The following is a 56,545-nucleotide window of genomic DNA, read 5'->3' on the forward strand; positions in this document are numbered from 1 at the left end:
CGCCTCGCCACGGCCGAGTTCGCCACCCTCCGGCTGCGCCTCCTGAAGCTCGGAGCTCGCATCCGCGAGACCGCCAGCCGGGTTCGCCTCGCCTTCGCCGCCGCCTGCCCTGATGCTGACCTTCTGCGCCACCTCGCGACCGCGCTCGCCCCGGCGCCAGCCTGAACGACGGGGCAGCGACGCCCCGACGAACCCGTCCACATCCCTCCAGCGCTGACAAAACATTCCGGATCCACACGCGTCAGAACAGACGCGCGATCCCGCTCGCCATCAGCCTAAAAACCACCGCCGACAAAGCCCGATGAATAAGACGGGCTAGATCTTGGACGCGAGGATCGAGATGGCCCGAAAGTCTGGCGGGCCGACGAGGATTTCCTCGCCGATGCGGCTCAGCAAGCGGCCGACCTCCCCATCCAGATGGGACTTGCGCGCGTCCTCGTCGAAGAACGTGTCGAAGATGCCGAAGCGCGTCTCCGAGATGCGGTAGGCGTACCACGTCGCGGTGCCGCCCTCGCGGATGGCGGTCGTGAAGGCGGCGTGGAGCGTCTGCGCGACCTGCTCCTGCTGCCCGTTCTTCGCCTCCAGGGTTACGACGAGACCGTGGGTCGGCCCACGATGCGCTCCGGCAGCCGAGGCTCTGTCGGAGGGAGACGCGGGTTGACGGGTCATGGCGTGGCCCTCCGGCAAGGCTATCGTGCGTGTGCGATCACAATCGACTGGTCTCTGAGTGAGATCGTTTCGCAGTAAGTCCGATTTGATCGGCCTTCCGCTTCTTACATTAGGGAAAGTATTGCAATACGGGCCGCGTCATTAAGAGTTAAATTTTGCATGTCAGCGGGTGGGATAAAAGACTGCTCTTCAAACGGCCACGGGGGCAAAAGAACGTGCTACGCCGCTGTCGGGCGGGTGCGACCATGCGGATTCCTGCGCCGGTCCCGCAGGCGCCACCCGCGTCGGGCATCGCGACAGCCGGCTCGGGGTGGCGGGCTGGCCGTCGCGACGCCGGCATGGGTGGGGCGGTTGTCGAACCGAGGCCTGCCGGCCGACCAGCCGAGACGGGTGGCTGTCGTGTGGGCCTGCGTCCCGTCCGACGGGGCAGGCGGAGCGCCCCGAACCGAGCCAGGACCTCACGGACGGCTCGGGAAGGGATGTCGGGCCGGCTCAGAGCCGACTGATACCTTCGGATCGTGTTCGGCTAGATGCGGACGATGGAAATCCATCCGGCGCGGACTTCCTGCCTCCGGCACTTTCGACCGCATGATAAGGCCTCGATTACGCCAAATTTCGGTCCCGATCAGGAAGATGACACGCGATTATCGTGTCGTAGAATTTAGTATTGATATTTGATATTTTCATTCGCATTTTGATATTTTAAGGGAAAATTTAAGATCGATCGCTATTTTCATCGGTGTAGATGTCGGGGCTGCGCTCGGGCCATGAGAATTTGGTTCTCCAGACTTTCGATCAAGCACCGCCTTGTCGGCGTCCTGGGCCTGCTCATCGGCTGTCTGCTTCTCGTCGACGGCCTGGGTCTCCACGCGGTCGGCACCCTCGCCGATGACCAAGCCCACCTCGGCACCAACACGTTGCCGAGCGTCCGATATGCCGGCGAACTGCGCGGCGACGTCATCGATGTGCGCGTCAGCGTCGTCAACCACATCCTCTACACCGACGCTGCCCGCATGCAGGCCGAGGAGGCCGCCCTGTCAAAGAAGACAGAGGCCACGGCCGCGGCGATGCGCAACTTCGCGCCGCTGATCGGCGACGCGCGCGAGCGTGAACTCTTCGACGGGTTCCGCCGTGAATGGCAGAGCTATCTCGCGGCGATCCCCGCCGTGCTGGAATACTCGCGGATCGGGCATAAGGACTTGGCGCTGCGCGAGAGCCTCGTCGGCGTCCGCCCGCACATCAAGGCGGCCTCCCAGGCTCTCGAAGAGATCGTGGCCCTCAACAATGCCAAGGGCGAGAACGCCGTGGCGCAGGGGGTTGCGACCGCGTCCAAGGCCAAGCGGCTCATGCTCGCCATCGGCGCCTTGGCGCTCGTGGTCGCCACCATCCTCGGAACCCTGATCGTGCGGAGCATCGCCGCCCGTGTCCGGGCCGTGCTGGAACCGATGCGGCAGTTGGCGGCTGGGGATCTCGCCGTCGCGATCCCGCACCAGGGCGAGGCGAACGAGATCGGCCAGATCGCCGACGCCGTGCAGGTGTTCAAGGAGGCCGGGATCGAGGCTCGGCGGCTGGCCGCGCTGCAGGCCGAGGCCGATGCCGCCAAGATGCGCCGGGCCGAACTCCTCGACCGCATCACGCGTGATTTCGAGCGGGAGGCGGGTGCGCTCACGGGCGAGCTGACCGCGGCTGCAACCGAGATGGAGGCGACCGCCGCATCGATGACGGAGATCGCGGCGCAGACCAATACGCTCGCGGTCAGCGTCGCGGTTGCCGCCGAACAAACGTCCGGCAACGTGCAGCAGGTTGCGAGCGCGACCGACGAGATGGCGGCCTCCGTCCAGGAGATCAGCGGACAGGTGACGCATTCGGTCGCGATCGCCGGCACGGCCATCGCGCGCGCCCAGGAGACGGGCACCATCATTCAGGAGCTGTCCGACAGTGCCGACCGGATCGGCGTTGCGGCGGGCCTGATCTCGGGCGTGGCGAGCCAGACCAATCTGCTCGCCCTCAACGCCACCATCGAGGCGGCCCGCGCGGGGGAGGCCGGGCGCGGCTTCGCCGTGGTGGCCGCGGAGGTCAAGACACTGGCCGAGCAGACAGCCCGGGCGACGCAAGAGATCAGCGCCCGGATCGGTGCGATCCAGTCCGCCACGCGCGGCGCGGTCGAGGCGGTCCAGGGCGTGAGCCGCACGATCGACGACATGTCCGGCATCGCCACCCACATCGCCTCGGCGATCGAGGAACAGGGCGCGGCCACGCGCGAGATCGCGCGGAACGTCCAGGAGGCCGCACACGGGACCCGGCAGGTCACGGATCACATCGGATCGGTGCGCGAGGGCGCCGGCGAAACAGGATCGGCTGCGACGCAGGTTCTCGGTGCCGCGCGCACCCTCGCCGTCCGGTCCGATGGGCTGAGCCGAGCCGTCCGCAAATTCCTGGACGAGGTCCGCGCCGCTTAGTGGGGGAGGGGCCGCGGGGATCGACGCCCGTCTGCCACGCCGATGCCGGTCCACCTCGGACGCCCTGGCACGCCCCGCCGTCTCAACCGTCCCGCGGCAGGGGGAGGCCGGTAAGGCGGCTGTGATCGTTCGCCCAAACGGTATCCTGCGGTCAGGCGCGACCTCCAGGCGGCTCTCCTGGGGCATATGTCGGCCTTCGACGCCCTCGACCGGGTGGTGCGGACGTTCCGTCGCCACGGCATCGCGCTCCCTGTGGTCGGCATGAACGCGGCGACGGCAAGCCGGGTCGAGCGGATCGGCCCGCACGACAAGCCCGGGGCGGCCTGCGCGGTCGGCGGCCCTTGATCCGACCGAAGGCTATCCGCGCGCGGGCTGGCGGTTCGTGAGGATGCTCGCCCGGCGCGCTGCTTACGGTAATCGGATCGCTCCCGGCCCCGAGGGGGCATTCGGCGCACGATTCCTGTCCGGCTTACGGGAGATGGCCAGAGCGTCCAGAGCGCGGCGATCCGTCGGTCTGTCTGCGAGAGCGGCTTGGAAGGGGACGCGGGCACTTGCCTGCCCTAGGCCGACATGCTCCCAATCACCGGGCGCGGACGGCCACGATCAAGACGCCCTCGATCCGACTGGCTGTCGGGGGCGGCGGATTGGCCTTGTCGTTGTAGAGGAAGGCCGCATGGTAGATCTCATGCGAAATAAGGCAAACGTGATCGCGTTCTACGAGCTGATGTTCAATGAGTGCCGTCCGCGTGAAGCAATCGAGCGGTATGCCGGCGACGCTTACATCCAGCACAACCCGCATGTGGCCACGGGCAAAGACGGCTTCATCGCCTATTTCGAGCGCATGGCGCGTGAGTGGCCGGGGAAGCGGGTGTCGGTGAAGCGGGCAATTGCCGAGGGCGATATGGTCGTGCTGCATTGCCATCAGCACTGGCCGGGCGACCACGATTACGCGGCCGTGGACCTTTTCCGTCTCGATGAGAACGGCCGGATCGTAGAGCACTGGGACGTGCTGCAGATCCTGCCTGAGGCCTCAGCCAACCCCAACGGGATGTTTTGAACGGCGACACTCGCCTCCGCATCGGCGTGCCGCACGATTCGAGGCCGGCATGCGGGCGCGTCGCGCGGGCGCTGCGGCGGGTCGTGAGCGGATGGGTGGCCTCGTCCGCTTCCGCACAAGGCTGCGTGGGGGCGGACGGGCAGGCCCCCCCCCTGGCTGTCGATCCAGGGGGCTGGTTCGGGTATGAGCCTCGCGACCGGGGCGGTGACATCAGCCCCGGTCGCGATCGGCGGGTCCTGTGGCGCTGGGATGCGTGCCAGGGCCCGCCGCCCTTGAGGCTCGTTGGCTACGGCTTGTTGGCTGGGGCCGGGTTGGTCGTCGTCGCCGGAGGCGCCGGGTTTGCCGGTGCGGTGCTGGCAGGCGGCGGAGGAGGCGGGGGGGGCTCGGCCTTCTTCTCGTCTTTGCAGGCCGTGAGCGCGAGCAGGCCGACGAGCGGCAGCAGATAGCCAATACGCATGAGCGTTCCTCCTGTTTGGACCGGGTAGGCGGTAAGGAACGTCACCCGACCGCTGTTCGATCCGGCGCGCGGTGATCCCGGCCCCGCGCCTGATGCCGGTTCATCATGGGGATGGTCGCGGCTCGCCACGGCCACTGGTCTGATTTGGATGTCCCGCGAGACCATCCGGAACAATTCTCTCACCCCGTTCCATCATCGCAGACCGCCAAATCGGGACGGCACGGAGCGGGGATCGCGAGATTCTGCTTCGGGCCGGAAACAGGCGCGGCGACGACGTCCGCGGCCCTGAATTCTTGCCCGAAGGCGGACCGGGGGAAACCCACCCCGAGCGGTCGCTCCGTTCCCCACCCATGGGGCCTAGGGAAGGCTGTCATGCCTTCCCGGGAGCAGCGCGCCTCGCCCTGGTCCCGAGCAATCCGGTTCAGGTGGATGGGCGCTTCAACGGTCTTCGGCGCTCTTCATGCGCAGGCGCCGACGCGTTATACGGCAGCGCTTGAGGTCTGATGTGTTCAGGACGTGCCCAGGTGCCGGACTATGAGGAAGAAGCCCGCATCATTCGCGAGCTGACGCGGGCGGGCGCCGGACCAGACCCTTTCTCGTCGGCCGTTCGCGCCACGCGCATGCCGATGCTCATCACCGACCCGCGACAAGACGACAACCCGATCGTCTTCGCCAACGCGGCCTTCACGCGGCTGACGGGCTATGGACGCGACGCCATCATCGGGCGGAACTGCCGCTTCCTGCAGGGACCTGCGACCGACCGGGCGGACGTCGCGCGCTTGAGGAGCGCGATCGACAGCAGGACGCCGATCGAACTCGACCTCCTGAACTATAAGAACGACGGCTCGACATTCTGGAACCGCCTCCTCGTCTCTCCCGTGTTCGGGGAAGACGGTCAGCTCACCTACTTCTTTGCGTCCCAGTTCGATGTCACCCTGGAGCGTGAACGTCTGGTTCGCCTCCAGCGCGACCGCCTTGATCTGGAGGCGGAGGTCGCGCGGCGCAATGTCGAGTTGCAGGCGAGCGAGGAGCGCCTGCGCTTTGCCCTCGAGGCGGGGCAGCTTGGAAGCTGGAGCATCAACCTCGACACGGGGCATCTGACAGCGTCCGACAGCTGCAAGGCGATCTGCGGACGCCAGCCCGACGAGCCGCTGAGTCTCGAAGAACTGCGCGCCTCCATCCACCCGGACGATCGTGCGGTCCAGCAGGACGCGATCGAGCAGGCGATCGCGAACCGGTCGCTTCTCGACGCCGAGTATCGCCTGACGACGCCCGCCGGTCAGGAGCGATGGGTCCAGATTCGGGGTAAGGCGCATTACCGGGCCGACGGGACGCCGATCCTGATCACGGGAACATCGCAGGACATCACGGACCGTCGGGCGGTTCAGAGCCATCGCGCGCTGCTGACCCGCGAACTCCACCATCGCATGCAGAACACGCTGGCCTCGCTGCAAGCCGTCGTCTCGCAGACCATGCGGCGCGCCAACTCGCTGCAGGACGCCGCCGCGACGCTGACGGCGCGCATCCAGGCGATGTCGGCCGCCAATACCCTTCTGATCACGGAGGATTTCGGCAGCGTCTCGATGCAGGGCCTCATCATGCGTTCGCTCGCTCCCTTCGGGGTCGAAGACGGCGACCGCTTTCAGCTCTCGGGACCGGATCTGCGCCTGCCCCCACAGGTTGTCGTCGCCTACGCCCTGGCACTCCATGAGCTGGCGACCAACTCGACCAAGTACGGCGCGTTGTCTGTCGCCGCGGGTGTGGTCGACGTGGCGTGGAGCGTTCAGGGCGGGAAGGAGCCTCCGCTCCTCCATATTCGCTGGCAGGAGCGCGGAGGTCCCCCGGTCGTTGCCCCGCGGCAGACGAGCTTCGGAACCCAGCTGATCAAGCGCGTTTTGGCCACGGAGATCGGTGGGCGGGTCGATATCGACTACCGCGCCGAGGGCGTCGTCTTCACAGCCGTCGCCCCGTTGGCGAACGCCGACCGGGATGACCGCGCTCAGACCGAATAGCGCCGTCCGCCGGCCATCCGGTTGCTGCCCCGGGCGGACCGTCGTCGGCCCGAGCGACCCGGCTTTCGGTTGCGGGACCGCGGGAGCCACGCCCGACCTCGGGCGTTGCATGACGGGCCGTGGCATCGAACACGGTCGCCGGTTCGATCCCGAGGTGCCGCCATGGTCGCGATCCCCAATCCGTCGCCGGATGCGCAGGACGATCACCCCGAGGCGGAGCTGGACCGGGTGAACGACCTCCTCGCCGTCTGGGCGGCCCGCTCCGCCGCCGAGAGCGCCGCGCTCATCGAGCGGTTCGAGGCGATGGGTTACGAGGTCCGGGACAAGTCCGAGGACGAGATCGCCGAGATCCTCCATCGGGCACCGACCCGTGCCGCGCGAAAGACCGCGGCGCGATAGCTGAGAGTTGTAGGTAAAAAAACCTTGAAATTCTGATTTTTCCTGATATGGTGCGGCTTCGGCGCGTCCGCGGTGAACCATACGGAACAAAGCATGAACAAACCTTTCAAGGGTCGCCGCGTGGCTTCGGTGCAGGCGCGGCCGCGCGGCGCCGGACCTGGGGATCTGCCGGCGGATGCGTGCCGCCTTCTGGCGCGACTGGGCGAGGCGGGCGCCGATGCGCGGCCCGATCCCCTGGTTGAGGATGCGCTGGTGATCCGGCGCGGCGGCGGCGGTGTCTCGGTGGGGGGCGGGCGCTTCGCGGCCGCGGCCGGCCGGGCTCTGGCCGCGGCCGATCTGGCGACGTGGAACGCGGCCGGCACGCGGCTGACGATCACGGAGGCCGGGCGGGCGCGCCTGCGCCGGCAGGCCATGCCGGGCGATCTGGCCTTCGCGGCCCAGCACCACGACCTCGCCGTCGTGGAGGGGGGTGGTGCGGGGCCGACCCTCCGCAACGCTGCCGAGAACCCCCTGGCCTGGATGGTGCGCCGCCGCGACCGGGACGGCACGCCGCTCATCGACGCGGCGGCGTTCGAGGCCGGCGAGCGGCTGCGGCGGGACATGACCGCCGCCGCGTTGCTGCCGCGCATGGGCTCGGATTTCGGGGCCCCCCGGGTCGATGGCGGCGGTCCCCGCGACCCGGCCAGCGCGGCCGACCACGTGATCGCGGCCCGGCAACGGGTGCGCGGGGCCCTCGATGCGGTCGGGAGCGACCTGTCGGGCCTGCTGATCGACCTCTGCGGCTTCCTCAAGGGCCTGGAGCGGATCGAGGCCGAGCGGCGCTGGCCGGCCCGCTCGGCCAAGGTCGTGGCCCGCATCGCCCTGGGGCGGCTGGCCGAGCATTACGGGCTGGAGCGGGAGGCGACGGGGCCCGATCGGGGCCGCCTGCGCCTCTGGCGGGGGTGAGGCCCCTCAGGCCCCGGCGGCGAGCCGGACCGCGTCGCGGTGGATGCGTTCCGCCATCGCCCGCACGCCGTTGGAGCGCTTCGAGGTCACGTGGGCGCCGAAGCGGAGCTGCCGGAACAGGTCGAGGCCGTCGGTCTCGGCGGCCTCCCGGGGCGTCTTGCCGGTGTAGAGCGCCACCATCAGCGCCACGAAGCCGCGGACGATGAACGAATCGCTGAAGCCGTGGAGGACGAGGCGCGGCGTGCCGTCGGACGGCTCCGCCTTCGTGTCGATCCAGACCTGGCTCTCGCAGCCATGGACGCGGTTCGCCTCGGTCCGCTCCGACTCGGGCATCGGCGGCAGGGCGCGGCCCAGCTCGATCAGATACTCAAGCCGCATGTCGTCGTCTTCGACGATCTCGAAATTCTCGATGATGGTGTCGATCGGAGGAAGCATGCTCGGCCGGGTCCGGTAGGGTCCACGCCGCTATAGGCCGACCGCGCCGTCATGGCGACGGGGCCCGGCGACGCGGTCGCTCATTGCGCGGCGGGGCGGGTCGGCGGCAGGGTCAGCCACAGGGGATCGCCCGGGCTGGCATCGCCCGACACGCTGATCTCGGCCTGTGCCGCGTAGGCGGCGATGAGGCGGGGGCCGAGCTTCGGGACGTTCGACCGGCCGGAATCGGCCATCTCGCTCACCCCGGAGACGATCGACAGGCGCGCCGGGAGGCCGGACTCGATGTCGATGGCGATGGAGCAGGCGACGTGCTCGGCCGTGGCGTCCAGGCACTCGGCGACGATCTCGGCGACGATCATGCCGAGGGCGTTGGCGGTACGCGGCTCCACGAGGCCGTTCCCCGAGCCGCCGACATGGACGCTGATCCGCCCGGCCCGCCGGAGCTGCCCGAGCCCGGAGGCGAGGCGGTGGAGGTAGTCCTTGAGGTCGATCGACGCGATGTGCGGCGCCTCATGGAGATGTTGCTGCACCAGCGCGATCGCCCGGACCCGCTGGCCCAGGGCCTCGAAGCTGCCCCGGCAGGCATCCGGCGCCGCCCGGCCGTAGAGGCCGATCAGGCTGACCATCACTTGGAGGTTGTTGCGGACCCGGTGGTAGACCTCGGCCAGCAGCGCCTCCTTCTCGGCCAGCGCGTGCTCGATATGCTCCTCCGCGTGCTTGCGGTCGGTGATGTCGAAGCAGGAGCCGAGATAGCCCTGGAACCGGCCATCCTCCATGAGGGGGCGGGCCGTGTCGAGCAGCCAGCGGTACTCGCCGTCGTGCCGCCGCAGCCGGAACTCGACGGTGAACGGCGCCCGCGCCTCGAAGGCCTCGGCGACGATCCGGGCATGCCGGTCGAAATCCTCGGGATGCAGTCCGCTGCGCCAGCCGAGCCCGAGTTCCGCCTCGAGGGGGCGTCCGGTGAATTCCAGCCAGCACTCGTTGTGGTGGATCGCGTGACCGGCCTCGTCCGAGCGCCACATCATCAGGGGCACGACGTCGGCGAATCGCTTGAAGCTGTCGCTCAGGGCAGCGGCTTCCGCGGTCCCCTGTGCCGGACCCCGACCAGGATCCCCCGAGGGGCCGTTATCCGGCGGTTGTGCCGCGCCGGACCCTGGTGGCTCACCGACCATTCTGTACCCGATTCACTTTGACGAACTGCGTAAAAGGCGATGCCTGCGTGCGGATGGCGCCGGTCAACGTGTCGACCGGACGGCCGTTCCGGTCTTCCACCGCCTTCAACAGCGCACTTTCGGCGACGATAGCCGCGATACCTTTCGAGCCCGTTCCGCGCCCCGCCGCCCTGCGCGCCCGAACCGGGGCGCACGGCCGGACCGCACGCGCCGGCGAGCCGGTCGGGCAGACCGGCCATCATGCGGGAGCGACAACCTGTGAGTGACGATGAGATAACTTTAGATAGTTCGTGACGCGATGCTCTGGTTGTGTCTGATGGTGTTTGACACAACCTTGAGGGCGCCGTGCTGCCTGGCCCGATCGCGACCGTTCCCATTCTCCGCCGGAGGGGCGCCGGTGGCGACGCCAGCCGGTGGCGGATCACGCTGCGGCCCAGAGCCTTCCGCCGGGGCGCTGCCCGCTGGTGCGCCCTCGGTGGCTGCCTCCTCCTCGGCATGGCGGGCAGTGCGACCGCGCGGCCCTTCTCCGAACCGGACGACCGGAACCTCGACCGGCACGGCCATTACCGGAGCCGGGACGGATCCGAGGTCCATCAACCGGCCAAGAGCCTCGACGGCGCCAAACCGGCCGGCGCCACCGCCAAGTGCCGGGACGGGACGTGGAGCTTTAGCCATACCCATCGCGGTACCTGCTCCCGCCACGGCGGCGTCGCCCGGTGGGAAGGCTGAAGCCCAGGGCGAGCTCTGCCTTAAATCCTATTCTGGGCCAAGAATAGGAATTTGCGCTTGACACCGTCGCGCTGCCCGTGTATCACCACGGCACGGTCGAGACGTGTGCGGAGAGACGCCGATGTGGCCACCTCCTCCCAGCCGGGCGGATAGCCGCGCCGAGGCGCTGAAGCTTCTCCGAGAGACCGATCTGCCGTTCGACGCGATCAGCGCCCGCCTCGGTGTCCATCCGAGCACGGTCCGCACGTGGAATGTCCGGGCCGGCTGGCTGAGACCGCGGAAGCATCGGCCCAGGCTCCTGACGGCGCGCTGGCCGGCGGCGCGTCGGGCGGCGCTGATCCGCCTGCTCTGCACCCCGGGCGCCGATCCCGGCGACGTCACCGAGATCCTGGGACTCGGCCGGCTCGATGCCGCGATGCTGGCCTCGGCCTTCGGGGCGGATCTGCCGCCGACTTTGATCCGGCGCGGCGACCCGGCGACCGATCCGGCGACCCTGCGGACGCATCTGCGCGCCCACATCGTCCGGCAGATCGCCGCCTTCGACGCGACGCTGAGCGGGGTGGGGCCGGCCGCGCGCGACTCCGCCCGGATCCTGCGCGACCTCGGCGGGCTCAAGCGGCTCCTCGACACGGTGGATGCGGACAGGGCGCGGAGCGCGGGGGAGGAGGGGGGCGATGGGAGCGAACCCGACCTGCCCGCCCTGCGCGCGGAGATCGCGCGACGCTATGCTGGCTTTGTCGGCGGCCGGACGGCTGCCTGACTTCCTCGGGACCCTGCCTCAGGACCTGCTCCGGGCCCTGGCCGGCGACTGGCTGCATCAGGCCCGGCCCGATCAGCTGCCGCCGCCCGAGCCCTGGACCACCTGGGCGGTGATCGGCGGCCGCGGCAGCGGCAAGACCCGCACCGGGGCCGAGTGGGTCGACGCCCTCGCCCGGGGCGATCCGGCCTTCACCGAGGACCCGGTCGGACGGATCGCGCTCGTGGGCGAGACCCATCTCGACGTGCGCGACGTGATGGTCGACGGTCCCTCGGGACTCCTCGGCCTGCCGGCGCGGGGGCGCGCCCGCCCGGTCTGGTCGCCGAGCCGCCGCCGCGTCGAGTGGAGCAACGGTGCGGTCGCGCTGGCATTCTCGGCTGAGGAGCCGGACGCCCTGCGCGGTCCGCAATTCGGCGCCGCGTGGTGCGACGAGGCCGCCAAATGGCGCCGGCCGGATGTCAGGAGCGCATTTAACATGCCCCGAATGGGGTTTAACGTCCCCCGATCCGCGGAATAGGCTACCCCTTGGCCTTTGCAACCTGAGCCGACTTGGTCACATCGCCTGCCGCTCCGATCAAATAAGTTACCCCCGACGCGGTGATCGGGGCACTAACGCTAACTCATATCAACCCGCCCTTCCAGTCACCGATCCAGACCGATGCGCCGATCAACCGGACTCGCTCGCGAGGACCCTACGAAGCCGTCCGTGCCGAGAGGCGGCGGGTGATTCCTCTCATGTTCCACGACGGCACCGATCGAAAGTCGAGTCGGCGCGGATGCGTCGTCCGGCGACGAGACGTCGGTGGCCGCCGAGCATCCGGCTGGACGTGGACGGCGACGCGACGCGCCGAACTCCGGACATGGCATGCTGCCACGGCCGCCGTTCCAGTCATTCCACTAGTGGTGCGGCACAGGGATTATGCCTCTTTGACTGTTGGGTGGGGGTAGGCCTTCGCGAGCTTGGCTCGGGCCCGCTCGGTGGTGAACATCCAGATAATCTTCGCGTCATCGCGATTGCGTTGCTGCTCCCAGGCAGCAACTTCACGGTCCAAGGTGTCACGATCGGCGATGCGGCGGTTGATGCACTGGGTGCGCAAGACACCAATCTCGATCTCAACCATGTTGAGCCAGCTCGCGTGCTTGGGCGTGTGGTGGAATTCCAGACGCCGCAGGATGCGATGGGCCTCCGGCGCTGGGAAGGCGTCGTAGAGCGCGCCAGGCGAATGGCTGGACAGGTTATCCAGGACGACCCTGACCCGGTCGGCCTCGGGATAATGAACGTCGACGAGATCGCGCATGCAGTGGGCGAAGTCGATGGCCGTCCGCCGCTCAGTGACCTTTACCTTACGCCACGGGCGATGGGCGTCGATGAAGACGAACAGGTTGGCCGTTCCCTTGCGCCTGTACTCGTAGTCGTAACGCTCCGGACGGCCCGGCGCGGCCGGGATGGGCTGGCGCGCCTCACCGATGAGCTGCATCGGGCTCTCGTCGAAGCAGACGACGGGCCGCTTCGGATCGGGCTCCTCGGCATAGAGATCGAGGACATTCTCCATGCGAGCGACGTAGGTTCCATCGACCTGCGGGATGCACCACATGTCGCGGCGCCAGGGCTTGAGAGCGTTCTCGGCCAGACGCCGCCGGACCGTCTCGCGCGAGAGATCATCGTGCTCTGTCAGCCTCACCATGGCATCGGCTAACAGGGTCAGCGTCCACCGTTTGCGCCCGTCAGGCGGCGCCGAGCAGGCGGTCGCCACCAGAAGAACCTCGTCGCGGTCCGACAGCTTGCGGGCACCGCCCGGCCGGGGCTGTTCCGACAGGGCCGCCTCTAGGCCTTCCTCAACGAAGCGGCGCTTGGTCCGGTAGATCGTCGACCCGCTGAGCCCGAGGCTTTCCGCCATGCTGTCGTCGTCGATCCCCGCATCGGCCGCCAATAGGATCTGCACCCGCTTGAGCCGACGGGCCGCAATCTTGCCGCCGCTCGACAGGCTCCTCAGCTACTCGCGTTCACCCTGGTCCAAGTCAACCTGGTACTTTACGTTCATCTCTGCCCCCGGTCTGGATGGCAGCAGAGATGAACCGGACCAAAGCCGACGCCCACCCCACTTTTTCAGACAAGCAGGGGCAATGTCTCGCCTTCATCCATGCTTACACGGTCGTGCTAGGCCGGCCACCTGCCGAAGCCGACCTGCAACGTCACTTCCGCGTGACGCCGCCCTCCGTTCATCAGATGATACTTGTGCTTGAGCGGCTGGGCTTCATCGAGCGCACACCCGGAGCTCCGAGATCCATAAGGATCCTCGTCGACCCCGATACACTGCCGACCCTCCACGCCGCACAGGCTCAAACCGTTAAATCCCCTGTGCAGAGCCACTAGGGCCGGCCGGGCCGAAGCACGTCCTCTGTCCCTCGGCATCCCGGACCCGACGATCGAGATGCCAAGGCCCATGTCGGCAAGAGCCATCGCTTCCTGCAGGACGGCCCGTCGGGAGATGCCGGAGGCGTCGGGACGGCTCGACGCCTCCGGGGCCGGCCTGCTGCATCTCTGTCGGCGCCAGATAAAAGCAGTGGCCACCGAACCAGTCTAAAAGGCGAAGCACAGGGGCGGCCTGCCGTTCGGCGTCTTCACGTCCATCGGCAATGTTCTGACGTCGCGCAGCAGCCCCGGATTGTCTTGCGTCGGGTCATGACCGCTTCACGCGAGCCAGATGCCGCCATCGATCAACTGATTGCCGAGAGCAGCCGGGATCGCGCGATGTGAGCGTCCTGGATCGTCGCAGGTTGTGCCGGACGCTTGCTCCAAACGCTGGATGATCCGGTTAGGCCCCGGAGAGGCATGGCCGACGGACGATCTTGATGAAGGGAGGCCGCGAAGGGTGCGAGATTCGATTGGCACCTGCCGATCCAGTTTCCCTCGACACCGCGTCGATATCCCATCAGCCAGGACCGAAACCCATACGCATGGCCGGTCGAGGCGCCGGCGCGGCCGGGAGGTGCAATTTGAGAACCGTATTCGGCACGGGCGCATATCCTCCTGACATTTTGCCCAGGTGCTGCTCCAAACGCCCGATCCTTTCTCTGTCCCCGGTTGCGAGCGCATACGCGATTTCTCTCGCATCGGACGCGGAGCGTTGGGCCTTTATCCGTGATCCGGCCTCCCCGATGAGTTGTGAGGCAAATTCGATCTCCCCTATCGACTGCGCGACGTGTCCGAGAAGGACGGCCACCAGCGGCGCCGCATCTATCTTGTGAGCGCCGTAGATTTGAGCCGGGCAAACTTGCATTTTGTCATCAACTCGACCGATCCAGATGCCGCATGAGTCGAGCTGCTCTGACCAAGACGACTTTCGTCCCTCGACGACAAAACTCGGATTGACAAAATCGCGTCGGGGCATGTATTACATGTATCTAAATACATCTAGATCTAGACGGTGTTCGAAGGATCTCATTGCCTCATGTTGATGGCGTCGAAATGAACTGAATGCCGATCGCGCGCTGTATGTTGGATTTCCTTCGATTATCTCAGGTCTGAGCCTTTTGGCCTGAAGAAGGTAGATTTCGTTTCGGTAATTAATCTGATCTGGCCGGCCAAATTCAATATGTAGGCCAATGTCGACGTTCGATAGGGTGTATTCAAACCCTCTACTATGATCGTAAGTCTCGATTTTCAGGTCGAGATCTGGAGATTTTGAATGTATTTCGTCGATATATGTGTTGTTCAGTCTTTCGATTTCAGCTCGAAGCCATATCAGAAAGCTAGGATTCTCGCGGATGATAGACTCCTCGTCGAGATTAGCCAGCAACTCATCGGTCAACGTAATCTCGTATGAAGGTACTCGGCGCAGGAGTTTTTTCGATATAATGGTGTCGATGTTCACGAAATATTTTGCTAACAGCTTCAGGCATTCTTCGTTGTAAGCGTGCATGCGGCGCTCCGGACATCATCGAATCCCGAACGTCCGATATCGCTTCGCAAAACCTATCAATCGCTTTCCGAAACGGCTGTGCACCGGTCCTGCGGACGGTATCCCTATCGTCCGTCGACACGGGCGACGACCTCGCGTTTGGCGCGGATGACGCTTGAGAATTTGTATTTTGGCCAGAGTTCCTTAATGGCGGACAATTCTTCGGCGCTCGGCTTGTAGACGCAAAGGGCAATGATCGCCGCGCTGACGTCGTCGATTTGAGCCAGGGGACCCTCGAAGCGAACGGGCCGCTGTCTGGCCGTCCTCCAATCTCGATCGCCGGGATCGTCCCATGCCCTGAGCCAGGGAGGGGCTAACCTACGCCCTCGCGGACAATCCCCGCGCCGCACGCGCCACACCAGGTTGAACCGGGTGAGCACCGTCACCATCAGCATCCGGGCGATCGCGAGCGCATCGGAGTCACGGTGGGCGAACACGTCCTCTCTGTCACCCAGGACCGTGATCTCCATGCTGATGACGGGCGTTGCCCCGCTCTCGTGAAGGCTCCCGGCCCGGGTTCCCGGTGCGGTCGGTGGCGGAGGTGACACTTCGGGATCGCATACAGGGGCGACATCGTCAGCCAAGATCCGCGTGGGCATGCCGCCAATCCCTCTTCGCCGGGCAACCGGAGACAGGGTAGCGGATTCGTCGGCTTGCCACCTGGCCGACGGCGGGGTGGGCAAACCGGATGCGAGTTGGATCTCGGGCTGCCGCGCCATCCCCGCCCGCAAGAAGGGATGTCTAAGCTCGACTTTGGCCAATCGGACGGGTCGTCGCGGGTGTGAGGTGACGAGGCGGGCGTGACGGATAGGCTGGCGGCGTCGCCGCCAAGGGACCCCACCATGCCGCCGCCCACCAACTTCGCCGGGATCATCCTGGACTTCGGGCCGCTGGTCGTGCACCGCTCGTGGCGACACGCTCAAAGCCTGCTGGTCGGCGCGATCCTGACGCCAGGGCGGCGCACGGTGACAAGCGTCCTGCGCATCCTGTGGGTCAAGGGGGGGGCGCACCGCGCGTGCGAGCGTCGGCGATCATGCCGGTGGATAGCGCGTCCACGCTATCCACCGGCATTGCGAGGTGCTGTACGGTCGCCGGCCGCCGTGGGTGGGGCCTGCGAAAGGCTGCCCCGCCTTCCGCCCAACGGACTCCAGCCATCGCACGCATGCCGCTTCCGATCAGAGTCAGCCATGAAGGCGGCATCGCGACGTTCGACATCGGTTTCGGTCTGCTGGAGCGACGCGAGGTGCAGCTCTGCTTGGTCCAAGCCCATCCGGTGGAGATAGGCGTCATCGAGCGGGACGGCCCACGACCGTCTGTCGTGGCGGCGCTCACGCAATTGTTCGCGCGGCTTCCGGCTGGGCACGGCACCGCCCTGGACCATCTCTTGCCCGGCCGCTCACCGACACTTGTCGTCGCCCCCGAGTACGCGCTCGGCTCGCAGGACTGGGAGGCCGTCGACGCGGCGGTCCGGTCCTGCCCTCGCACCCTGATCCTCGTGGCCGGTTTCGGAGTCGCGAGCGGGGGAGGCATCGAGGCCTGGCTCGACGGAGGGGAGGGGCGCCATGCCGCCTGGGACCGCGAGGGCGTCGGACCCCTGGGCGACGACAACAGGTACGGGGCCGGATGGTGCTGGGTCCACCGTCCCGGCGAGGGGACGGCCTGCATCGTCTTCCTGAAAACCTTCCTGGAACAGGCCCACGAAAGGCAGATGGTGCGCATGCGGCGCGGTATGTCGCTGCTGCGGCTGCGCCTTGCCGACCTGGACCTTTTCCCGCTGATATGCGCGGAGGTCGTGCAGGCGGAGGCCCCGGGCGCCCCGACGACCAGGGAGCGCATCAGGGCCGCGCTCGAAGCCGACGTGCGTGACGCCCATCCCGTCCTGGTCACCGCCAGCCTGCTGCAGGACGCGCCGGCGAACAAGAACTGGCGCAGGGCGATAGACCGGTTCGTCAACGAGATCTCCGCGACGCGCCGCGTCACCTTCGTGACCTGTAACCAGGCATGCTGCCCGTGCCATTCCCAGGAGGAGATAGACCGCTGGCGGTCCCTCAGCGGCGCATTCGGCCCGTTCGCCACCTTCCCGCGCGGCTTGCGGGGCTCGGGGGGCGGGCGCCCCATCTCGGTGCCGGGGACCGCGGAGGGCGTCCTCATCCGAGGCAGCGGGCCCCGCGTCGCCGCCGGGCCGCTCAGCTTCCATGAGCCGGGCCCCGCCACCGCCTTGGACCTGTGGAGGATCGAGTACACGCTGCCGCTGACCGGGGTGGGGCTCGGGACGAGGCGGGACGTCGACGAGACCGCGGAGGCGCACGAGTTGGACCGCCTAACGCGCCGCCTGCCGGTTGAACCGAGCTGGAACGCCAAGGCTGGCCGAGGGGCTCGAAGCCGTGAGGCGCCACCTCGCCGGCACGGCGCATCCGCTCGCGGGAAACCTTCTCTCCTCGCTGCTGGCTGGCACCGCCGGGACGCGGATCGACCCGGATAACCTCGAACCGCACTTGGAGATCGTCGGCGAGGCCCTGCACGGCCTGGCCGCGTTGGCGGGCGTCGCGGGCATCGACTGGCACGGCGCCGAGGATCGTCACGGCCAGCTCCGGCTCGTTGGGTCGGGCGCGCACGTCCTCGTTTGGCGCGACCCCGTGCGCGGCGGACAGGAGATGCTGCGGCTCCTCGAGGCATGGGCCAGGACGCCGAACCCGCACTCGCATCTCATCGTGGTGGGCACGGGCCGGCGCCAGAGCCTGCCGGAGGGCCCGGTAACAGGCGACAGGCGCTCGGACCTGACCGAACCGCCGGCCGAGCCCGGCGACATCTCCTTGCCGCGAACGCAGCGGGCCGTGACCTGCATCGGGCTCCAGCGCGTCACGGACATCTACATGAACGGGTCTGTGGCCGCCGCGGATGCCGTCGCCGCGCTGCTCGATCTCTTGGCTGCGGCGGACCGGGAGGCCGCGTGATGCCCGTCTGGCCCTATGCGACCCTCGACGCGCTCTGCGACCAGGTCGGCCTTTCCCGGGTCGAACGGCTTCCCGCCGGTCGCACCGGGGCGGTCGATCCTCCCGAGGGGACCGCGTTCTGGGCCGGCACCTACGCCGGGCTCCTGTTCTGGCCGGTCGCCGAGTCCGGGCTCGCCGAGGCCGCGAGGACCGGCCAGGCCTGGCTCGACGACGTGCTGAAGGCGGACGAGGGTGGACAGGCCCCGATCGACGGCTACCTCGTGTTGGCGCAGGCCTCGGCCCCCGAGCGGGAGCTCGTCCGGGCCCTCGAACTGTCCACGCAGGTCTGCCGGAAGCACGTGATCTGGCCCGACGACTGCGAGATGGGCTGGCGTGGGTTGGCCGCGGTCGGCGTGCTCGGCCTGCCCCGGGAGGCCGCCCGCGTGCGCAGGCAGGCGCGACCCGCTCTCGACGCGGAGGCGGAAGCCCTGTGGCAGCGCATCGCCGAGCACGGGCACGGCGCAGTCGTCGCGGAAGACAGGAGCAAGGTCGAGCCGTGAGTGGGTTGCGGATCAATCGCCTCCGCGTCGACGCGTTCCGCGGCATCACCGGCTCGGTCGAGCTCGACCTGCGACCGGCCTTGACGGTGATCTACGCCGCCAATGGGACCGGCAAGACCACCTTGTGCGACGCGACGGAATGGCTCCTGACCGGGCAGGTCCACCGTCTCTGCACAGGGAACGCCTTCGATTCCGCCCTCCTGGTGTCGAAGTTCGCGCCGGGGGCCGAGCCCACCGTCGAGGCGGAGATGGAGCTGGATGGACGCCCCCTGTACCTGCGGAGGGACAGGAGCGGCGCGCGCCTCGGCGCGACGCGGGCCCAGGCGCGCCCGGTGCAACCCGGCGCCCTGCTCGCCACGCTCACCGCGCCGGCCCGGCAGGACGCCGGATGGGAGCCCCATCACGTGACGGCGATCCGGAGGCGGCAGCAGTTCCTCCGTGCGACCCACATCCTCACCGCCGAGGAACTCGCCACGCTGCTCGACACCGACCCCGAGACCCTCGGTCGCCGGAAAGAAATCTTCGCCGACTTGCTCGACATCCGGGAGGAGCACGACTCCGCCGGCCGGCTGAGGCGTTACGCGGACGCCTTGCTCCCGGACGAGAACGCGCTGTCCCAGGCCGTGGCGGAGGCGAGGAAGGAACTCGCCGGGGCTACGAGGGCGCTCCGGCGCTCTGGTCCGCGGCCCAGCGACGAGGAAGCCCACTTGGGCGAACGGCTCCTCGGCATGGATGCCGGATCGCCCGGCCCGCGGCGGGTGGAGGCGCTGGCCGCCGAGATCGGGCGGCGGCGGCAAGCCCATGCCGCATCGATGTCGGCCATGGCGGCGGTGGACGAGGGCTGGGCATCGCGACGGACAACCGGCCGGGAACTCGCGGACGGCCTGGCGGAGGAGGGCCGCGTGTCGGCGGCGCTCGGTATGGCCAGGATACGCGCGTCGGAACTCGCTGCCCGGGCGCGAGCCGCGAGCGAGGCATTTCATGGGGTGGACCGGCGCCGTGCGGAGTCGGTCGGCTTCCGCGGCGCCGTTGCCCCACGGCTGCCGGAGATGGCATCCGCCGGCGCGGCCGCGGGCCTTGCCCCCGATGCCACCCTCGCCACCCTCCGGCGCCTTCCCGAGGCCAGGATGTCCGCCGCCTTGCGGCAGGAGCGTGCCGCCGAGCTGGCCGCGCTCGCGCGGCTCGCCGTCGGGATGCCGGAACTCGATCGACGCGTCGCCGCCGCGGATGACAGGTTATCCCGGCTCCTCGCCTCGCTGCCGGACGAGGAAGAAGTACGGCGGCGGGACGGGGAACTCGCGGCGGCGTCCGGCGGCCTGGAGGCGGCCCGGCGCAGGCTGGCCGAGATCGGCCAGCCGCTGCAACGGCTGCGTGCGGAGGCTCTGGCGTTCCTCGGCCATCGTCACGCGGATGCCGATTGCCCGGTCTGCGGCCACGATTGGCGCACGCACGAACGGCTGCGGGCCTCGGTCGAGGCGATGCTCGGCGGTGGCCCATCGCTCGTGGCGGGCCTGGAGCGAGAGGTCGCCAACGGCGAGCGCCGCGTACGGCAAGCCGGGGCCGCGGTCGCCGAGGCGACACGGTTGAGGGGCGAGGTCGATGCGCTGCGCCGCTCGCTAGCGCAGGACGCGCAAGTCCAGGCCGAATTCGCCCGTCGGGTCCGGCACGTCGGCCCCGCCGCGACGGTCACGGACCTGTCGGGGGCCCTGTCCCGCCTCCGCCGGCGCGTCGATGCCGTGGAGGCTCTCCAGGCACTTGAGGACGAACTAGGCGCGCGCACGCCCCGCTTCCGCTCGGTGCTCCCGGACGATACCCCGCTCCGGGCGGCGGCGGCCCGCTTCTCGGCCGCCATGGAAGCGGAGCTCGCGTCCGTCTCGCAGGAGAGGCAGGGCGCGCAGGCGGCGGCTATGGCGGCCGCGGAGGCGTCCCGGGCGGCGCAGGCCCGGGCCGAGGCCGCGCGGGGCGAGCTCGAGGCGTTGCGCGGGCGGCTTACCCACCTTCGAGCGCTCCAGGACGGCCTCGCGCGAGCGTGGGCCGTCGTCGCGGGCGATGCGCGGTTGAGCGTGCGGGCCCGGGACGAGGCACGCGAGGTCATCAGGCATGTCGACGCGGTCCTGACGCGGGCCGAGGCCCATCTCGGCGCGGCGAAGGCCGCCCGCGCGACCGAAGCCGACCGCGAGCGCGTAGGTCAGCTCGGGGCCAGGTTGACGCGCGAGCGGAATCGCCTCGAACTGATCCGGGGCGGCCGGGCCGCCGCCGCGCGCGGCGCCGACGCGTTTGAGCGCCACGCCGCGGAGGCGGCGCGCCAGCGCGTCGTCCAGCTTTCGGCAGTCGTGAACCCGTTGTTCGCGCGCATGCACGCGAACCGGCTGATCGACTGCATCGAGTTCGGAGAGGGGGCCGATTTCCTGAGGTGGTGCGCCGGTGCGGGGGAAGCGACCCTCGACCCGACGCGCGATTTCAGCCAGGGCCAGCGTCAGGACCTGGCGTTGTCGCTCTTCATCGCCCGGGCCCGGAGCCTCGGAGGAACCTTCTTCCTCGACGAGCCCGTCACGCACATGGACGACCTGAACCGCGTCGGGCTGCTGGACGTCCTGCGCGCGGTCACCCTATCCGGCAACGGCCGCCTTCGGCTCGTCGTCACCACGTCGAGCCGCCTGCTCGCGCGTCACCTCACGGAGAAGTTCGCGCGCGTCGCGCGTGACCGGGATCCCCCGCCGATGCAGGTCGTCGAGATGCACGGTAACGGCCGGAACGGGGTGGCTGCCGCGGTGACGTTCCCGGGCCGTTCGGCCTCGGCGGGCGGCATCGCCCGCACAAGGGAAACCTGAGCTTGCGGGGTGGGAAGGAGGGAACGGGCGCGCGCGGCGGGGCAGGGGAGCTGGGGCGCAACCTGTCCTGGGCCGACCGAGCCGCGGGCGCGACGGTCGTCGCCTTGCTCGCCGTGATCGCGGGCTATGTCTGGGGGGCCACGCCCGCGAACGGCTCGATGGCCGCCGGCGCCAGCGTGCTGGGCGGGATTGCGCTGGCCGCGGCCCTGCTCGGGGGGCTGGCCGGTTTCCTGTTCGGGATCCCCCGCCTGCTCACCAGGGACGGGCAGCTCGCGTCCCTCGCCACGCGCCGGCCGGCCGATGGGGCGGGACCTGCGGCCACCCCTCCGAATAAGGTCCCCGTCGCCGGCTTCGCGCCCCTTCAGGGGAACTCGAACCTGGAGGAGATCTCCGACTGGGTCACCAAGATCCTCGTCGGGCTCGGCCTCGTGCACGCCGGGCAGGTCGCCGACACAGCCAAGGGGGCGGCCGCCTACGTCGCCGAAAAGGCCCTGTCGGGTTTTCCCGGCGCCGAGTTGGTGGTGCTCCCCGTGGGGCTGGCCGCCTTTCTCCTCGGCTTCCTGTTCCTCTACCTCCAGGCGAGGACGCGCATCACGCTCACGCTCTTCATGACCGAGGGCATCCAGCGCGCCGGGCTTCCCGCCGAGACTGTCGCCGCGGCCAACGACGCCGGCATCGCCGCGGACGCCCGGGCCGTCGGCGCCGCCGCCGGCGCGCGGATCGGGACGCCGCTCGGGCCAGCGGCGTCCGTGGCAGCCGACGCCGTGGTGCGAGGGTACGGCTTCGACGAGCTCGTCTCCGCGGACGAGTTCGCGGCCTGGGGGGCGGCGCAGGCCCGGGCGCGGAACCATGAGGCAGCCGAGACCGCGCTCCGGCGAGCGAACGCTCTGGCGCCCGACGACGTCCGCATCCTGCGGCGCCTCGCCGAGGTCCGCATGCTGCGGGGCGACCTCCGGGGAGCGTCCGAAACCCTGGCCGAGGCGAGGGCGAAGGCCCCGGACGACCCGCGCGTCCGGCGCCAGGAACTTCTCCTCTCCCTCTACCTGCCGCCTCCGGACGGCTTCGCGCGCGCCCGCGCCCTCGCCGACTCCCTGGCGACCGATGCCCGAACCGACCGGGACCCGATGGTCCATCTTTGGCGGGCATGCGCCTATGGACAGGCGCACCGTTGGTTCTCGGAGCGTGGTTCCGGTGCGGACGAGATGCGCGCGGCGCGGGACGCCGCCCTGTCGTCGGTTCGAAGCGTCGTCGAACTCGTCCCGGATCCGGCGAGCCCTGTCCGGGGCCTGCTGGGAACGTTGCTCGACCCGGGCATTCCCGGCGACCCCACGGCGGACAACGATCTCCGAGACTTCGTCCAGGACCCGGAGTTCCAGTCCGCGATCCGTGCGTCCGTTCCTGAAGGGTGGCGATCCGGTTGAGCCCGATCCCCGCAAGCAGTCCTGACCGGTTGCATGCCTCCCTCGACGCCGCCTCCCGCGACCTACGAATGGTACCCCCGATCCGACAATCGTGGCCCGCATCATCGGCCATCGGGGACGCGGGACCCGTCCGCCCACGGATCCGTCAAGCGGATGCCGCCCACTCGACCCGGTTGCGGCCGGTCGCCTTGGCCAGGTACAGCTTGGCGCCCGATCACGAGCGAGGTCCTTACGGCCCTTCCCGCAGGTCCGATTATCATCATCCGGCCGCAGCGATGCCTCATGCATTGGCGGCGGCGCGACGCCGAATGACGCTATTGACGCAAAGAGTACAATATCAATCCGAGGGGGGTAAATTGGAGCTGGTATTAGTCCTCGTTCTGATCGGGGTGGGCATACTCGCGATAAAAAGCCTCATGAACCAGGCTCGCCGCAAAAAGCTGATGGCGAAGTACGGCGACGTCGAGATAGTCGATCTTATTATGAAAAAGGTAGTATGGCAGGGCATGCATGTCGAGCACCTGCTCGACGCACTGGGTCGTCCAGCCGCCATTGACCGAAAGGTCTACAAGACCAAGACCAGTCAGACCTTCAAGTACGATCAGTCCGGCAAGAACAGATTCCGTCGCCGGGTGACGTTGGAGAACGACGTGGTGGTCGGGTGGGACTTCAAATGACCGTCCCTCACTCGACGGCCTGCTTGTCCGCCAGGGCCTGCAAGAACTCGCGCCGGACAGTGACCACCTGCGCCATCGTGTGCTGGCGGGCGGCGACGATCTGGGAGTGCGCCTGCCGTAGCTCGGCCAGGGCCCCGTTCATGCGCCCCTCGATCTGGGTCTTCCTGGCCAGGACGTCCCGCTCGACGCGGGCGACGTCGCGCTGATCGACATGGCGCGTCGGATCGAAGGCGAACCGCCGCTCCAGCGATGCGCGCCAGTCCAGCATGCGGACCTGCATCTTGGGTCCGAAACCGGGCACTTGGACCAGCGCGGCGTGCGTCACGTCCGCGGCCGTCTCAATGCCGTACGAGGCCAGGGTCAGCTTCCGCCCCTTGCCGACCCCCTCGATCTTGGCCTTCTCGATCTCGAACGCGTCCAGGAAGCGGAGGCGCTGCGCCCGCTCGCGGTCGCGCTCCAACCCGGCCAGCATCCCCAGTCGCATGCTCGGCACCTGGTTCCATTCGTTGCGCAGGTCGAGCAGAACGGACCTCCGCTGCTCGTAGATGGCCGGACCCGTCTTCTGCAGCCACTCCTTCTCGACGCGGTCCCACCGTGCCGATGCGGTTCGATGGGCGTCCTTGATGGGTCCGGTCTTCCCGGCCCCGTCGGTCGCCGCGAGGACGACGAGGTACGCCACGCCCGCCGCCAGGAGCGTCACGGGTCCCACCGCCAGGCCGAACAACGCCACCACGGCAGCCACGACGGCGGCCATGGCGTGCCTCTTCGTCTTCCAACCGGCGAGCCTCAGGGCCTCGGCACTTGGCCCCGGCATCGGGACATCGATAGCCGGGGCGCTTCCCGGATGCCGAATCGCCTCCACCTCTTGCCACAGCCGGGCCATGTCGAAGACGGTGCTCGATGCGCCCTGGACCACGGCCGGGAACAAGGCGACACCGGTGGCTCCCTCCATCGGGCACCAAGGGCATTGGGTGGCCCGGTGATGCCAGTGGGAGGGGTTGGAGGCGCACTGCCTCAGTTCCTTTTCAAGACCTTCGAGTCCGGCGATCCACGCCCGGGCGGCCGGTCGGCCGACCGTACGCGCATCCGCGGCGAAGGCCCGCTCGAACAGTCGCTCCACCTCCGGCCCCACGATGGAAAGCGGAGGGGTACCGGGCGGCTGGGTCATCTGCAGGGCCGACCGACGCTGGCCGTAGGCGAAGCGGTGCTCCTCAATGGCGCGTGGGATCGGCATGTCGCCGGCACCGGAGAACCGGCCGGCGAACGGGTGCCTTCCCATGAAGAGGAGGAGGAAGGTCATGACCGCCAAGCCGAAATCGTCGTGCGAGGCGTCGCGCACGACCCCGTGGAACGGTCGCCCCTGTAGCTCTGGAGGGGTGAACGTCTCGACGCCGACCTCGCACAGGAAGCGTCGTCCGCCATGCGTGACCTGGAAGCTGTCGCAGTCGATCAGGGTGACCGTCGCATCCTGGCCGACGAGGACGCCGCCATGGTTGACGTCGCCTATGACGCAACCGGCGGCATGAACGGCCGCGAAGGCCCGGGCCGTGTTCGCTGCGGCCCGCACGAGGAAGCGCCAATCCGCCCGGAGGAACTCCGAGCGGCGGCTCTTTGGGCTGTAGAGGTTGTGGATGTCCTTGCGGTTGGCGACGCGAGGCATGAGGAGGCCAACCGGCGCCCGCGCGCCTGCGTCCATTAGGAGGCCCGCGGGCCATGCCGTGAGGCGAGCCAGGGCTTCGTTGCCCAGCGACCCCATGGCCTTGATCTTGTCCGCCCGCTCGGGGGACAACGGGTTGTGGTAGACCTTCGCGACGAGGGCCGGTTGCGATACGACCTCGTAGACGGCGCCTTCGCCCCCCTGCCCGAGCACGGCACCGAGCCCGACCGGCCGACCGGCATCGTCGAAGACCCGCGGCGGTCCCTTGCCCATCCGGGGCCCGTCAGGGCGGCGACAGGCGCGAGGCGAGGACCAGCGACTTGTCGTCGTCGGTGCGCTCGCAGACGCGCGGAGAGGACAGGTAGGCGGTGAGGTCCGCCGACAGGGCGGCGTCCAGGCCCGGCCCCGCGAGCTTCCGCACGGGCGCGAGCATCTGCCGGAAGAACGGCTCGAACACGGTCCTGGTCGCCTGATGGAGGACGAGGTTCTCCAGCCCGTCGGAGAAGACGGACACTTCCTGGAGCCGCTCGGGCACGTAGGCGAATTCCAACCGTTCGGTCGCGTCGTGGGAGACGACGAAGTTCGTGGTGTTGGCGAACTCGCCGTGCTGCGGCCAGAACACGTAGGACCAGTCCTCGTCCTCGCCCCGCGATATGACGATGGCGCCGTCGCCGACCTGGAGGAAGGCCGCGCCCGACGCGCCGACGACGGCGACCAACAGCGTGCAGGCGTAATCCCTCAATGGGCGGCCTTCGGCGGCGGCGTGGCGGGTCAGCGCGTCCGCCACCCGGGCGACCCAGGCGCGGCCGCATGCCAGGTCGACGTCGGCCATCCGCCCGCCTTCCTCGAAATGGAGCTCGACCAACTCCATCGCCGTCTCCACCGCCAGCCAGGCGCCGACCTCGGCATGGGCGGCGCTACCGGCACCGTCGCAGACGACGGCGACCAGCACGTCCCCTTCGTCCGTGTCGACGACCCGGCAACCAGCATGGTCCTGGCAGGGTGCGTTCGAGCCCTCGTGCGACGTCCCCCTCGCGACGGCCAGGACCAGTCGCCACGGGCGGCCGTCGCTCAAACCTCGGCCCATCCCGTGGGGGCGGCGAGCGGCACCGTCTGACCGACCTGCGAGCGCGAGACCCCACTCAGCGACGAGGACAACCACGCGAAAAGCTCGCGGAATCGGAGCCCGCTCAACTTCAACGGCTGGCGGCTGGAGATGTTGGCCAGGACCTCCATGTTCGCGCCCTCCATGCCGACCGCGAAGAACGAGAACGCCTTCGTTTCCTCGCCTTCGCGAACGAGCTGCGCGGCGCGGGCGTAGCTGTCGGTCGGACCGCCATCGGTGAACAGGAATACCCAGGGGCGGTAATACGAGATGCCGTTGGCCCGGTATGCGTCCTTGCGCTCGCGGATCATGTCGACGCCCCGTTCGATGGCCGCACCCATCGGAGTGTCGCCGGTCGTGTCGAGCGTCGGGGGCATGAACAGGTCCGGCGTCTGGAAGTCGTTGAGGACCGAGACCGGGCCGAAGGTGACGACCGCGATCTCGACGCGCTTCATCGCCAAGGTGTCGGCGGCGAGCTCGTCCTTGAATGCGACCAACCCGCGGTTCAGCTCCACGATCGGACGCCCCTGCATGGAATGGGAGGTGTCCAACAAGAGTAGGCAGGGGCAGCGCGGCTCCGGGTTGTCCGCGAACTCTGCCGCTCCGAACGGGACCTGGTCGAACTCCGACATGCCGATCCTCCACCGCAAGCACCTGTGCGGCACGACCTAAGGTCGTACGCAATCCTGCCCATCGCGCAAGTCCCGCCACCCACGCTACCCACTCGAGACACCTATCCCGCGAGGTGACGTCGACCGTCGCCGGCGTCGCGGGCGCGGCGGCGGGGACGGGCGTCGCCGCCTCGCATATGCTCGCCCTGGTCCCCGAGGTGTCCGCCCGTTCCGAGCGCCTCGGGTCCGAGGCGACGGCGTTCCTGCAGACCGTCCGGGCTGCCTGAACGGCGCACGCGCCCGCGTCCAATATTTCCCCACTGCGCGCGGCCGGCCCATCGAGCCCGGGACCGGACAGGCGAGCCCACCGCTCCCGCGCTCGGCTACCCCGGCCGGTCCTTCGCTCGCGGGCCCGTTGCAACCCCCGTCGTGGCCACGTGGTGACCAGGCCCTCCGGTCGGACCACCCAGCGCTTCAGGTCCGGGCCAGCAGGCGTACCGGCACCGCTGCATCGGAGCTGCGCCCGCACAGGCGAGCGGTCACCAGACCGCCGTCGATCATCCCCAGGCACGGGGCAGCGAAGGTGGCCTGCTCGTAGGCGACCAGGCGCGTCCAACCATACTCGACCACCTGGCTGTAAAGGTGCCCCGCCAGGCGCCCCCCGATTCCCGCGCCCCACCGGTACGCATATCGAAGCGTGCGCACGGCATTCCCCAGAGGGTTCGGGTTAGGTTCGAGGTTGAGGTCGATAACTCTTTGCGCGACCCGGTCGAAGTAACGCTCGTCCGCGATGACGCGCTTGGTCCCGACGTCGTAGAGCACCGCGTCCCAATCGAAGAACGTCACCCTGAGGAGGTCCTCGACCTGGTCAACCGTCGCGTGGCCGTTCACCTTGGCCCACGTGCGTTGCAGCGGCCACACCTCGACCTTCCAATGGGCGAGTTCGATGGCATGGCCGCCGAAGCGGTTCGGCTTGCCGCCGAGCCCGGATACGAAGTGGTCGTACGTCGCGAGTGAGTCCGGGTGGACGACGAAGTCGACATCGGATCGAAATTCGCGCAGACGACCGACGCAGAGGTCGCGCAGCATGCCGCCGATCACGACGGTCCGACCGAGGTCGCTTAACGCCGACGCGAATTCCGCCACTTCGCCCCGCCCGCCGACCTTTGACGCGAAGAAGGCGTCGGCACGCCTGTGCAGACGGTCCCGCTCACGGTTGTGATGCCCCGACATGGAACGCTTGCAGCTCCCGGTACAGGTCGATGGCGAAGCGGTCGGTCATCCCCGCGACCATATCGGTCAGGAGTTGTAGCTCCCTGTACCGAATCGGCAACGGCGCCGCTTCGATCCCTGTGGATGGTAGCGCGTTCTCGAACACCCGGCGGTAGTTCACCGAGATCCGGCTGTAGGCGTAGCGTGCGAAGGGGGACGTGCGGTCGGAGCCGGGGAGGAGGTAATCCCGGCGCTCGGCGATGCCCCTCCAGAGCAGGTCCATGAGACCGTGGATGACGTTGAACCCGTCCAGCTCGATCTCAAGGACGCGGCGATGGCGATAGGCGTACTCGCCGTCGAAGGCCTTCATCGCCGAGGCGAACGTGCCGCCAACGCTCGCCGCTAACAACGGCTCCTCCAGCTCCCCGACCATGATGTCATCGTACCTTGCCTCGAACGCGCGGATGATGGCCGAGATTAACGCCGTAATCGCGTTAGTCCGGAAGATCTGCATCGACACGTCGTTCAGTTCGGACGGAGGAAGGCCCGATGCCCTTGCCTGACGGTCACCGTTGCCGGCCTGGGTCAGGATCCACGCCGAAAGCTTGTCCCCCTGCAGGTCCTTCCGGCTACGCAACCACTCCATGAGGTCCGGGAACGAGACGATCTGCTTCTTGACCGCGTCTTCGGCGTCCACGACCAAGTAGGCGATGTCGTCGCACGCCTCCATGAGGTGGGTCAGCGGGTGCCGCATCCACCCGTGTGACAGGCCGGTCATCTCCCTGATCCGGGCGACCAGGCCGGCCTCGGACTGGAAGAACCCGACCTTCCTGGCATGCGATGCCCCGCCCTCGACGATCGCGTCGGAGCCGACCGTGTACTTCATCAGCGCCGCCAGGGTGCCGAAGGTCAGGTTCATGCCCCGGTTGTCCTTGACGACCTGCAGCCGGGTCAGCGTCCGCAGCGTCTGGGCGTTGCCTTCGAACTTGCGGAAGTCCTCTTTCAGTGCGTTGCCGAGTTCCGCGGGGGTCCCGAACAACCGCTCCTCGTTGCGCCTGACCCAATCGCGGATGGCGTACTCGCCCTGATGCCCGAAGGGCGGGTTGCCCAGATCGTGCGCCAGGCCGGCGGCGGCGAGCATCGCCGGGATGGCCCTGCGGACCTCGGGGTCACGGCCTTCGAACGCTCCGCCTTCGCGCGTCGCCTCGCCGACGATCCGGTCACCCAGCGTGCTGTTGACCATGTGCGTGCCGATCGAGCGCGCCAGGTTCGCGACTTCGTGGCTGTGCGTCAGCCTGGTCCGGACGCTCTCGTTCCTCTCAAGGGGGAAGACCTGCGTCTTGTCACCCAGGCGTCGGGTCGGGGTGGCGAATAGGACGCGGTCGAAATCCCGCTCGGCCGCCGTCCGGCTGGCGACGAGCCAATCCGCGCCTTCATCCGAGGCTTCCTTCCCGTCCGTGCGCGGTACCCTTTCGGCACACAGGAGCTTCGACCAATCCAGCCGTTTCGTATCGTCCGGCATGCGCTTTCCCATGCGGCGCCCGCAGCCCGTGGCAGACCGCTGGATGCCGGTCGATCGAGGCGTCGCCGAGATCGGCTTGACGCGATAACACCGCAACCGCAAGCTGCGTCGGCGAGATGGGTGGCGGTAGGCGGCTGATCGGCGGAGGGGGGCTGATGTCCAGCAGTGGTAACGGCGGCGGCGATGACGCGCCGCTGCGACCGGCGGTAAAGCCGGTGCCGGTTGCCCCGAAGGCCGGGGCCGAAGGGACGGCGGGGACGGATGGTAGTCCCGAGGGAGGCCAGGGTGCGGGAGGCGGTGTCCAGAAGGGCTCGCCTTGCTACATCGTCGAGCGCACCAAGGTGAACTCGCCCGACCCGACGGTGAGGGCGACCATCCGTAACGGGGATGCCCTCTACCTCGACTACGTGCCCGGGCCGCCGAAGAGACTGCTCGTGGTGACCCCCGCGGGCGGCGTCCTGGGTTCGATCACGTCGCCCTCGATGCCCCAGCTCATCCAGTGCATCAACAACGGGGTCGATTACGCCGTCGTGGTGGTCGGGGTTCAGGGCGGCCTTATCGATGTGCAGGTGCAACCGGCATGACGAGGCTGACCGTCGTCGGCGGCGTCTATCGCGAACGCTGCTCGTGGCCGGAATGGGACCAGGTGTTCGGCTCCGGCGGGCGGGCGGCGGCAGCCCTGGGAGGGGTCGTGCCGGACCTCGAACTGGTCACCTACGCCGAGCCGGAACTGGCCCGGCACTTCGCCGGCTATGCCGAGATGTACGGGTTCAACCTACGCGTGGTCGAGGCCCCGCAGAGGGTCACGTTCGAATACGTCCACCCGATGTCCCTCCCGGTCATCCGACCATCCCCCGGGCTCATCACGAGGCTCCCGCCCATCGACGTGACGGGTGAGGCCGTCCTGCGCTTCGGGATGATGGAGTCCACGGGGCGCGTCAGGGCGGAGGTGTGCGTCTACGACCCGCAATCCGCCTTCTCCCCGGAGCTGTTCTCCGCGAACGGCAGCGCGACCGGACGGCTGGCCGTTGTCGCCAATCGCGGCGAGATCGCGGGCATGACCGGCGTTCGGGAACCGGTGGAGGGGGCCCGTGCCCTGCTCGTCTCCGAGCGTGCGGAGGTGGTGGTCGTCAAGGCGGGGACCGACGGTGCCATCGTCGTGACCGCTGAGGCCGTCATACCGGTCCATGCATACAGGTCGGAGCGTACCTTCACCATCGGGAGCGGCGACGTCTTCGCCGCGGCCTTCGCCGCGGCATGGGGCGTGCGGGGATTGGATCCGGTCGCCTCCGCTCGGATCGCGTCGGTCGCCGTGTCCGAGTACGTCGACAGCCGGGCGCTGCCGATCCGCGACATGCGGGAGTTGGCGGCGGCCGACCCGCGGCCCCTGGTCGCGCGGCCGGGCGAAGTCTATCTGGCGGGCCCGTTCTTCACGATGGCGCAGCGGTGGCAGATCGACGAGGCGCGCCGGTGCCTCGCCGAGGTCGGCATGCGCGTGTTCTCTCCTTTCCACGACATCGGGCCCGGCTTGGCCGGCGACGTCGCGCCGGCCGACATCGCCGCCATCGAGCGTTGCGATGCGTTATTCGCCGTACTGGACGGCCTCGACCCCGGTACGCTGTACGAGGTCGGGTATGCCCGCGCCCTCGGGAAGCCCGTCTACGGGTTCGCCCAGGTGGTCAAGGACGAGGACCTCAAGATGGTGGTCGGGTCGGGCTGCCTCGTCTACGACGACTTCGTCACCGCGGTGCATCAATTGGCGTGGCGGCCATGACCACGGCGCTCCTTTTGTCGGGCGGCATGGATTCAATCGCCATCGCGTACTGGAAGCGCCCCTCCCATGCCGTGACGGTCGATTACGGGCAGGTCGCCGCCGCCGCAGAGATCCGGGCGGCGGGCGCGGTCTGCGACATGCTGGGCATCGTCCACCGCATCGTACGCGCCGACCTGTCGGCACTCGGCAGCGGGGACATGGCCGGGCGCCCCGGCATCGGCATCGCCCCCGTTCCCGAATGGTGGCCCTACCGCAACCAGATGCTCGTGACGCTGGCGGCCATGGCCATGATCCCGCTCGGCGTCACGCGCCTCATGATCGGCACGCTCGCGACGGACGGCGAGCATGCCGATGGCAAGGCGGCGTTCGTCGCCGGCCTCGATGCGCTGCTCCGGATGCAGGAGGGGAGCATGGCGCTCGAAGCGCCGGCTGTCGGACTGAGCGCGGCCGAACTCGTTGCGGTCTCGGAAGTCCCCCTCGACGTGCTTGCCTGGTCTCATTCGTGTCACCGCGCCGAGCATGCCTGCGGTGAGTGCGGCGGTTGCCGGAAGCACTACCGGACGATGGAAGCCATCGGCGCTGGCCCGTACTGAACGGGGGCGACGCACCGCTTAGCCCGCGACGGCAGGTTCATGCCTCGCCCGGATCGCAGGGGAGGCGCAATTGCTCGGACGGGAAGGGGCGGTGGCCATCGATGTCACGCCGGGCGATGACCGGGAGCCAAGACCCCGGGGGGACGCGTTGCCCCATGCTGAGCGTCCTTGGCCCGTCGTCCGCTCCTGGACGCTCCGGGCGGTGGTGGCACCCGGCCCCGTCGACTTCGGCGAGGTGCTTGAGGCGAGATCCTCAATCCGGCACCTAACCCAGGCGCCGCTCCGCGAGGTCGCCAACTTGATGGCGTTCGCGACGGGCGCGCGCGCAGTCTGGGGGTGCGCGCCGCAGCGCTCGCTGCGGCCCGCCCATTCCGCGGGAGCCATCCATCCGGTCACGGCGCTCCTCGTCCGGGTGGGCCCGAGCCCGCGGATATTCAGGCTGGCCCCCTTCGAGGCGCGCCTCGAGTTGCTGGCCCTCGAAGAGAAGTGGCGCCTGGTCGATCTGATCGCCGAGGTGCGTCGCATCGTACCAGCGGCGAAGGCCGACCTCCTCGTGCTCGCGGCGGATCCAGCACGGGTGCGTGCCGTCTACGAAAGGGAAGCGGCGCTGGTCTGGCGCGACGCCGGGGCGGTCATGCAGACCATGCACTTGTGCGCCACCGCCCTGAGGCTCGGTTTCTGCCCGGTGGGCATCGGGGGGGACGATGCCCTCGCGGCCGTGTTCGGCGAAGGCCATGGCCTGCTCGGGGCGGGTGTCGCCGCGGTCGGGCGTGCGCAGGCTCGGGGAGGGGAGGGCGACCCTTGATCAGGCCTGCCGCAGCAACCGCATATGCTGCCAGACCAAGGCGTCCAGGAGGGAGGCGGGCGCCTCGACCGCGGCCGCGAACCGTATGAACCGATCCTCCAAACCCCGGTAGTGACGTTGCGGCGTCTCGTGGGGGCCGAACAGGCCAAGGATCTGACCCGCGCGCAGCACGTGTACGTCGAGCACTGCAACGTCGTTCGAGGTGCGGTAGTTTCGCACGATCCATGACGCCGTCTTGAGGCCGATGCCGGGCAAGCGCGTGAGTGCGTCGCGGAGTTCGAGGTCCGACGATGCGGCCTCATCGATGTCGCCCAGGCCGGCCAGGCAGCCGGTGAGATACACGGCCTTCTGCCTCGGGAATCGGTAGCGCGTCGCCCGACCGTCGACGAGGAACGGTTCCGACAGGTGGCGCTCGAACTCGGCGGCGGTGGTCGCCTCGACGAGCGTGGCCCGGTCGCGCAGCCGTCGGTAGGCCGCGAGGCCGAGTTCGGCCTTCATGCCGTAGCCGCCGAGCAAGCAGGCAGCTGTCTCCTCGGCCAGCGACCGGCCCAGCCTGAGCGCCCGGAAATGGCCGTGAAGTGCGGCCTGCCATGCCTGGCCGCACCAATACGCCGCGGTGAAGAGCGTGTCGAAGGCGCCCCACCGGATATCCGGCATCACCATGGCATCGGCTGGCGGCATGGTCAGCTCGTACGTGCTGTCGGCCACCATGGTGAACATTATCTGCACGGTACGCGCCTCCGGGGCCGTTGGCTCGTTGTCTGAGCCGCTGTCATATGCATTTTATGCGTGATGACGACCGACACAAGCACAGAGGCATTCGTCGCAATGCTTCGCGCACTGATGGATGCGAACGGCTGGACACAGGCGGTAACCGCCGCGCGCCTTGGCATCAGCCAGGGTCACCTGTCGAAGGTGCTCCGGGGCCGACATCGTGCCGGCCGTCGGCTTGCAGCAAGCCTAAGCCGTGCGACGGACGCCGAGCCGAAGCGTAGTCCATGGTTGGCCGAAGTTTCGAAGGCTGCGGACGCGTCCGCCGACTTCAGGGCCGCGGTCGAGGCGATGCTCCGGCTTATGCATTGATATGCACTTAGGTCTCGCGGTCGAAGTGGCGGGGCCTACGATATCGAAGACCGGCGCCGACAGGTCGAACCGCGGCGGGGGACCCTGGCGCACCAATGGCTCGCCGCTAGCTGCCGTAGGTGCAGGTTGCATGATCGAGACGTGCCCGATCACCCCCGGTTCACGCCTCACCTCGGGCACCGGGCCGCCTGCGACGTCGGTGGTTAGGATTTCGGCGTTCGCCGGTGGCCGCAACCGATCCGGACGCGTTCAGATTCTGACGGCCTTCGCGCCCTGCGTCGGTCGTGGGGCCGGGACGCCGATCATCGTCTCGTCGGGCCCGTGCTCTTCGTCCACCAATGGCACGCCGACCGGGCGCACCGCAATCACGGCACCCGGCCGGATGACCCGGGTGTTGGCCACGAGCACGTCGCGTGGGTCTCCGTCCTCGGGCAGGGTGTCGGGGATGAAGCCGTAGTCCCCAAGGCGGTGCATCGGCGTGTGGAGGAAGCGGTCGACCATGAGCGCGCCGGAAGGCTTGTCCGTCCCGTACTCGATCGGCGGGCCGCCGATGGGCACATCGATCAGGACTTTGACCTCCCGGAAGGTCGCATCGCCGGCGGGGATGGCAGCCGACTTCATGGCTGCACGCTCGCAGTGCAGCCATGCGGCGGGCCGCCCTGCCATGGGCAGGGCCGGACGGAACTCCGGCTTGAAACCAGCGGGAACAAGACACCCTCCTATCGCGCGTCGGCTGCGATAAGAGTCATCAGCCCTAAGGGCAGTTGTGCGGGAGACCTCATTCCCAGCTCGCAAGTTAGCGAACGAGCGGCTCGGATCAAGGTCGCGGCTCCGGATCGGTGCCGAAAGGCGCATCGCGGGGCGACGGATTTCCGCAAGCCGGGCCAACGTTCCCGGTGCGAGCGCACCCGATGCCGCGCTCGGGTCCGTTCGGCGGGTTCCGGACGGCCACGGCCGCCAAGCTCCGCCGGTCCGGGCCACCGGTCGAGGCGCAGCGGAGGTCCGGCGCCGCATGCCGGCGTCGCACGCCGAGGCCGCGGCCCGCATTCAGTGCCGAAGCGCTTTGCGCCGTTGTCAAGTGATGCTCTCCTCACCTCTCGATTCGCCCCGATCACAATCACGGGCGTGTCCCGCGAGGTCGCACATGCCGCTTGTTCATCATCCGACGGCCCGGGTCCTCGGCGCCTTCCTCTCGCTATCGTCGACTTCCGCGCACTGCCAACAGGCGGTGACCCTGTCCGATTGGAGGCTGACCGCCCCGATCGACGGGCCTCGCACCTCGCACGCGGCCTTCGTGAGCGGAAATCGCCTCTACGTGCTCGGCGGCCTGTTCGCCTCGGATAAGGGCCCGACGCTGCTCGACGATGTCCAGGTTGCCGAGTTGGGCAACGACGGGGCGGTTCTTGCGACGGGTTGGCGCGGAGCCGGCCGGATCCCGGGCGCACGCTCCGGGCACGGCGTGGTTGCCTTCGGCGGACGCGTCTACCTCGTGGGCGGATACTCCGCGGTTGGCACGCTGGATGATACGAACATCGCGCCGATCCAGGCGGACGGGCAGATCGGCCCGTGGGCCCCGAGCCCGGCCCGGCTCAACATCGCCAGATCGAACCTCGGCCTGCAGGCGTGGAGGTCCCCGTCCGGCCAGGCGTACCTGATCGCGGTCGGCGGCGTGAACCAGGTCGGGTTCGACACGGTCCATTTCGACGAGGTGGAGGCCGCACCACTCTCCGGCGACGGATCCGTCGGGCCATGGCGCGTGTGCCCGTTCCACCTGAAGGGCGGGCGATCCGCACCGGGCACCGCCGTGCTGAAGGACGAGCTCATCGTGCTGGGCGGCTGGGGCGACCTTCTCGACGACGTATTCGGGGACATCCAGACCAGCATCCTTCGGGAGGACGGCTGTCCGGGTCCGTGGACGACGTCGCCGCGCCCGTTGACGCTGCCCGTCTACGGCCACTCGATGATCCTCCTGGGGGTCCCGAACTCGCCCGCGGCCCTCGTGCTCGGCGGCAATGCAGGCCAGGGCAATTACCTGAACACGGTGCAAATCGTCCCGATCGCGGCCGACGGTCTTCCCGGACGGGTCGGTTTCGACAGCCATCTCTTCGCGACGGCCCGCTGGGGCCACGCGACGGTCCGCTACAACGACTACGTCTACGTTCTGGGCGGCGCTCGGCGCGAGGGGGACGGCTTCCTGTCCGACGTGCAGTTCGCCCGAGCGGTGGCCCCCTGAGATGCCGGTCCAGCGCCCGCCCGCCTCGCGTGCTGTGTCCGAGCCATTCGTCCGCTGCGGTTTTGGGTTGGCGCTCCTCGCCGCCCTCACCGGCGCAGCCGCGGCCCAAGCCGGTCCGTCCCCGCCCGCGGCCATGCCGCGGGCGCAGGGCCCCCTCGCGGCCTGGATCGCCTCTCGGCCCCATCTCGGCCCGAACACGCTTCAAACCTTCCTCACGCCTCCCCAGCGCGTCGCGGCGTTCGGCAGGTTCGTCGAAGCGTTGGCCTCGGGCGATTGGAGCTCAGCCCGCGTCATGACCCGGTCGCTGGGCTACACCGTCGCCGCGATCGAGGAGAATGGAACCTGGTACGTCGCCGCCTACGACGGATCGGACCGAGACGCGACGGTCGTCGTGAACCTCGCCCCGAGCCGGGACGTGGTGTTCGAGGCGCCCCACGTCCCGTTCGAGGCCGGCACGGCGGAAGAGGCGATGTTGCTCCTTCGATCCGTCGGGGGCCGGGCCGCCTTGGTCTCCGGTGCCCATCGTTGCGCCAGCATGACCTTCGCCGGATGCAGCGGGACGACGGGCGTCTGCGATCGGACCGAACCCTACAGGGATTCCGACGTCGGCCACTACATCGGCACCTTCTTCCAGGCCGCGCACCAAGCCCTCGCCACGCGATGGCCGCGCTCGGTGTCGGTCTCGCTGCACGGGATGAGGGACGACACGGACGGCGCGAGGACGTCGCTCATCGTCTCCAGCGGAGCACACGGGGCGGATCCGGCGATGACGTTGCCGGCTACCCGCTTGCGCGGTTGGCTCGGCCGGTTGCAGCTCGCGGCCGGCACGGTCGTGAGTTGCAACCTTCCATCAGACGCGCAGTACGGCTACCGCAGGCTCTGCGGGTTCACCAACGTGCAGGGCCGTCTCGCCAACGGCAGCGCGGACATCTGCTCGGCAAGCGCGGAGACCGCGACGGGGCGGTTCGTGCATCTCGAACAGGACTGGTCGGTCCTGCAGCCCTACGCGGAGGACTGGCGGAACATCGGCCGATATCCGCTCGCCGTCGCGCTGTCCCGGGGGTTCATCGCCGCGACACCCCCGGTGCCCTGACTCCGGGACAGCTCGGATGCCGGCGGCGGTCCCGAAGGCGGGGCCGCATTCCTCGCCGAGCGCTCGGCTTACCGGGCATCAACGGACGTCCCGGCCGAGTCGATCCCGCGAAGGTCGGAGCCTGCTCGACCGGGGCGCTCGGCCGCGCCCGGATCGCGCCGATCCGCGGACGCCTCTGACCTGAGGTTCCGGTCCGTGCATTCGAGGCGCTCGACGAGGCGGACCAAGCGACGGTGGCTGTGGGCGACACCGAGAACTGCGATCGGACCCAGGGCGGATTATGGCGTTTGATCAGTCCTACAATGCCCGCGCCGTCGCGTCGGAGATCCACGACGTTCAGGCAAACCTCCGCTTCAAGGCCATTGAGAGCGCCTCCTCGGCGATCGACCTTAGCTCCGGGTCTAGTATTCTCTCCAAATGATAATCAAAGAATCTACGCAGCTCCTGCACATCCGCGAATCGATCCGCATACACCGTCGCTTGCAATACGGCATCCAACTTATCGAAATCCCTCGCTAGGCGGCATGCTCTCGACTGGCCCTGCTCGTACTCAGTCCATTGCTGCCTTATGGACGAGAGGGCCGTCATCCTTTTATACATCGACAGACCGGCGATCATATTCACCGCGGCCTCCTCTTTGGACTTGGTCTCACCGTCGGTCGGAATGTAATCGCCGATGTATGACTCCGCGAGGTCGTGGTAGAGCAGGAGCCTGCCGACCTGCCGCCTCTCATCGTCGGTGACGAGGGGCCGCAATATCGGAAGCAGGATATCCGCGATGAGCATCGCACCGTACACATGCGACGCGACCGTCTCCACAGCCTCCAGTGCCCCGAAACCCCTCTTGGTCCAGCCCGCCCGCGGGAGGCCTTTGAGGACGTACAGCTGCAGCAGCACTTCTATGCCGGTAAAGGTCGGTCTTTCCAGCGACTTCGCGAGCCCGGACAGGAAGGCGCTGAGTTGGATCCCGAGGTTGAGACCGCTGCTGAGCACGGACGTCAACATCGCCCTGGCGGCATCGCGGTGGTCGCCGAGCGTGTTGAGTTCATGACGATAGCGTACCAGCGAGAAATAGGTTAGGATGCAGATACGGTCGTACTCATTCAAGATTCCGCCGACCAGGGCCGCCTCAATCCTCGCCCCGATGACTTGGCGGGTGTGCTTCCAAGCGCCGCCGGAATCATCGAGTTCGAGCTTCACGCTGATACCGGTCCCGAGATGGTCGCCATAGTACTCAAGATGGAAGCCTCGGTTCAGTCGGTCCTCGACCGGATCTTCCAGAACCTCACTGATGTACGCCTCGGTCGCCTTGCGATCGCCGTTGAGCGATCTGCTGATGTAGAGCGAGCGCCTTGCCAGACGCTCGAACTTGATCTCGTCGTCCACAGTGTCGAGACTTCCTACGTGCCGCGGAGCACCGTCGATCAGGAGCCGAGAGGCGTTATCAAAGAATTCCTGGGCCCGACGCTTGCCCTTCACGGATCGGGCTCTTCCGAACAGGTAGATGGCGTACGAGAGGCCTCGCGGCTCCAACGTCTCGTAGATGGATGCCGCCGCGTCGAGAACCAAGTTCTCGATCCGTTCGTCGGCGAGGAGATCCTTGATCGCGCTGTTAACGTCGTTGGCGAACACGATGGACAAGAAGATCCCCTGATCGACACCGCTTTTTTTGAAGACGTCGATGTGGGAGGAACTGTACCTCGACAAGATGTGCACGACGGCATGCGCAATCATGCTGGTCTGAACGATCCTGGGAAAGTGGGCGAAAGACTCCTTGTAGCGTCGATTGATCTCCCGGCGATGTTCTGGAACCTGCTCTTTGGCCAACTCAGACGACCACGACCGAAATGCCTCGACACAAAGATCATCGAAGCCGGTGGCCGGTCGTTTTCGACCGTACAAATCCGAGCACAGCGCCTCCATCGCGCGATTGATGAACACCGTCGCGGTACGTACCGAGCTGAAATTCAACTTGCGGAAGTTGTTTAGATACAAAGAGATGACGAAATGGTTGATATACAGGAAACCCAGCGCCCGGAGCCTCTGCATGACGTCCCGATCCGTGATTTCGACGTTCTCCGTTCCGCTGGTTCGAATAAGCCCGTCGATAACGTCGGCCGCGGTCCGATCATCGTTGATCGCAATCGACTTTAGACTGACCTCAAGATCGTATACGTAGCCGTAGACATAAGGTTCGCCGCGCGTCTCCGACGCAATCCGGCTGATCTCGAAATGGTCGACGCCGAAAGCAAAAACTAACGTCGGCTTTGTAATCTTTAATAGATCAACCAGTTCGTCGAGGAGCTGCTTCTCTTCATCTTCGCCGTATAATTCGTCGACGAATACCACGTGTTTCACCGGCTCGGGCCAGGACGAAGACTGCGCCTGCTTGGAGATCTCGGTGTGGACTGCCGTGCGATGGGGCATGCGTCTCGCAAGATCAAGCAGATTGCGCATGTTGAGGAAAAGCGCGCGCAGCGACGTGTCCCGTCCGATCTCCATCTTGGCCTTCATCAGGAAGGCGCTCTTTCCCGCCCCGCCTCGGCCACGTACCAGGAAACGTCCGTTCTCAGGGCGCCGTCGAACCGCTTCCACGAAGTCGCTGAAGACGATGGTGCTCAAACGATCGCAGCGGAGGTTTGAGAAACGCCGGTCGAAGTCTTCGAGCGTGGCGGCGTCGGAGATTCGTTGGCCAGGGTAATCGGAAAGATAGCCATCGTCGTTGTCCGATCGCGGCGGGCGGGCGAGCGAGCCCGCCTGCGAGCCGTACAGCGTCGGCTGCGCGACAAGCGCTCCGACCGTGGCGACGATGCTCGACATGGCCCATCGCCGGACGGCGCCATCCGAGACCGCGTCGAAGTCCTTTTTTGCCGCGGTGGCTGGGTCGCTTATCGCGCGTATCGAAAAGAACTGTGGCGGGGGATCCAAAGACTGGACCGCATCGGCTACAAATCCGCTTTCCATGTCGACTGCGAGGATGTTCCGATCTGTCTTGAGCAACACCTGCCGCTTGAACTCTTGCGACTTGTTCACGCTGCTTCCAACGGCGAACGGCCCCTCGATGATACGCGGGACCGACGACATCAATCCCTCGGCAACCCACCCCGCGATCTTTCCACTGTCGCTTGAGGACAGCTCCGTCTTCGACCCGGCACAGAACTGGTCGAGAGATTGCAGATGCAGCTTCTCGGCGAATTCGGGCGCATTGCATATAGAGCGCGCGTTGGCGCTGACGTTGGCAGGCTTACCGCCCGCATTGAAGAGGTAACCGCCCGCATTGTCATCCTGGGTGGCCGAACGGAAATCGTAGATATTGATGTGAGCCGGAACGACTATGTCGCCAACCCTCGCGTCGGTTCCGACCCTGCCGGAAATGCCGACGCTCAATACGATCTTCGGTCTGAAGTGGGTGGCAAACAAGACGGTTGCGTCGCGAACCTTGGAGCCGACTTCTCCAACTGTGAGAAACAGTCCGACCCGGTGGGTGTCACCAACGTCAAGAAAGGAGAACTTGCGGTAGCGGAAAGCCTCCAGCGTTTCTGTTTCGGCCAACGGAAAGAAGGAGTTCCCTTGGAAGGCGAGCGCCTCTTCCGGAAGCGCAACGATGAGCAGCACGTCAACTCCGCTTGCATGAGCCAAGGCTGACCTCCCTACGTTTTGAGCTTCAGTGGAGTAGAGAACTTCAGGGATACTCTTGTTCAGAGTCCGCGATCGCCGCAGCGGCCCTAAGGTCGGGCCAAATAGATGCGCGCAATAAAGCGTCGCCGAATACGCAGATGCGATCGATTCGCCGGCTTCCCGGCTCGGCGAGCCGACGACCCGGTGATCGAAGCAGAGCAATCATGCATGCTGCAAGATCGCGTGCTCACTCCCATGAGGCCGCATCTGCGCCTTCGCCCCGCGAACCGTTCCGGCCGAGCTCGTTCGTACCCGGCGAATTGGTTGCGGGCAAGCGGGCGTTCTAAAGATCCGAGAAGGGTCCTTCCGTCGAGAAACGCGAAGGCGGCCGAGATCGGCGACAGGTGAGATCGGCCGTGGCCGAGATGATGCACGATGCCTTCCAGCCGGGCCCTGCGCCGAGCGCAGGCGGCGACACGATCCGACCCGAGCCGCTCGGCGAGGATCTTGGCCCGATAGTCCGACCCGACGCAACGGAAGCGGCGGACGCGGATCGCGATGACGACGCGTCTCCCGGCAACTGGCAGATCCGACAGGGTGCGCGTGTCGTGGCTGTGGACCCGAGACGAGGGTTGATCGCAGTTCGGACAGCGGACTGAAGCGGCCACTGGCCGGGCGATGATGGTCAGGCCGGGACCAGTCTCGACGTGATCGACGATAAGGCCGCGCGGCATGATAAAACCAGAATGCCGGCTGGGAGGCATCGCAGGACCTCCGACGGCCGAAGCCGAGATCCATCAACCCGCCTGCACCGAAGGTGAGCCAGAGCCCCACTTCGAAGCCGATCCTCAGGCCGACGTCAGGCCCGTGGCTGGCCAAGCCTATAGAAGCCGCGCCGATCCCGGGCCCAGGCAAATTCATCGTCGATGGCCAGGACCTGCATCGTACACAGTGTCTGACCGTCCACGACGCCGGGCAGCTCGCGCGCGGCGTGGTACGGATCGCCCATGAGACGCCAGAGGCGCTCGCCTTCGCAGAAGGTTATGCCCCAGTCCTTCAGGATGGGCACATCCGCCAGATCCTCCTCATCGGGCCACCATCCGTCCTCGAGCCGCGCGAGATCGCGCCGCAAGTCCCGCATCTCGTCTCCCGCCGTCCGGGAGTTGCCGTTGCCCGACGGATCTCGCCAGTAGCGGATCGCCGGGTCGGCCCGCACCTCACCGGCCAGCATGAACAGGTGGACGCCTCGTGCCGTCGTCTTGAGGCGGTGCTCGAAGAGGTCGATTTCGAACATGGAGTGCCCCGATGATGCCCCCGCGACGCGGGATCGCCCGCGAATCGTGCCCTTGGAATTCTCCGTAGCACCGGGCCGATCCGCAAGCGCAGTGGTCGCATCGCCTGACCGACGGCATCGCGATCTGCCTACCGGTGCAGATGGGCATGGGCCAGCGCGCGACACGACACCCATCGAGGAAAACTGCCACGACAGCCGTATTTTGGCGGCCACCCTCGTCGTGGTGCGGGGCGAGCGCAATCGTCGGCGCGGTCGACCACGATGCAGTCGGACAATCTGCACTCCGACAAAGGTCAGGAAGGCTGTCGCCGCCACGCCAACCGAGCCCTGGTCGAACCGCCAAGCCGAAGGGCAGATCACCCGCCTCAAGCTCGTGAAGCGGTCGTATCGCGTCGCGATGCCGAGCGCCCACCACGGGCGCCGCCCGGGAGGCCCGATCCATGAATCAAGGCCCTGACCTCCACGTCGTCCAGATGCCCTCTCACAAACGATGCGTCGGCGCGGCGGTGGAGCAGGCCGAACGTACTGGCGGCATCGTAGAGGGCTTGAGTGGGCAGGCGGCGCAGATCGGCGGTGGTGACGATGATCCAGGGTATCGCCTCCCAGACCAACCTCCTGGCGCTCAACGCCACCATCGAGGCCGCCCGTGCGGGAGCGTCGAGCAAGGGGTTCGCCGTCATGGCAGCCGAAGTGAAGGCCTTGACCGAGCAGAACGCCAAGGCGACGGACCAGATCCGCGCTCAGATCACCACGACCCAGGCGGTCATGCATCGTCGTAACGACGCGGCGATCGATGCTCCGGGGCCGGTCGTCCGCTACGCCAATCCTGGCTTCGCGCGCTCGGATCAATCCGACAACCGAGACCGAATCCCAAGGAGTTCCTAGGATCCCGCGCCGATGGACGACCGCTTCCATATCTCGGCGGTCTCGGCGACCGGGCTCCGTCGCCGGCACCATCCATCGGGGAAGGGAGAACGTATCGAGGGAGGGAGCCCAGGCCGTCGCCCCGTCCAGGCAGTCCCCTTCGTCGCGGATCCGCATGGGGCAGAACTCGAACGGGGTGCCGGCCTCCTCTCGCGGCGATGGGGGGCATCGGGTCCGAGAAGCCTCGAGGGTAGATGTCATCGCCGAGCTCACCCGGACGGTTGGCACAACCGAGGGTTCGACAAGCATGGCTCGCCGCGCGTCGGCCCGCGGGTCGAGGATGAACCATGGCGTGGGTGCGGGATGCGGGGCGCCGAACCGCGTCGTTCGTGCGGCCGACGGGGATCGGACGTCCATGACCACAGCCGACCGCAAACGGTTGCCGGGCGCGGCGTTGCCCCGGGCTGGGAACGGATGGACAATTCGTAGGCAGCGATTCGCGCCGCGCCGGGAACACCGTCTTGCACGTACAAATGATCACGGGCGACTGCCGAACCGTGCCGGCCCAGGAGGGCCGCTTCGACCTGCTGGTCGCGGATCCACCCTATGGCGACACGGCCCTGGCCTGGGACAGGCGCGTCGCCGGCTGGGAGCGAGTGGCTCGGACGCTTCTCAAGCCGACAGGCAGCTTGTGGCTTTTCGGTAGCCTCCGCTCGCTGATGATCGGCGCGCCGGCACTCGAGGCGGCGGGGTGGCGCATGGCCCAGGACATCGTCTGGGAAAAGCATACGGGCTCCGGCTTCCAGGCCGACCGGTTCAGGCGGGTGCACGAGATCGTGGCGCAATTCTACCCCGCTGACGTACGCTGGCGCGACGTCTACAACGCGGTGCCCGTCACCCGTGACGCCAAGGCCCGTACCGTCCGCCGCAGCGCGCCGACGCCCCATGCCGGGCGCATCGGCCCGAGTGTCTACGCCGTCCGAGACGGCGACCCCAGGCTACGCCGCTCGGTCGTCTTCTGCCGTTCGTGCCATGGGCGCGCTATCCATCCCACCGAGAAGCCGGTCGACCTGCTCGACCTGCTCGTGCGTACGAGCTGCCCGCCGGGCGGAAGGGTCGCGGATCTCTTCGCCGGTTCGGGCGCTGCGGGGGAAGCCTCCATTCTGGCGGGGCGCTCCTATACCGGCTGGGAGATCGACCCGGCCATGGCGGATAAGGCGCGTGAACGCTTGGAGCGCCTGCTGCCGTTCGGAGCCGCCGCGTGACGGGCGGAGATCCGCCTCGGGAAGCGTCAGCTCACTACGATACGGCCCGTCCGACGACGCCGGGAAACCGATCCGTTCCGACCTCCTCGGACTGGCGCGTGGCCGATCCGAGGGTCACACCGCGCCGGGACCGCGAACGTCGGTCGCCCCGCGAGGCTCGCGTCCCGGGACGGAGGGATGCGAGGTCCTCCCGCCGATAGAAGGTGGGGCCGCCGGGCGAAGCGGAGGCGAAGGCCGGCCCGATTCCGGAACGCGACAGCCGTCGAGCCACCGCGGCGGCCGACGTGCCCGACGATCGCGCAAGCTCGCCGGCGGACACGAAGCCGCGGCTGAACTCCGACCAGTCCGCACGAGGCACCTCCCGTCGGTGCCTGTTCCGGAACCCGCACGGCGCGCGACGCAGACGCAGCCGACCCGACGCCACCAGCGACCTGGCGAGCCGGGCGTCGCCGATCCCGGACACGACCTCCGACCAGGGGACGTCGTCGGTCCGCGCGCGGTGCAGCGACAGGACGTCGTCGACCTTGAGGACCAGGCCGGAGAGCCCGGGCCGGCCCGGCAACCTTCCCCGGGGGACCAGGCGCCCGTCGACGAGGGCCCGCACGATCAAGCCGATCGACGACATGCCGCGCCGCGCGGCCTGGGGGAGCAGGGCGCAGTCCGAGGGCACGGCGCGGAGGCGCCGCACGCCGTCCGACAGGCCGAGGGCGAGACGCTCGACGTCGGCCCTGTCGAACCTGTCCTCACGGGCTTCCCTGCCGCGCCGTGGCAGGATGGGCACCAGGCAACCGGCGGACACGAGCGATCCCATGCCCTCGTTCGTCAGGCCGAGCGCGCGCCGCGCCTCCCAGGACCAGCAGCTGGCGGCGGCTAGACTGGCCACCCGGGCGCAGTCGGCGGCGGCGTAGAGCGGTATCGGGCTCGGTCCCGGGGCCGGCACCGCCCCGATCAACGCCAGGAAGCGTTCCACGGTCGCCTTCTCCAGGCCCGTGGCCCGGCTCAGCCCCGCGACCGTCCCGAGCAGCGGCGCCGCGACCGGTCGGCCGAGCAGGACCCGGCCCGGACTCAGCGGCAGGGACGCGATGGCGTGCGCGCGGAGCACCTCCCGGACCGGGCCGTAGGTCGGATCGCGCTCGTCGTGGACGAGCCAGCCGTAGAGGCGGCCGTAGGCCGCCCCGGGGGTCAACTCGTCACGGTCCGGCCGGGCCGTGGCCACGAGCCCGTCGAGGAACGAGCGGAACGGCGAGGGGCCGCCCTCGAAGGCCGCCATGCCGGCCGACAGCAGCGGCCGCGGGTCCACGAGCTTGGCGTCGCTCCGGGCTCGGCGCCCGTGGAGGCGCATCGCGCCGACGCGCTCGACGAGGGGGATGGCGGCAGCCAGGGTCAGTTCGTCGAGGAGCGCGACCCGGCGCAGCCGAGCGAAGCCGAGGCGCCCGAGGACGTAGGTCTCCCCCGGGAATCCCTCCCCGTCGATCGGCGTGACGGCCTCCGGCGATCCGGCGCTCCCCGGCGTCGAGGCCGTCAGGTCCGACCCGTGCCAGGGACAGCGCCGGAGAGACCGGATGTCCCACCAGGCCCTGCGGAACGCCCGGGGCGCCGGCCGGTCGAGCAGCGCTTCGTCTTCGGCCTCGCACGCGCGGCAACGGCGTCGGGCCGGGGGCGACCAGTCGGTCCGCGCGATGGTCTCGCCCCCGAGCCGGACCAGCCCGCCCTCGGCCACGAACGTCGCGGCCCTGAGCGCGCCGGCATCGACGCCGGCCAGCGCCGCGACCCCGTCCGTGTCGCGGCCGGCGACGACCGATCCCCACTTCAGGCCGTTGGCGGCCGCGAACGCCGCCGGGCTCCCGGCGCCGTAACGGAGGGCGAGGCGTTCGAGCAGCGCGTAGGCCGGCTCGCCGTTCCCCATCGGCAGGTGCAGCGGCAGGGGCCGCATGCGCGCGGGCCTACCGGCCAAAGGTCGGCTCCTGGTTCCCGCCCGTCCCGCGCGAGCGCGTCACGGTCCCCCCGACCGCGGCGGCGGGCTTTCCGAGCGCCTTGCGCACCTCGTCCGGGGTCATGAGGAACGGGTTGCAGGCGTCGCCGCGGCGGCGCCAGCGCTCGTAGGCCACGGAGAGGGTGTCGTCGACCGAGCGGTGCCCGACCTTGAACGACATCTCCGCGGCGAGATGGATGAGCTTCGTCGCGAGGCCGACGTAGCCGTCCGTCGCCAGCCGGAAGCGGTCGACCTTCTCCGCGAAGCCGCCCTTCTCCATGAAGTGGAGGGCGACGAGCTGCGCGTCGTAGTCGTCGAGGAAGTCGGCGAACTCCGCGCGGGCCGCCTCGCCGGCGAACGGCGTCATGGGTAGCTTGACGCCCCGACGCTCGAACTGCTTCCAGCGATCGAAGAACGTCATGACCGACGGCTCGCCCGCCAGCACCAGCTGGATGTCGGTCTCGTTCAGCAGCGTCTTCAGGGTCTCGGAGACGGTGCGCTCGTGCCTGTCCGTGCGCGACAGGTTCACGATGTGCTGGAACTCGTCGATCTTGACGACCCGCACCCCGCGGGCCCGTGCGACCTTGACGAACTGCCGCATCAGCATCGGCTCGGACGGCCGGTCGCTCGCCTCGTACCCCGAGACCAGCGACAGCATCTTCACGATGAGCGCCTTCATGCGGCCGGGCGAGGGCGCGTCGAGGCGCAGGACCGGCAGGGGATCCGCCCAGCGCGTCCCGACGTCGGGGAAATCCGCGTCCGTCAGCTCTCGGTCCAGGAGCCAGCTCTTGCCCGCCCCGGCCTCGCCGCCGATCACAAGGACGTTGCCCGGCTCGCGCCGGCGCGCGCGGTCGCGCAGCGTGCGCATCTCCCGCTGCCCCTCCCTGTACGCCACGGTCGGGACATGGATCCGTTCCCTCATGGCCAGGACGAAGGCGTCGAGCCTCGCGGCGTTGCCAGGCTCGTCCCAGTTCGTCCGGCCGCCGGCCGGAGGGGGCCCATCCGGGGCGCCGCCGGGCACGGGCGAGCCTGTCGAGCACGCAAACCCCGGGGCTTGGTCGCGGGGGGCGGGGGCGTCGAGTTCCATGGCGAGGGTCATCGGTGTCGTCCTCAGTCGTAGTATTGCGTGCGGGTGGCCACGGAGCCGACAGGGGCCACCGCGCCGGCGGCCACGGCGCCGGAGAGGGCGGCGAGGGGGGCCGCCCCCCGGGTCTCCTCAGGCCGCGGCGGGGCTTCGGGATCGCGGGCCTGTCGGGCGCCCGCGGCGAACTTCTGCTTCGGCTTGCTTAGGCGCTTCCCGGAGCGGTCGTCGCGGGCGGCGGTCTCGAACAGCTCCACGCGCGCGTCGGCCAGCGTCTCGCGCCGGACGCGCTCGGCCTCGGGCGTGCGCTCCTTCGACCGGTTCTTGACCCGCTTCCACATGTCGAGGTCGAGCCCCGGGATCAGGTCCAGGTCCGTGCAGGGCACCCGGATCTCCACGTTGGGCTCGACCGTGTCGTCCCACACCCGCAGCTCCGTCAGGTCGAGCGGGTCGAGCGCGCACCGCCACTTCCGCTTGCGCCCGTGGCGGTCCCGCAGGCGCTCCAGCGCCTCGCTGTCCCAATGCAGGTCCAGGTACTCGATCCCGGTGTCCTGGATCGGCTTCAGCAGCGGCAGGGCGGTGGCCGAGACGGCGTCCCGCGCGCTGGGCGGCATGTCCACCCCGAGCGGCGACAGCTCCAGCCAAACCTCCATCGGTGTCCTGTGGAACAGCCCGCGGTGGTTCCTCTGGTGGTAGTAGGCCGCGACCCAGATCGCGAACGTGGCCCTGAGCTCGCCCATCGTCATGCGCGCGCGGTCGTGCGGGCGGTAGTCGCCGCGCCGCTCCGGGCTTCCGAACGTCCGGCCCGGCATCGTGGCGAAGTTGCGCTGCACCTCGCCGAAGAACCGCTCGACGCGGCCCTTCTCCCAGGGCGACCGGCGCGGGCAGTAGAGCAGCTCGAAGCCCAGCTTGGCCGCCGCGGCCTTCAGGGCGAGGCTGTGGAACTCCTTGCCGTTGTCGAGCCTCAGGACCTTCGGCAGCCCGAACACCGGGTTGGCGACGACCCGACCGTTCACGGTCACGTCGGGCTTCGCCGAGAGCATGCTCCGCAGGCACAGCATCACCGAGACGTAGGAGGGCGGGTCCAGGGAGATCGACCATCCGACCACGCATCGCGTCCGCGCGCAGATGGCGAGCGTCAGCCAGGGCCGGCCCGCGATGCCGCGCTTGCACCGGGGCGCCCCCTCGTCGGTCTCCAGCGGCTCGCCGCCGCGATCCCGGATCACGGTGGCGTCCAGGAGGACGTGGTCGATCTCGATGACCTCGCACGCCCGATTCGGCGATCCCCTGCGCCGCTTGGCGGCGAAGCGCATCGTCCCCTTGCGCTTGCCGAGCCGGGCCTCGGCGAGCTCGCGGGCGCCGAAGCGCCCCGTGACGAAACGGTGGAGCGCCGTCTCCGTGAGCGGCGTCAGCCTGTCCCCGGTCTCCCGGTTGTGTCGCTGGACGAGCCCGGCCACGTACTCGTGCAGCATCCGTACCGTGGGCCGTTCCTCCTTGAGGTAGAACGTCCTGACGGCATCCGTGAGGAGGTCGACCAGGGCGGGCGCCAGCTCGTTGGGCTTACGGCCCTTGCGGTCGTCGAGCCGCACGAGGGCCGAGGGCTCGCGGCCGGACCGTTCCCACCGCCGCATCCAATCCCGGAGCGTGAACGCCGACGGGGTGGCCTCGGCCTTGAGCTCGCGCCGTGCGGCTGGGTCGAGGAGCGCGGCCCCCGTCGTGGCCTTGCGCCGCCTCATGCTCGCCACGGCCCGCGCCACGGACGCGTACCGCTGCTCGTTGCGCCGGAACAGCGTGCGGTCGCCGCCCCTGCGGCGATCCTCCAGCCCGTCGATCGCCATGACGTAGTCCAGGCGACGCTCGGCCTCCGCCTGCCGGTGGTCGGGGAACTCGACGAGGCTGCGCCGCAGGTTCTCGCGGACGCCGGCCGGCAGGCTCGGGTGCACCTGCCGCGGGATCACGAACTTGTCGGCGAAGTAGAGCGACGCGATCTCCCCGGAGCCGTGGGTCACGGTGCGCCCGTCGACCTCGCTCCGGAAGACGTAGCCGGCCTGCTCGCGCGACATGAACGTATGGGTGACGTCCTCGATCCTGACCGAGGAGCCGAGCGGAAAGTTGATGAAGGGCACGGTCATTGGCGCTACAGTCTCGCAGGTCGGGGATCGCCGAGGGCTTCGATGCGACGCGGTGACGTCCCGGGCGATCGGAAAACCGAGGCCGGACGCGGCCGGCCGGCCCTTCGGGGCGGGCGGCCGCCGGGGTGCGCCGTCAGGGCCGCCCGTCGCGCGCGACCCGACGGGCTGCGCACAACAGCAGGGCGATCGCCCGTCGCGGGTTCGCCATCTCGCGCTCGGTCCAGACGACGAGGCCGATGCCCCGGGCGCGCAGGGCCGCGCGGATGGCCCGATGGCGCGCCATCGTCCCCGTACGCCGGGCTAGGCGCCGCGGCTTGACTTCGACGTACACGACCCCGGATGCGGTCAGCGCACCGAAATCGGCCGTGTACCGATGCGGCTCGCCGCCGTCGTCCCAGGGCTCGGGGGCTGGCTGCTCCAGGTAGTCGTCGACCTGCCGCGCCTCCTCCAGGAGGATCGCGGCGGTCCGTTCGAGGAGGCTCTCGTAGGCCACCATCCGGCCCGTCTTCATCGACGGCCGGAACCCGGTAAAGGTGTCCCGGCGGCCGGTCACGAGGCGGCGGCGCAGGCGACGGTAACGGGGGCCCGCCACGGTCACCTCGGCGCGGTCCGCCCGGAACGCGCGCCGCCACGTCGCGATGGGGTCGTTCGGTGCCCGAACGCGCGGCCATTCCCCGTGGGAGACATCCGCGAGCTCCGCGGGACCCGCCCGACGGGCCGGCCGTTCGCCGTGGCGCGACTCGGACGTCAGGTGGCCGGGCGCCGCGTCGCGAAAGCCGTCGAGCAGCTCCGCATGGGTGACGGCGACGACGGTTCCGCTGCCTCGCTCCCGGAAGAGGAACCCCCCGGCGATGGATGAGACGAACTCGTGGGTGTCGTTGGGGTAGGGGAGGTTTCGCATGGGGTTATCCTCTTGGGGGATGCTTCGATCCGGGAATGGCGCTATTCTGCGGATGCCGGGGCGACCTCGACGGCCGCCGGCGGGCGCGACCCCGGTCCGCCTTGGCCGAGAGTGCACAACGCCCGCCGGGGTCGGTCCGTGGAGCGGCCGGCGCCCGGCCGGGGGGCGGCGCCGCAGGTCCGACGCCGGTGCGTCGGCCGCTGCCCTGGCGCGTCAGAGCCTCGCGTCTTCCAGGTCGAACCACCGCCTCAGGAATTCGGCGAGGTCGCGGATGCCCGCGGCCGCGACATGCACCGCGACGTCGCGGTGGAGGCAGTCGAAGCGCATCCGCCGGTCCACGCCCCTCGCCTCGAAATGGACCCGCACCCCGAGAGCGGCCGCCGCATCGCGAAACGAGCGGCCGAGGAACTCCGCGGCGTTGTCGACCGCGATGTCGCCCACGTGCGCGGTCCCGCAGCGGATGACCTCGGCGTCCGCCGGGGCGCCGGGCAGGCCACAGGCCAGCCGCAGGAATCCCGCCGCGTCGAGCGCCGGCCCGACAGCCGCCGCGGCCACGCGGCCCGTCTTTCCGTCGCGCGCGACGGCCAGGACCGTCGCTTCGCCGGACGCGACCCGTACACGGGTGACGTCGATCCGGATCGTACCCAGGGGCAGCCATCCCGCGGCGGTCCCGGCGCCCACGTGCCGGAACCGACGCGGGTGCCTGAAGGCATGCGCCGCCGCGACGTGCGGCCCGATCGCGCGGTGAAGCGTGGCTCGGCTGGGCAGGCGCAGGTCGAGGCCATGCTCTCGCGCGTGCGCCGTCATCCGCCTGGCGACGAGATCCAGCATCGCGCCCATGCTCGGCGCCTCGGGCCTCCTCGCCTCGGCCGCGACCTCTTCGACGATCCTGCCCATCCAGGCGGGCGCTCCCGCCATCGGCGCCGTCCGCGCGCGAGACGACGGCAGGAGAGCGCCAGGCTCCCGGCCGAGACGCTCGAACCGGCGGCACCACTCGACCACCGTCCGCGGGGCCGGAGGCTTGCCGCCGATCCGCGCGACGACCTCCGCGACGACGGCCCGGACGGCGTCGAGGCCGGGGCGCGGGGCGAGGCGGCTGACCGCGTGGACGTATGCGAGACGCCTCCGCAGCTCCGCCGCGCGCGCGGCCTCGATATTCCCGGCTCCAGGGAGGTAGATAGCTCCGGTCACGGTGTTCATGATTCTCTCTCTCGGCTAAGGGGTGTGGGCATCTTCGAAGGGAACTGGCTGCCGGAGCCCCGGGGCGGCCGCCGATGCGGGCGTCCGAAGGTCGACGGTCGCCCAACGGCTCCCTCGTCGCGATCGCGCAGGGCCGGCGATCGACGGGAGGCCGGTGCGGGCGGTCGGAACCGGGACGGTGTCCACCGCGACCCCGTGCGACCCTGGCTTGCGCGCGTCGCCCGATTCCCAGCTAAGCGCGACCGACGCCCTACGGAGGGTGGGACGCCGAGGCGACCTCGCACGAGCGTTCGCTGGACGCGATTCGGCTCGACGTCATCCTCGCCGGCGCCGGCTGCCGGCGACCGGCCGAAGCCGTGTGGTTCGGAAATCGATGCGCGTCGACCGCAGGCGCGGTACTGGCGGCGATGTGGCAGTGCGGGGGGGGGGGTGATCGCGGGCGGCCTCGCCTCTGCGCTCACGATCTTGCTACACATTTCCGCACGGATGGGCAAGTGAAAAAGTTGTTCTAGACTGCACCTCTGTGGATAAGATTTCGGGCGGAACGCCGAAACATCATTAACGACTGTTGAATTCGACGTTCGGATGGGAGCGCTACTAGCCGTCACTGGCATTCCGTAGACGTTCACGGAGCGGGGTGCCTTCCGTAGGAGGGCGCGATTTGAGGTGCCGGCCGCCCTTCGTTTCCCTGATCCCGGATGATAGCCGACCCAAAGATGCGCTGCGGGACACAAGGTCCCGCATCGCTTAAATCTGGAGGTTACGTGGCCACCCGCCCTCGATGGCGGCCACGTTCGTTGTGAAGCAGCAAACGGGCGTCCACCGGCTCGAACGGCGCATCCGGCGAATCGGCACCTGAGGCCCATTGGTCTGTCGTCGAGGCGGGACGACGGACTTGGGTTGGGGGCGAAAGCGTCTATCCAGGCCCGAGTGCGTCCGTCGATGCCAGGACCCATTCGATACCTATCCGGCGGCCCGAGGCTTCGATGATGCCGGTCTCGCGGTGTCCTTGCCGCGGCCGGCACCGTCCGTTGCGACCTGCGTTATTCCGGGCTGCGCCTCCGCGTTCCCCGCGTTGGAGGCTGACGGTGGTTATTCCGGAGGCATTCCGTGAAGGTCTATTTCGACGAGAGCGGCCAGAGCGGGAACCACCTGCTCGACCTCGCCCAGCCATTCTTCAGCCTAGGCAGCACGAATATCGAGGAGGCTGAGGCGGCGGACATCATCGCGCGGTGCTTTCCGCGCCAACAGGCGGACGAGCTCAAGTCACAGAACATCCTGCGGCGGAATGCCGGGAAACGCGCGTTTCTACGGTTCGCGTCCGAGGTCGGCTCCCGCCCCGATCGGTTCTGTGCCGTGAAGGTCGGCAAGCGTTACACGGTCATCGCGAAGATGGTCGACAACCTGATCGAGCCGGTCATGAGCGATGCGGGCTACGACTTCTACGCGGACGACCACGCCTCGCTCTTCGCGAACGCCGCACACCAGGCCTTCGAGCATGGTCTCGATCCTGCCGTCGCCGGCACGGTCCTGGAGGCCTACAACGCCTTCGGACGGATGCCGGACCGTGAGAGTCTGCGCGCGGTCGAGGCAGCGCTGGCGTCCGCCGTCCCGGCAGCCTCGAACGACTGCGCCATCCTGCTCGGCATGATGCACGCCGGCGCGGGCCGGTTCGAGGAGTTCCACGACCTCGATGGCTGGGCGGACAACAACGAGTTCCACGTCACGGCCGCGGTGACCTGCATGGGCTTCTGGCAGGACCGGGGCCCGGGGCCGTACGAGGTCGTCCACGACGAGAGCACGCACTTCTTCCGGCGGTCCGAGCGTTGGAGGATGATGACTGACCCGTGCGTCCCGCCTCAGGTCATCGAACTCGGGCCGAAGACGCTGAGGCTGCCGATCGACGTCGTGTCCACCACGAGCGCCCGGAGCCACGAATGCGCCTCCTTGCAGATCTGCGACCTGATCGCCGGCTTCGTCACGAGGGCCTACGCACCATCGCCGACCGAGGCGTTCACTGCCTTCCTGCGCGAGGCCGAGGCGGTCGGCATGCATGAGCTGACGATCTTCCCGATCGACGCCGGCCAGGAAGTCCCGGACGGACTGCCGCGACGGGCGACCGGCCCCGACGTCGTCGACCGCATCGCCATGGCGGTGAACGCCCGCCGAGGAACCTGACGCCGCGACAGGTGCGGCTCAATCGAAGCGGAACCCGAACAGCCCGCTGGTCTCGTCGGCGTCGGACAGCCTGGGCGTGACGACGGCGGCCTCGCGGTCGATGCCGTCCGGCAGCTCCAGGCGGTCGTAGACGTCCGAGTTGAGGGCGACGATGTATTGTCCGCCGAACAAGTCCGCGAAGCCGCCGGCGAGGCCGAGAGCCCTGGCGACCTGGCGGGGGTCGACGGGATCGAACAGGTGGCTGTCGTGGATCAGGAAGCCTGGTCCCTTGGACCGTGTCGTCCAGATCGAGAAGATCGCGTAGTCGAGGCAGAAGATCTCCATGTTGGAGATGCCGCCGCCCCGGTCCCCCTGGATCGTGATGCGGAACTCGGGTCCGTTCTCGGTGGCCTCGATCTCGAACCTTCCCTTGCGATCCTCGTAGAGGGTCTGAATGGCGCCGCCGACCAGCAGGATGGCCCGATCGAGACGCTCGCGGCGCTGCTGGTGATCCTCCTGGAGCCGGCGCTTGATGCCGATCCGCTCGATCGTGAGCTCGGTGGTCTGGCTCGCCAGCGCCTCGGCCGACTTGAAGCGCTCCTTGAGCGAGGCGAGTTCGGCCTCGGCTTCCGCGAGCCGCTTCTGCAGGACGACGAAGTCCTCAAGGGCGCCATGGCCATCCAGCATGCGCAGGATCTCTCCGCGCTGGGCGTCGAGGGTCGCGCTGCGGGCCTCGCCCTCGGCGATCTGGCGCTCGATGCCCTCGATCTCCTCGCGGAGGTGGAGGCGCCGATTCTCGACGACGGCCTTATGGAAGCGCGCGACATCGTCGAAGCTGCGCACGGCGACCTCTGGCAGCTCGATCCCTACCGAGGCGTAGAGCCGGCCGACGTCGCTGCGCTCCGGGATGCGCTCGGCCTCGATGGAGGCCTTCAGGTGGGCCACGGTCTCGCGCAACGGGACGGTGCGTCGTGCGATGGCCTGGATCTCGACCTTCGCGCGCGTCGCCTGGTCCATCATTTCTCGATAGGCTTCGAGCACCTGGAACCGGGCGAGCTCTCCCCTGAGCTTGACCGCGCGCACCTCGGCGTGGGCTACGGCGTCCCTGAGCTCGCCGACGCTGCCGATGACGACGCCGAAGGTTCCGTCCTCGACGGCCTTCTTCAACTCGCCGAGCTGTCCCTCGCGCTTCTTGACGAGTTGGAGGGCGCGCGGGATCTGCCAGTCGAGGCCGAGAAGGTAGGAGAGGTTGACCTGCCAGTCCCACCGCGACTGGAGCTCGGCCTGGCGTTCGACGTGCGCGAAGCCGCCCGAGCCGTCGCGTCGGGCGAAGTAGCCCACGAGGGATCGGAAGCTCGGAGAGAAGCTGTCCTCGAAGGCCGATCCCCTGATGAACTCCGGGAAGTCGAACATGTGGTGCGCGAGGAAGGCTTTCCATTCCTCGTTCGAGATCGTGCGGGCGCCGGTTTCCTTGTCCGGCTTCGTCGGCAACGCGAAGTGTTCGACCGTCGCGGCGTCTAGGCAGATGCGACCGTGCTTGGTGCCACTGCGCGAGGCTTCGACCCGTCGGCCGGCGATCTGGAAGACGCCGTGGAAGACGGCGTCGTTCAAAGCCTCGTGGCGGAGGAGGCTATCGGGATCGGCCTTCGCGCCGAGCAGGAAGTGGACGATCTCGACGAGGCTGGACTTACCGGCGCTGTTGCGGGTCTTGGCGTTGTCGCCATCCGACGACTTGTCGGACAGCAGCACGTTGAGCCCCTCGTGGAAGCGCACGGACTTGAAGGTCTTGAGGGTGCTGTCGATCGAGAGGATCATCGCGGGTTCGTGATCTGCATGAGGCCATTGGCGTCCTCGATCGCCTGGATCGCGTAGAGGAAGGTGAGCGCAAGCACGAACCAGTCAAAGGTGATCGGGCTCGATGCTTGCAGCTTGGCGCGCGCCATGCGGACGCGTTCCCAGAGTTCGGTCACGTCGCGGGGACGGTCGAGCTGGGCGAGGATCTCGGCGCCGACGCCGGCGATGGCACGGTGCGGAGAGAGGTGCTTTCCGGGAAGGATCATGCGGCCACCTTGGCCGGATGATCCTTGAAGATGTCGCAAGCTGCAAAGAGGTAGGACAAAACCGCTTGCGCGGCGATCTGACGGTCCGCCGTCACGCTGCCGATGCCGGTGATGCCCTCGTAGAGCTTGTCGAGGATGATCGCGGGCGTGTGCCCCTCGGCGTCGAGTTCGGCATACCGGGTGGAGAACACCCTGGCCACGCGCTTGCCCATCTCGGGATCGTGGTGCCGGTCGACGTATTCGGCGACGACCGCCGCGTTCGCCCCGGACATCTTGAGGATGCGGCGCCACGCCCCCTGGATCCGGTTGAACTCCAGCTTGTCGTCGGGCGGCTGGTTCCCTCGGGCATCGGCGAACGGCGGCTCTTCCATCCCGGCGATGACCGCGCTCATGAGCCGAGCGACTTCCTCGACACGCATGTTCATCGAGTCCGCAGCGGTGGCGGCCGGTCCGAGCAGAGCGTTGACATGAGGTTCCGACAGCGCGAACACGCGCTCTTCGAACGCCGGCGGCCCGATGAAGCCGAATCGGTGCGCGGTATGGGCGAGTTCGAGCTCTTCGAGCTTCTCGGTAGCCTCGATCGGCATGCCGTCCACCAGGTTATGGACGAAGTGCCACTCGCGCATGAGGTGGGGCAGCTTGCCGGCGGCCGTGGCGTAGTCCGTTGCGATCTTCCTGACGATCGTCGGCGTGCTTGTCGGGGTGTCATGGTGCTTGCCGTAGCACTGGAACAGCTGGCCCGAGCTGCGCAGGTAGCCGTCGCAGCCCTTGTCGCCGATGCTGCCCATGGCCCGGACGCGGACGAAGTCCGCGCCATGGCCACGTTCCATGACCGAGG

The 56,545-nt window shown here is 68.6% G+C and carries 48 protein-coding genes and 5 pseudogenes (1 of these 53 cut by a window edge); 28 read left to right on the forward strand and 25 right to left on the reverse strand.

The genetic code is table 11. From position 1 onward, the window contains the following. Nucleotides 1-165, forward strand: a 165-nt coding sequence (locus BM396_RS17105) for a transposase (protein ID WP_043381496.1), incomplete at its 5' end; no start/stop codon positions are given. Between the two features lie 150 nt (nucleotides 166-315). Here the strand turns inward: BM396_RS17105 and BM396_RS17110 are convergent. Then, a complete protein-coding gene (locus BM396_RS17110; protein ID WP_051976024.1) occupies nucleotides 316-669 on the reverse strand; it encodes a putative quinol monooxygenase in 354 nt (117 codons plus the stop codon). Nucleotides 670-1,436: 767 nt separating this feature from the next. Here BM396_RS17110 and BM396_RS17115 point away from each other — a divergent pair. The 3 genes and pseudogenes from BM396_RS17115 (at nucleotide 1,437) to BM396_RS17120 (ending at nucleotide 4,185) form a co-directional block, all read left to right on the forward strand. Next, complete coding sequence (locus BM396_RS17115) at nucleotides 1,437-3,128, forward strand: methyl-accepting chemotaxis protein (protein ID WP_043381493.1); 1,692 nt, start codon at nucleotides 1,437-1,439, stop codon at nucleotides 3,126-3,128. Nucleotides 3,129-3,314: 186 nt separating this feature from the next. Then, a pseudogene (locus BM396_RS32815) lies at nucleotides 3,315-3,473 on the forward strand (sodium-independent anion transporter); the annotation flags it as partial. A 328-nt stretch (nucleotides 3,474-3,801) separates the two neighbouring features. Next, on the forward strand, nucleotides 3,802-4,185 hold the full coding sequence (locus BM396_RS17120) for a nuclear transport factor 2 family protein (RefSeq protein ID WP_043381491.1): 384 nt from the start codon (nucleotides 3,802-3,804) through the stop codon (nucleotides 4,183-4,185). 286 nt (nucleotides 4,186-4,471) lie between these two features. On the opposite strand, the gene BM396_RS32820 is transcribed toward BM396_RS17120, so the two are convergent. Continuing rightward, entirely contained in the window at nucleotides 4,472-4,642 is a 171-nt protein-coding gene (locus BM396_RS32820; protein WP_170867482.1) for a hypothetical protein, read from the reverse strand. A 503-nt stretch (nucleotides 4,643-5,145) separates the two neighbouring features. Between BM396_RS32820 and BM396_RS17125 the strand changes: the two genes are divergently transcribed. The 3 genes from BM396_RS17125 to BM396_RS17135 all read left to right on the forward strand — a co-directional run bounded on the left by BM396_RS17125 (nucleotide 5,146) and on the right by BM396_RS17135 (nucleotide 7,998). Then, nucleotides 5,146-6,654: a PAS domain-containing protein gene (locus BM396_RS17125; protein ID WP_280142400.1), complete on the forward strand. Its 1,509-nt coding sequence runs from the start codon at nucleotides 5,146-5,148 to the stop codon at nucleotides 6,652-6,654. 162 nt (nucleotides 6,655-6,816) lie between these two features. Next, entirely contained in the window at nucleotides 6,817-7,053 is a 237-nt protein-coding gene (locus BM396_RS17130) for a hypothetical protein (protein WP_051976022.1), read from the forward strand. 93 nt (nucleotides 7,054-7,146) lie between these two features. After that, complete coding sequence (locus BM396_RS17135) at nucleotides 7,147-7,998, forward strand: DUF6456 domain-containing protein (protein ID WP_170867483.1); 852 nt, start codon at nucleotides 7,147-7,149, stop codon at nucleotides 7,996-7,998. A gap of 6 nt (nucleotides 7,999-8,004) precedes the next feature. Here BM396_RS17135 and BM396_RS17140 read toward each other — a convergent pair whose 3' ends face one another. Both BM396_RS17140 and BM396_RS17145 read right to left on the reverse strand, forming a co-directional pair. Beyond that, a complete protein-coding gene (locus BM396_RS17140) occupies nucleotides 8,005-8,433 on the reverse strand; it encodes a SufE family protein (protein ID WP_043355266.1) in 429 nt (142 codons plus the stop codon). Between the two features lie 80 nt (nucleotides 8,434-8,513). Next, nucleotides 8,514-9,605: a sensor histidine kinase gene (locus BM396_RS17145; RefSeq protein ID WP_170861828.1), complete on the reverse strand. Its 1,092-nt coding sequence runs from the start codon at nucleotides 9,603-9,605 to the stop codon at nucleotides 8,514-8,516. A gap of 345 nt (nucleotides 9,606-9,950) precedes the next feature. Between BM396_RS17145 and BM396_RS33355 the strand changes: the two genes are divergently transcribed. From BM396_RS33355 to BM396_RS17160, 3 genes and pseudogenes are all read left to right on the forward strand, one after another. Next, entirely contained in the window at nucleotides 9,951-10,334 is a 384-nt protein-coding gene (locus BM396_RS33355) for a DUF3761 domain-containing protein (RefSeq protein WP_244538894.1), read from the forward strand. Between the two features lie 121 nt (nucleotides 10,335-10,455). Further along, the gene (locus tag BM396_RS17155) at nucleotides 10,456-11,094 is read left to right on the forward strand and encodes a helix-turn-helix domain-containing protein (RefSeq protein WP_043381487.1); all 639 of its coding nucleotides are present in this window, start codon (nucleotides 10,456-10,458) and stop codon (nucleotides 11,092-11,094) included. Next, nucleotides 11,060-11,581: pseudogene (locus tag BM396_RS17160) on the forward strand (terminase family protein); the annotation flags it as partial. The gene BM396_RS17155 and the pseudogene BM396_RS17160, both read left to right, overlap by 35 nt. A gap of 427 nt (nucleotides 11,582-12,008) precedes the next feature. Here BM396_RS17160 and BM396_RS17165 read toward each other — a convergent pair. After that, nucleotides 12,009-13,085 carry an IS630 family transposase gene (locus BM396_RS17165; RefSeq protein WP_244538903.1) on the reverse strand — a complete coding sequence of 359 codons (1,077 nt, stop codon included), beginning with the start codon at nucleotides 13,083-13,085 and terminating at the stop codon, nucleotides 12,009-12,011. A 77-nt stretch (nucleotides 13,086-13,162) separates the two neighbouring features. Here BM396_RS17165 and BM396_RS17170 point away from each other — a divergent pair, with 77 nt between their 5' ends. Next, on the forward strand, nucleotides 13,163-13,465 hold the full coding sequence (locus tag BM396_RS17170; RefSeq protein WP_081948636.1) for a LexA family protein: 303 nt from the start codon (nucleotides 13,163-13,165) through the stop codon (nucleotides 13,463-13,465). Between the two features lie 559 nt (nucleotides 13,466-14,024). Here BM396_RS17170 and BM396_RS32235 read toward each other — a convergent pair. After that, nucleotides 14,025-14,483, reverse strand: a complete 459-nt coding sequence (locus tag BM396_RS32235) for a hypothetical protein (RefSeq protein WP_139239508.1) — start codon at nucleotides 14,481-14,483, stop codon at nucleotides 14,025-14,027. Nucleotides 14,484-15,118: 635 nt separating this feature from the next. After that, entirely contained in the window at nucleotides 15,119-15,523 is a 405-nt protein-coding gene (locus BM396_RS17175; protein ID WP_043381485.1) for a hypothetical protein, read from the reverse strand. A gap of 692 nt (nucleotides 15,524-16,215) precedes the next feature. Between BM396_RS17175 and BM396_RS32825 the strand changes: the two genes are divergently transcribed. The 6 genes from BM396_RS32825 to BM396_RS17205 all read left to right on the forward strand — a co-directional run bounded on the left by BM396_RS32825 (nucleotide 16,216) and on the right by BM396_RS17205 (nucleotide 23,475). Then, the gene (locus tag BM396_RS32825) at nucleotides 16,216-17,535 is read left to right on the forward strand and encodes a hypothetical protein (protein WP_043381483.1); all 1,320 of its coding nucleotides are present in this window, start codon (nucleotides 16,216-16,218) and stop codon (nucleotides 17,533-17,535) included. Then, on the forward strand, nucleotides 17,438-18,007 hold the full coding sequence (locus BM396_RS17190; RefSeq protein ID WP_348273020.1) for an ABC-three component system protein: 570 nt from the start codon (nucleotides 17,438-17,440) through the stop codon (nucleotides 18,005-18,007). The genes BM396_RS32825 and BM396_RS17190 overlap by 98 nt, the downstream gene beginning before the upstream one ends. Then, a complete protein-coding gene (locus BM396_RS32830) occupies nucleotides 18,007-18,546 on the forward strand; it encodes a hypothetical protein (protein ID WP_043381478.1) in 540 nt (179 codons plus the stop codon). Before BM396_RS17190 ends, BM396_RS32830 begins: the two co-directional genes overlap by 1 nt. After that, nucleotides 18,543-21,377: an AAA family ATPase gene (locus BM396_RS17195; RefSeq protein ID WP_043381476.1), complete on the forward strand. Its 2,835-nt coding sequence runs from the start codon at nucleotides 18,543-18,545 to the stop codon at nucleotides 21,375-21,377. Before BM396_RS32830 ends, BM396_RS17195 begins: the two co-directional genes overlap by 4 nt. 2 nt (nucleotides 21,378-21,379) lie before the next feature. Next, a complete protein-coding gene (locus BM396_RS17200) occupies nucleotides 21,380-22,798 on the forward strand; it encodes a tetratricopeptide repeat protein (protein WP_043381473.1) in 1,419 nt (472 codons plus the stop codon). Nucleotides 22,799-23,214: 416 nt separating this feature from the next. After that, nucleotides 23,215-23,475, forward strand: coding sequence for a DUF2845 domain-containing protein (locus BM396_RS17205; protein ID WP_139239509.1), 261 nt, complete (start codon nucleotides 23,215-23,217; stop codon nucleotides 23,473-23,475). A 7-nt stretch (nucleotides 23,476-23,482) separates the two neighbouring features. On the opposite strand, the gene BM396_RS17210 is transcribed toward BM396_RS17205, so the two are convergent. From BM396_RS17210 to BM396_RS17220, 3 genes are read right to left on the reverse strand one after another with little or no spacing between them, the layout of a single operon-like run. Beyond that, nucleotides 23,483-25,405 (reverse strand): helix-hairpin-helix domain-containing protein, encoded by a 1,923-nt coding sequence (locus tag BM396_RS17210; protein WP_043381469.1) that lies wholly within the window; start codon nucleotides 25,403-25,405, stop codon nucleotides 23,483-23,485. A gap of 10 nt (nucleotides 25,406-25,415) precedes the next feature. Beyond that, nucleotides 25,416-26,219, reverse strand: a complete 804-nt coding sequence (locus tag BM396_RS17215; RefSeq protein WP_043381467.1) for a PP2C family serine/threonine-protein phosphatase — start codon at nucleotides 26,217-26,219, stop codon at nucleotides 25,416-25,418. Next, entirely contained in the window at nucleotides 26,204-26,869 is a 666-nt protein-coding gene (locus BM396_RS17220) for a vWA domain-containing protein (RefSeq protein WP_043381464.1), read from the reverse strand. Before BM396_RS17220 ends, BM396_RS17215 begins: the two co-directional genes overlap by 16 nt. Nucleotides 26,870-26,982: 113 nt before the next feature. Here BM396_RS17220 and BM396_RS32835 point away from each other — a divergent pair, with 113 nt between their 5' ends. After that, entirely contained in the window at nucleotides 26,983-27,135 is a 153-nt protein-coding gene (locus BM396_RS32835; protein WP_158713278.1) for a hypothetical protein, read from the forward strand. A 187-nt stretch (nucleotides 27,136-27,322) separates the two neighbouring features. Here the strand turns inward: BM396_RS32835 and BM396_RS17225 are convergent, their stop codons facing one another. Next, nucleotides 27,323-28,081, reverse strand: coding sequence for a hypothetical protein (locus BM396_RS17225; protein WP_051976021.1), 759 nt, complete (start codon nucleotides 28,079-28,081; stop codon nucleotides 27,323-27,325). Continuing rightward, on the reverse strand, nucleotides 28,059-29,582 hold the full coding sequence (gene dgt / locus BM396_RS17230) for a dGTP triphosphohydrolase (RefSeq protein WP_051976020.1): 1,524 nt from the start codon (nucleotides 29,580-29,582) through the stop codon (nucleotides 28,059-28,061). Before dgt ends, BM396_RS17225 begins: the two co-directional genes overlap by 23 nt. Nucleotides 29,583-29,737: 155 nt before the next feature. On the opposite strand from dgt, the gene BM396_RS17235 reads away from it, so the two are divergent. The 4 genes from BM396_RS17235 to BM396_RS17250 all read left to right on the forward strand — a co-directional run bounded on the left by BM396_RS17235 (nucleotide 29,738) and on the right by BM396_RS17250 (nucleotide 32,754). Further along, nucleotides 29,738-30,166 (forward strand): hypothetical protein, encoded by a 429-nt coding sequence (locus tag BM396_RS17235; RefSeq protein WP_091994875.1) that lies wholly within the window; start codon nucleotides 29,738-29,740, stop codon nucleotides 30,164-30,166. Beyond that, nucleotides 30,163-31,356 (forward strand): nucleoside 2-deoxyribosyltransferase, encoded by a 1,194-nt coding sequence (locus BM396_RS17240; protein ID WP_043381462.1) that lies wholly within the window; start codon nucleotides 30,163-30,165, stop codon nucleotides 31,354-31,356. Before BM396_RS17235 ends, BM396_RS17240 begins: the two co-directional genes overlap by 4 nt. Continuing rightward, nucleotides 31,353-31,949, forward strand: coding sequence for a 7-cyano-7-deazaguanine synthase (locus BM396_RS17245; protein ID WP_043381561.1), 597 nt, complete (start codon nucleotides 31,353-31,355; stop codon nucleotides 31,947-31,949). Before BM396_RS17240 ends, BM396_RS17245 begins: the two co-directional genes overlap by 4 nt. Nucleotides 31,950-32,250: 301 nt before the next feature. Next, nucleotides 32,251-32,754 (forward strand): nitroreductase family protein, encoded by a 504-nt coding sequence (locus BM396_RS17250; protein ID WP_244538895.1) that lies wholly within the window; start codon nucleotides 32,251-32,253, stop codon nucleotides 32,752-32,754. Here BM396_RS17250 and BM396_RS17255 read toward each other — a convergent pair whose 3' ends face one another. Continuing rightward, the gene (locus BM396_RS17255) at nucleotides 32,755-33,474 is read right to left on the reverse strand and encodes an 8-oxoguanine DNA glycosylase (protein ID WP_051976017.1); all 720 of its coding nucleotides are present in this window, start codon (nucleotides 33,472-33,474) and stop codon (nucleotides 32,755-32,757) included. It lies immediately after the preceding gene. A gap of 612 nt (nucleotides 33,475-34,086) precedes the next feature. Then, nucleotides 34,087-34,503: an inorganic diphosphatase gene (locus tag BM396_RS17265; RefSeq protein ID WP_244538896.1), complete on the reverse strand. Its 417-nt coding sequence runs from the start codon at nucleotides 34,501-34,503 to the stop codon at nucleotides 34,087-34,089. 478 nt (nucleotides 34,504-34,981) lie between these two features. Here BM396_RS17265 and BM396_RS17270 point away from each other — a divergent pair, with 478 nt between their 5' ends. Further along, nucleotides 34,982-36,070, forward strand: coding sequence for a Kelch repeat-containing protein (locus tag BM396_RS17270; RefSeq protein WP_043381458.1), 1,089 nt, complete (start codon nucleotides 34,982-34,984; stop codon nucleotides 36,068-36,070). Between the two features lie 292 nt (nucleotides 36,071-36,362). After that, a complete protein-coding gene (locus tag BM396_RS17275) occupies nucleotides 36,363-37,163 on the forward strand; it encodes a hypothetical protein (RefSeq protein WP_158713276.1) in 801 nt (266 codons plus the stop codon). 336 nt (nucleotides 37,164-37,499) lie between these two features. Here BM396_RS17275 and BM396_RS17280 read toward each other — a convergent pair whose 3' ends face one another. From BM396_RS17280 to BM396_RS17290, 3 genes and pseudogenes are all read right to left on the reverse strand, one after another. Further along, nucleotides 37,500-40,778 carry an HD domain-containing protein gene (locus tag BM396_RS17280; RefSeq protein WP_043381453.1) on the reverse strand — a complete coding sequence of 1,093 codons (3,279 nt, stop codon included), beginning with the start codon at nucleotides 40,776-40,778 and terminating at the stop codon, nucleotides 37,500-37,502. A 422-nt stretch (nucleotides 40,779-41,200) separates the two neighbouring features. Then, a pseudogene (locus BM396_RS33360) lies at nucleotides 41,201-41,545 on the reverse strand (transposase family protein); the annotation flags it as partial. 95 nt (nucleotides 41,546-41,640) lie between these two features. Continuing rightward, nucleotides 41,641-42,075, reverse strand: a complete 435-nt coding sequence (locus BM396_RS17290; protein ID WP_043381451.1) for a DUF6634 family protein — start codon at nucleotides 42,073-42,075, stop codon at nucleotides 41,641-41,643. Between the two features lie 181 nt (nucleotides 42,076-42,256). Here BM396_RS17290 and BM396_RS33365 point away from each other — a divergent pair. The 3 genes and pseudogenes from BM396_RS33365 to BM396_RS17300 all read left to right on the forward strand — a co-directional run. Then, nucleotides 42,257-42,366: pseudogene (locus tag BM396_RS33365) on the forward strand (IS5/IS1182 family transposase); the annotation flags it as partial. A gap of 212 nt (nucleotides 42,367-42,578) precedes the next feature. Then, nucleotides 42,579-42,834: pseudogene (locus tag BM396_RS33680) on the forward strand (methyl-accepting chemotaxis protein); the annotation flags it as partial. A gap of 638 nt (nucleotides 42,835-43,472) precedes the next feature. Beyond that, a complete protein-coding gene (locus BM396_RS17300; protein ID WP_043381446.1) occupies nucleotides 43,473-44,204 on the forward strand; it encodes a DNA-methyltransferase in 732 nt (243 codons plus the stop codon). 34 nt (nucleotides 44,205-44,238) lie between these two features. Here the strand turns inward: BM396_RS17300 and BM396_RS17305 are convergent, their stop codons facing one another. The 5 genes from BM396_RS17305 to BM396_RS17325 all read right to left on the reverse strand — a co-directional run bounded on the left by BM396_RS17305 (nucleotide 44,239) and on the right by BM396_RS17325 (nucleotide 51,490). Further along, nucleotides 44,239-46,158: a TniQ family protein gene (locus tag BM396_RS17305; RefSeq protein WP_139239511.1), complete on the reverse strand. Its 1,920-nt coding sequence runs from the start codon at nucleotides 46,156-46,158 to the stop codon at nucleotides 44,239-44,241. Further along, nucleotides 46,148-47,275 carry a TniB family NTP-binding protein gene (locus tag BM396_RS17310; RefSeq protein ID WP_043381442.1) on the reverse strand — a complete coding sequence of 376 codons (1,128 nt, stop codon included), beginning with the start codon at nucleotides 47,273-47,275 and terminating at the stop codon, nucleotides 46,148-46,150. Before BM396_RS17310 ends, BM396_RS17305 begins: the two co-directional genes overlap by 11 nt. An 11-nt stretch (nucleotides 47,276-47,286) precedes the next feature. Continuing rightward, the gene (locus BM396_RS17315; protein ID WP_043381439.1) at nucleotides 47,287-49,389 is read right to left on the reverse strand and encodes a DDE-type integrase/transposase/recombinase; all 2,103 of its coding nucleotides are present in this window, start codon (nucleotides 49,387-49,389) and stop codon (nucleotides 47,287-47,289) included. Between the two features lie 133 nt (nucleotides 49,390-49,522). After that, complete coding sequence (locus BM396_RS17320; RefSeq protein ID WP_051976015.1) at nucleotides 49,523-50,290, reverse strand: hypothetical protein; 768 nt, start codon at nucleotides 50,288-50,290, stop codon at nucleotides 49,523-49,525. A 213-nt stretch (nucleotides 50,291-50,503) separates the two neighbouring features. Further along, complete coding sequence (locus BM396_RS17325) at nucleotides 50,504-51,490, reverse strand: hypothetical protein (RefSeq protein ID WP_043381436.1); 987 nt, start codon at nucleotides 51,488-51,490, stop codon at nucleotides 50,504-50,506. A gap of 1,110 nt (nucleotides 51,491-52,600) precedes the next feature. Here BM396_RS17325 and BM396_RS17330 point away from each other — a divergent pair. Beyond that, nucleotides 52,601-53,668, forward strand: a complete 1,068-nt coding sequence (locus BM396_RS17330) for a DUF3800 domain-containing protein (RefSeq protein WP_043381433.1) — start codon at nucleotides 52,601-52,603, stop codon at nucleotides 53,666-53,668. A gap of 18 nt (nucleotides 53,669-53,686) precedes the next feature. On the opposite strand, the gene BM396_RS17335 is transcribed toward BM396_RS17330, so the two are convergent. The 3 genes in view from BM396_RS17335 to BM396_RS17345 are tightly spaced (each overlapping or abutting the next) and all read right to left on the reverse strand, a layout consistent with a single transcriptional unit that may run on beyond the window. Further along, a complete protein-coding gene (locus tag BM396_RS17335) occupies nucleotides 53,687-55,462 on the reverse strand; it encodes an ABC-three component system protein (protein WP_043381431.1) in 1,776 nt (591 codons plus the stop codon). After that, entirely contained in the window at nucleotides 55,459-55,707 is a 249-nt protein-coding gene (locus BM396_RS17340; RefSeq protein WP_043381428.1) for an ABC-three component system middle component 6, read from the reverse strand. Before BM396_RS17340 ends, BM396_RS17335 begins: the two co-directional genes overlap by 4 nt. Then, nucleotides 55,704-56,545, reverse strand: partial view of an ABC-three component system protein gene (locus BM396_RS17345; RefSeq protein ID WP_043381425.1) — the 3' portion only. The gene runs 100 nt beyond the window's last position; only the last 842 of its 942 coding nucleotides appear in the window; its start codon lies off the right edge, out of view — the gene reads right to left on this strand; its stop codon occupies nucleotides 55,704-55,706. Before BM396_RS17345 ends, BM396_RS17340 begins: the two co-directional genes overlap by 4 nt.

The organism is Methylobacterium sp. UNCCL125, from assembly GCF_900116795.1.
Lineage (GTDB): Bacteria > Pseudomonadota > Alphaproteobacteria > Rhizobiales > Beijerinckiaceae > Methylobacterium > Methylobacterium fujisawaense.

What these genes read in the sequence shown, in the direction of transcription:
- BM396_RS17175 (WP_043381485.1), bottom strand. Translation starts at nt 15,523, where the DNA reads ATGGAGATCACGGTCCTGGGTGACAGAGAGGACGTGTTCGCCCACCGT.
- BM396_RS17120 (WP_043381491.1), top strand. Translation starts at nt 3,802, where the DNA reads ATGGTAGATCTCATGCGAAATAAGGCAAACGTGATCGCGTTCTACGAG.
- BM396_RS17325 (WP_043381436.1), bottom strand. Translation starts at nt 51,490, where the DNA reads ATGAACACCGTGACCGGAGCTATCTACCTCCCTGGAGCCGGGAATATC.
- BM396_RS17210 (WP_043381469.1), bottom strand. Translation starts at nt 25,405, where the DNA reads ATGGGCAAGGGACCGCCGCGGGTCTTCGACGATGCCGGTCGGCCGGTC.
- BM396_RS17335 (WP_043381431.1), bottom strand. Translation starts at nt 55,462, where the DNA reads ATGATCCTCTCGATCGACAGCACCCTCAAGACCTTCAAGTCCGTGCGC.
- BM396_RS17320 (WP_051976015.1), bottom strand. Translation starts at nt 50,290, where the DNA reads ATGCGAAACCTCCCCTACCCCAACGACACCCACGAGTTCGTCTCATCC.
- BM396_RS32825 (WP_043381483.1), top strand. Translation starts at nt 16,216, where the DNA reads ATGCCGCTTCCGATCAGAGTCAGCCATGAAGGCGGCATCGCGACGTTC.
- BM396_RS17125 (WP_280142400.1), top strand. Translation starts at nt 5,146, where the DNA reads ATGTGTTCAGGACGTGCCCAGGTGCCGGACTATGAGGAAGAAGCCCGC.
- BM396_RS17135 (WP_170867483.1), top strand. Translation starts at nt 7,147, where the DNA reads ATGAACAAACCTTTCAAGGGTCGCCGCGTGGCTTCGGTGCAGGCGCGG.
- BM396_RS17310 (WP_043381442.1), bottom strand. Translation starts at nt 47,275, where the DNA reads ATGACCCTCGCCATGGAACTCGACGCCCCCGCCCCCCGCGACCAAGCC.
- BM396_RS17250 (WP_244538895.1), top strand. Translation starts at nt 32,251, where the DNA reads ATGGCGTTCGCGACGGGCGCGCGCGCAGTCTGGGGGTGCGCGCCGCAG.
- dgt (WP_051976020.1), bottom strand. Translation starts at nt 29,582, where the DNA reads ATGCCGGACGATACGAAACGGCTGGATTGGTCGAAGCTCCTGTGTGCC.
- BM396_RS17110 (WP_051976024.1), bottom strand. Translation starts at nt 669, where the DNA reads ATGACCCGTCAACCCGCGTCTCCCTCCGACAGAGCCTCGGCTGCCGGA.
- BM396_RS17270 (WP_043381458.1), top strand. Translation starts at nt 34,982, where the DNA reads ATGCCGCTTGTTCATCATCCGACGGCCCGGGTCCTCGGCGCCTTCCTC.
- BM396_RS32820 (WP_170867482.1), bottom strand. Translation starts at nt 4,642, where the DNA reads ATGCGTATTGGCTATCTGCTGCCGCTCGTCGGCCTGCTCGCGCTCACG.
- BM396_RS17155 (WP_043381487.1), top strand. Translation starts at nt 10,456, where the DNA reads ATGTGGCCACCTCCTCCCAGCCGGGCGGATAGCCGCGCCGAGGCGCTG.
- BM396_RS32235 (WP_139239508.1), bottom strand. Translation starts at nt 14,483, where the DNA reads ATGCCCCGACGCGATTTTGTCAATCCGAGTTTTGTCGTCGAGGGACGA.
- BM396_RS17240 (WP_043381462.1), top strand. Translation starts at nt 30,163, where the DNA reads ATGACGAGGCTGACCGTCGTCGGCGGCGTCTATCGCGAACGCTGCTCG.
- BM396_RS17145 (WP_170861828.1), bottom strand. Translation starts at nt 9,605, where the DNA reads ATGGTCGGTGAGCCACCAGGGTCCGGCGCGGCACAACCGCCGGATAAC.
- BM396_RS17300 (WP_043381446.1), top strand. Translation starts at nt 43,473, where the DNA reads ATGATCACGGGCGACTGCCGAACCGTGCCGGCCCAGGAGGGCCGCTTC.
- BM396_RS17170 (WP_081948636.1), top strand. Translation starts at nt 13,163, where the DNA reads ATGAACCGGACCAAAGCCGACGCCCACCCCACTTTTTCAGACAAGCAG.
- BM396_RS17225 (WP_051976021.1), bottom strand. Translation starts at nt 28,081, where the DNA reads ATGTCGGGGCATCACAACCGTGAGCGGGACCGTCTGCACAGGCGTGCC.
- BM396_RS17215 (WP_043381467.1), bottom strand. Translation starts at nt 26,219, where the DNA reads ATGGGCCGAGGTTTGAGCGACGGCCGCCCGTGGCGACTGGTCCTGGCC.
- BM396_RS17290 (WP_043381451.1), bottom strand. Translation starts at nt 42,075, where the DNA reads ATGTTCGAAATCGACCTCTTCGAGCACCGCCTCAAGACGACGGCACGA.
- BM396_RS17340 (WP_043381428.1), bottom strand. Translation starts at nt 55,707, where the DNA reads ATGATCCTTCCCGGAAAGCACCTCTCTCCGCACCGTGCCATCGCCGGC.
- BM396_RS17315 (WP_043381439.1), bottom strand. Translation starts at nt 49,389, where the DNA reads ATGACCGTGCCCTTCATCAACTTTCCGCTCGGCTCCTCGGTCAGGATC.
- BM396_RS17255 (WP_051976017.1), bottom strand. Translation starts at nt 33,474, where the DNA reads ATGTTCACCATGGTGGCCGACAGCACGTACGAGCTGACCATGCCGCCA.
- BM396_RS17220 (WP_043381464.1), bottom strand. Translation starts at nt 26,869, where the DNA reads ATGTCGGAGTTCGACCAGGTCCCGTTCGGAGCGGCAGAGTTCGCGGAC.
- BM396_RS17245 (WP_043381561.1), top strand. Translation starts at nt 31,353, where the DNA reads ATGACCACGGCGCTCCTTTTGTCGGGCGGCATGGATTCAATCGCCATC.
- BM396_RS32830 (WP_043381478.1), top strand. Translation starts at nt 18,007, where the DNA reads ATGCCCGTCTGGCCCTATGCGACCCTCGACGCGCTCTGCGACCAGGTC.
- BM396_RS17235 (WP_091994875.1), top strand. Translation starts at nt 29,738, where the DNA reads ATGTCCAGCAGTGGTAACGGCGGCGGCGATGACGCGCCGCTGCGACCG.
- BM396_RS17275 (WP_158713276.1), top strand. Translation starts at nt 36,363, where the DNA reads ATGACCCGGTCGCTGGGCTACACCGTCGCCGCGATCGAGGAGAATGGA.
- BM396_RS17115 (WP_043381493.1), top strand. Translation starts at nt 1,437, where the DNA reads ATGAGAATTTGGTTCTCCAGACTTTCGATCAAGCACCGCCTTGTCGGC.
- BM396_RS17265 (WP_244538896.1), bottom strand. Translation starts at nt 34,503, where the DNA reads ATGGCAGGGCGGCCCGCCGCATGGCTGCACTGCGAGCGTGCAGCCATG.
- BM396_RS17130 (WP_051976022.1), top strand. Translation starts at nt 6,817, where the DNA reads ATGGTCGCGATCCCCAATCCGTCGCCGGATGCGCAGGACGATCACCCC.
- BM396_RS17140 (WP_043355266.1), bottom strand. Translation starts at nt 8,433, where the DNA reads ATGCTTCCTCCGATCGACACCATCATCGAGAATTTCGAGATCGTCGAA.
- BM396_RS17205 (WP_139239509.1), top strand. Translation starts at nt 23,215, where the DNA reads ATGAACCAGGCTCGCCGCAAAAAGCTGATGGCGAAGTACGGCGACGTC.